The organism is Streptosporangium sp. NPDC048886 (assembly GCF_055586905.1).
In genome coordinates this window covers 57672-108795 of record NZ_JBVJHH010000023.1, presented here as the reverse complement: position 1 = coordinate 108795, position 51124 = coordinate 57672, and the positions used below count along the sequence as shown (strand labels likewise).

Here is a 51124-nt window from a genome sequence, read left to right as displayed (position 1 = left end):
ACCCGGTTTTCCGTCGCGATGACCTGGGCGATGTGCTCGGCCTCCTCCAGGGGGCACCCGATCCGCTTGGTGATGACTCGTGCGGCGCGGCTGGCGGCCTCGGCCTCGGGGTTGTCGTCCTCCTTGGTGATCTTGTCTTCATCTTCGGCCCGGTCGGCGACCGCCTGGGGCGCTTCCTCCTCGACCCCGTACGGAGAAGAAGAGGATTGAAGTTGAGGAGTGGAATGAGGATTGGGGGGAAGTCCAGACTTCCCCCTTTTGCCTCCAAACTTCCCCCTTTCCGGTCCAGACTTCCCCCTTTCCGCTTCCGAAAGGGGGAAGCTCAGACTTCCTCCTTTCCGGTCGTCCTCAGAGTTATCCACAGACGAAAGGGGGAAGTCCTGGCTTCCTCCTTTCTGGTCCTCTCCGACCCCCTCCGGCTCCGAAAGGGGGAAGTCTGAGGTTCCTGCTTCCAACTCCAGATCCATCGGTCGCGGCGGCTGCCCCTCGAGGTATCCGGGCATCTGAGGGATGTAGAACTCCGTTGCCCGGCGGCGGCCGTTACCGACCTTGAGCACAACGAGGAGACCCGCCTCGACCAGCCGCTCCCGTAGCGCCTTCACCGACCGCACGTCGATCCGCGCCCAATGCGCGATCTCCTCGCGGGTCAGCCAGCCAGTGCGGGTGTGATCATTGATCCTGCGGGCGATGGCCATCAACCCCAGCAGGTCCCGCGGGGGCGTCTTCTTCGGCGCGTTGATCGCCACCTCGTCGGCCAGCTTGTAACCCATCAGGCCCCTTCACGTGCTGGATGTTCAGTAGGAGCCACCGAGGGAAGAGGCGCCCCGCTACGGTAAGCGGTACCGCTATCAACAGTCATCTGGCTCTTGGTGCGCGACCCGTCAGGTTGTAGGTCGCACGCCGGCCCGGGTCGGACAGGACGTGGTACGCCTCCCCGATCGCTTTGAACTTCCAGACCGACTCCGGGTCGTGGTTGACGTCGGGGTGGTACTGCCTGGCCAGCCTCCGGTACGCCCGCTTGATGTCGTCCTGGCTCGCGGTGGGGGGCACGTCAAGCAGGTCGTACAGCTCGCCCGCTGGCGGCGGCGAGGCCTTCGGCGGCCGCGGCGTCCGTGGGGGCGGTGGTGGCGGGGTCTGGACGCGCGGCCGCCCAGCACAGGTCACCATGTGCGGCATCATCCGCTTCTCCGGGGGGACGAGCGGCCGGTCCGTCGTGATCCGCCGCGACCGCAGAACCCCGTGGACATCCCTCCACACGGCCATGTCGCCATCGAGGTGCGGGGCGGGGTCCACCGGAAATTCGACGCTCGGGAACTTGTCGCTGGCGACCGTGCGGGTCCACCGGACGTTTTTCCCGCACGGCAGCTTGCCCCTGGTGCCCTTACACGGCTTAAGGTCAGCGGCGGAGAACATGCCGCTCCCCTGTTTCGGGGTCGACCTCCACTACGGCGCGCAGCTCGCAGATGTGGCCCAGGTTCCGGCACGCGGAGCACAGCATCCGCCCAGACTCCAGCACGACGAGGTGCCCGGCGCATGCCGGTTCGTCCTGGAAGTGCTCATGCACGCATGCCGTGGTGCGCACGGCGACGACGTCAGCCGGGCAGGGCGGGAAACCGGGCACCGCGGCGGCGCACACCAGATCGGTCATCATGAGGCGCTGCCGTTGATCCGGGCGAACACGGCGTTGATCGCGTTGAGTTCGCCTCGCACCTGGTCGAGCTCAACCCGCAGCTTGTCCACCTCGGCCCACGCATCTTCGCGTTCCTGGCGAAACTTGTCGCGCTCTCGGCGGGCCTCGTCACGTTCCCGCTCGGCGGTGGCCGTGCACTGCTCGGCCTTCTGGATGGCCTTCTCGAACGAGATCAGCGCCTGCAACGCCGGACCAGCGGTCGCCGGCGGCGCGGCCGAAGAAGCTGGGGCGGGGGTCGCGGTGGCTGCGCTCGGCTGAGGTCCAGGCTTCGGGGCGGTCCGAGTGACGGTCAGGTCGCCGTTGTTCCACTTCAGCGCGATCCACCACACAGGCGGGGTGACGCGGGGCCGGTGGCAGCGGGTGTGCTCCGTCCGGTTCAGGTACTGCCGGACGTCCTTCTCATGCAGGGTGTCCCAGTCCGGGCAGGCGGTCTTGATGATATCGGAGAGGGCACCACACCACTGGACTCCAGGGACGTTGCCGTTGGTCAGCGGCTTGTCGCCCTGCTTGCGGGCCTCCTCGCGCAGCAGTCCCCACAGTGCTTCGGCGTCGGCCGCCACGTCGCGGGGCTTCCTGATGGCGTGCGCGGACTCGCCGATCGTCGGCACAGCGGGTTCTCCTTTGGCGGTGGCGGTGGCGGTGGCGGTGGTGCGGGTGAGGTGGGCGATCACTTCGGCTTCGCGGGCGTGCAGCATGTCCGCGTACGACTGGGCCTCGATGGGGCCGGGTGTGTGGAGGATGCCGCCGGACGCGTACGGCTTGATGCCGTTCGCGCGGGCACCCTCGAGGAGGGTTTCGACGGTCCACCAGGTGTCACGGGGCATGGGGTTGGCTTTCTCGGTGGCGGGGTCGGTGGCGGCGACCATGGGTGAGGGTTTGGTGGGGTGGTCATGCAGCAGAGAGCGGATCTTGGTCTTGTAGTTGTCCAGGCCGCGCCCCATGGCCTGCAGCGGGATCTCGCCGGTGCGGCCGTTCTCGGGGTTGGTGATCAGCCAGCGGCCGTTGGCGAGTTGCATGGTGAAGCCGAGGCGTTCCGTCTCGGTCTCAACGAGCTTTTTGACGTCGGACTTGCTGGTCATGTGGCGGGCTCCTCAGGCATGTCCGTCCTTTTGATGGCGGCCCAGTTCACGGCCTCGTCAATGATCACGAGGGAGGCCCGCTGTCCCCGGAGGGAGCGGCGGGCCTTCATGCGGTGTTTGATCTGGTCTTGAGTCGGCGGGGTCCAGCTGTGCCAGCCGGCCAAGCGGGTCCACCGCTGGTAGTGGTCGCGCTGCGCGATGCCGCACCAGCGGCACCCGTTCGGCTGCGCGACCACCTGCTCAGTCATGGTCACGGCGCACCTTGCGCCGCTCGCGCCGCGACATGACCAGTTGAATGCCGTACGAGCCGCTGCGGCGGTGCGCGATCCAGTCCGCTTCGGCGTAGCCGCCGACCTCGATCGGCACCGTCCGTACCGTCTCCACCAGCTCCGTCATCGACATGGGGTAGAGGCGGCCGCAGTCGTCGAGCCACATGACGAACCCGGCTGCGCGGCCTCGGGCGAACTGCGAGAGCTGTAGGCGTGCGGTGAACGGCTCCGGAGCGCGCCACACCACCTCCCCCTCGGGCACCCATGGCTTGCGCAGGAGGTTGCCGAACTCGTCGAACGGCACCCGGCCGCCCTCGTCGTCGTGGTCAGCGGCCATCGCTGTCTCCCTTGCTGGTGGTCTGGGCTAGGACGTGGCGGGCGAGGTCGGCGCCCCGCAGCCCGGTCCCCGGTGCGGGATGCGGGGGCGGGGCCACCGGCGGGGTGTGGCTCCACCCGTTGGTGCGGAGCCAGGTGACGAACTCGAACGCGAAGTCGGTCGTGCTGGCCCGGTCGCCGGGGTCGGCGTGGTCGCGCTCATAGACGCGGTGCGCCAGCGCATTGATCGCTTTGTCGGTGACGTCTTTGGTCACTGATTGCCTTTCTTCTCGGCTCCTGCGGAGTTCGCGGCACCGGTAGGTCCTGCGTTCGTCCTCGTCGAGGCCTCCGGCGACGCCGTGCTGGGAGGCGCTGACCCGTAGGTGGTACGCCAGGCATTCGGCCGCGACGGGGCAGCCCCGACAAATCTGTTTGGCCTTCTTGGTCCGGGTTTCCTTCTGCGCGGTCGTCTCTCGGGTTTCGCCTTCGCTGGGCCCGAAGAACAGGGTCAGGTCCTCGCCCTTGCAGGCGGCGCGCTCCCGCCAGCCGAGCGGGTCGGCCATCATCGCCTCCGGTTGATCAGACCCAGCTCCCGGGCGGCCGCGCCGTACCGCTCGACGTGGCGTGTCGTCACGCCCATCTCGGCCGCAATCTGCGAATGCGACTTGTTGCTGTTGGCCAGGGCCGCGAACTTCTGGACCTTCGCGAGGCTGCGCGGCGTGATGGGCATCCAGGCCGGCCTGCTGGTGTCGGGTCGGATGACCAGGTATCCGGCGTTATCCAGCGCGGTGAGGATGTCGTCGGCCGTGGGCGGGGCGTCTGCGGCCAGGATCTTGGAGATGACATCGATGGGCGTGCTAGCCACAGCGCATCGCCTCGCTGCGCTTCTGATAGCGGTTCCGCTTTTGGGCGGCGTTCATAGCAGGGGGCTCCCGTGGTTATTCGTGGGTGGGTCTTCGACGGCGAACAACTCGTCCTGGTAGCCGACGACCTCTTCGCCGACGACGACTGGTTCGCCTGTGGGCGGGCTGCAGGTGCAAGGCTCCTCAGCGCAAGTACAGTGGCCGTCGGTCACGCGGATTCCCGCAGCTTGGTGACGTTGATCTGGGCGCGCAGCAGGGCCCGCTCCAGCGTGTCCCAGGTCATGCCGAGCCGTTCGGCGAGGCGGTCCCGGTCGATGTCCTCGGTCTCGGGATCGATGGGCGGGTCGGTGGCGAGGATGAACCGAACGTTCTCGATCAGGGCCTTGCTGTTCTGTATGACCCGCAGTCCCTCGAGGGTGCCTCGCTTCTTGAGTCGTCCCAGGTGGTTGCCGCACAGCAGCCGCTCGTCTTTCGCTCCATGGATGCAGGCCGGGTAGGAGCAGCGGACCATCTCCCACGGCTTAGCTGCGGGGTCGTCGATCGCATCGGCCCATGCCGCCGCCGGGAGCCATTCCTTGGCGGCCGCCATGTTCCGGCACGCGGTGACCTCGTTCGGGCGGACGTGCTCGTACGGGTCGAGCTGGATCAGCTCCTCGAACGTCTCCTGGATCAGGCGGGCGGTCCGCAGGATGACCGTGATTCTCTCTCCGCGCCGAAGCGACTTGAAGCTCGACGGGTCGGCCCCTGCGCGGTCGGCTACCTGCTGCGCAGGCCACCCGGTAACCGCCAGCGCCTGCAGTCGCCGCGCGGACCCTACTGCGTTGATCAAGTAGTTGTCCGGCAGGTCGTCCACGGTGACTGTGAGGAGGATGTCGGAGATCCGCGCCGTGATCCGGGCCGGCGGGGGAAGCTGCCGGGCTGGGGTTCCCTCGGCGAGGTGCTTGACCGTCGTGTGGGAGACACCGGCGACTTTGCTGATGGCCTCGTAGCTGACGAGCCAGATCCGGTGCAGCTCCTTCACATGCTGGCGCGCCGGGTTGGCCTTGACGAGGCCCTGCCAAGTGCCAGCCTTGATCCCCTTGTCGCGCTCGCGCTCGTAGCGGCGTCGTGCCAGGACGAGCCCGCTGACCTCGCTCATCGGTTCGTCTCCGGCCACGTCACCTTGTCCAGGGCGGCCCGGTGCGCCTTCGGCATGACCGCGAGCGGGTGGCCGAGGTGGTCGGCGCCCATGGCGGCGAGTACCGCGGCGTCGGCCATGTCGTGCTTGCCGTTGGTGATGAACATCGGCAGTCGGCGGGCCACCGAGTCGATGATCTCGTTCTTCTCTCCGCTGCCCTTGCCGAGTGCGTACGTCTTCAACGTCGCCTGCGGCACCTCGACGACCGTGACCCCGGCCTCCAGGAGGATCCCGGTTACCCGGAAATACAGGTAGGACCGCTCACCGGCACCGCCGCGGCCGCCGTCTTGGCGGTTGAACACCAGCTTCTCGACGAGCAGGAGGTCCGCCTGACGAGCGCTGCTGATCAGGATGATGCGGTCGGCCAGGTCCTCCAGTGCCCGGTACCGCTGGTGCAGGGGCAGGGTGGTGATCTTGTCGCGTCCGACCTTCTCGCACCAGCCCCCGTTGGAGGCCATGCCGGTGCTGGTCAGTGAGATGTCGAGGCCGACGATGTATGGGGAAGTCACGGCTTCCACTCCTTCGGGGTTCGGAGGACTTTGTGCAGGTCGTGGTCAACGAAGAAGTCAGACCACATGACCGGGTCTTTGGCGACGTGCTCGGCTGACCGTGTGGCCCGGTAGTTGCGGGTGGTGCGGAAGTGGCGCCTCTCGGCTATCAGCCCGATCACCGTGAGGACGACACCCACGGCGGTGACCAGCACGAAGAACACGCCGATCACCGCCAGGATGTTCTTTACGACGGTCACGCCGTGCCGCCTGGCTGGAGGGCGTCGAGCTGTGCGCGCAGCGTGGTCTTCTCGACAACCGTGCTGATCAGGTCACGCTCGGCCGACTCGGCGCGCTGCGCTGCGCCGTGCAGTTCCTCGTTCAGCTTGTATGCCAGTTCCGAAGCGGCCTCGTAGTGGGCGCGCAACGCGGTCATCTCAGCGGCGGTGTCGCGGCGCATCAGTTCGATGCCGATGACCAGGCCGAGCATGGTTCCGACGATGATGCAGATCGCGGCGATGACGAGTGCCCACACACCGCCGAAGATGACGAGTCCACCGAAGAACGCGACGCCCACGCCTATTGCGAGGCCCTTCTGGTGCGGCTCGATCTTTGCGGCGAGCTGGTCGAGCTTCACTGCCCACCGTCCTTGAGGGCCGAGTTGATGCGGGCGATCTGCTCGGCCGGGACGTGCGGCCGTACGGATTCCGCGACGATCCGGCTGGCGGGCCGGCCTGCAAATCCGGGTCCTTCGACCCTCGCTTCCACGGCGAGCAGGTCCTTGATGTCGGGCGGGAGTTCCACGTCGTACTCGGCCAGCGCCTGGGCCAGGGCCTCGACGGTGGGGATCTCGCACGGGGTCGCCCCGATCCAGAACGACTCCACGTCGTCGCCGGACGCGTGCGGGTCGAACGACATCGCAAAAAACGTCGCGAGAGGCCGGTCCCAGCCGACCGTGATGCCACGGCCAGCCGAGGATCCGGGCGCGTTGGGGATGATGTGGCGGCTCATGTGCAGCCTTCCTTAGTGATCGTCGGCACGGGCGAGGAGGCCCGGCGCCTGCGGCTGCGCGGGCGCCGGGCGGGGCGATCAGAGGTAGTCGGGCTTGAGCGGGGCGTAGGGATCCTCGACCTCTTCGCCATACCAGGCATTGGCGAGGCGGACGGAGACGATCCACGCAGCGTCGGGGACCGTCCGCGCGAGAGGTGCGCCGAGCTGGGCGGTCTCGGCGATGGTCTTGTGCACATCACGGATGCGCTCCAAGCGCTCCCGGAGCTCGTCGAGCTGCTGACTGACGTGCTCGTGCTCCTCGCGAAGGGTGGGCTCGAACGGCACGTACTCAGCGAGCAGCCCGAACGCCTTGCAGGTCAGGCAGCCGCGGCCGCCGCATGTCCCGGCGTGCTGCGCGATCTCCGCGAGGATGGCCGCGCGCCGCTCCCGCTCCCGCTTGAGGCGAGCGAGCCGGTCGACGCGGATCACCGCCCGCTGGTCGTTCGTCAGCGTCATCACTCGCCGCCGCCCGGGGTGAGCGCGCCGTCGCTGAGCTTCTGCAGAAACGCGGCGTAGTCGGCGTTGGACGCCTCACCGACCGGCTTCTTCATCTTCTGCTCGAACACGGCGGACAACTGCTGGTTAGTGCCGCCGAGGTCCGACCACACGTTGACGATGCGCTGCCGCAGGTCGTTGCGGCGGGTGGCGGCCTGCTGAATCAGCCGCTTGGTGGCGTCGTCCACCCGCGAGGCGTTCAGTTCCTTCGTCGAGGTGACGGTGACGCCCACGTGCTCGGCGATCCAGGCGAACCGGGCATCGTCGTTGGCCTTGGTGGAGCCCTTTCCGGTGTGGATGGTGACCCCGGCCTCACCGAACCACACACCCAGCTCACGCAACGCCTTGGCGGTCGGCGGCTCCTCGTCCTCGACGACCACCGCGTCCACGATGTCCTCGCCGTCGTCGTCCACCGCCGCGGTGTTCTGCTGGCGGGCGGACTCAAGGAGCGCTTCGGCCCGCTCGGACGCCTTGCGCGGCTCGTCCGCGATCGGGCCGGCCGCGGGCTGGCCGAGATTGTCGGCGAACTCCTTGAGCTGCTGCAGGGTCGCGGCCTTCATGGTCGTGCTGGTCCGCGAACGGAACTCGGCGTGGAGCTGACTCGTCGTGCCGGACCAAGCCGTCATGATGTGCTGCCGCAGACGGTCTGCTTCAGGGTCGGTCGGCGCCGGCGGCGTGTCAGATCCCTGCTGCGGGTATCCGCCTGGCGGCGGGGTGTCGGGCGGCTCCTCCTCGTGCGTGTGTTCGTCCGCCGAAGCGGGCTGGCCCTGCGGTGCGCCGCTGCTCTGCTGCTGGGAGAAGGTGGCGACACGGGCCTTGGCTGCGGCCTCCACTTCCTCTCCTCGGCCTTGCCAAGCGGGGTCCAGCTTGGACGTCTTCCAGATGGCTACGACGGCGTCGCGGTTCGTGGCCGCCTTGATCATCGCGAGGTAGTCGGTCGCGGGCGCGGCCTCGATCGCCCGCTGACCTCCGCCGCCCCGGGACAGCTCAGCGCGGCGCGCGACCTCACCCGACATCAGCTCGTCGAACCCGATGCCCTCGATCGTCAGGCCGGGCACCATGTACGTCGTGGCCTTGACCTTGTTGTCTTTCGTGTCGAGGAACGAGCCGTTGCGCTCGGCCACGTACAGCCAGGCGTCCACGTAGGTCCCCGCGTGGGCGAGGAATTCAGCGGCGTTCGGCAGCTCGGCCGCCGCGCTGCCGCCCTTGCTGTCGAGTCGCCACAGGCCCAGGCTGGGCACTTCCTTGAGGAAGACACCGAGCCTGGTGTGCGGCTTGCACGCCCGGCTCTTGATGTCCCGGTCCGCGCCGCACAGGCAGGGGCCGACGAACGGGGCCTGCATCGCGACGCCGGTGCAGCGACGGATGCACAGCTTGCCGTCCCAGAGCTCCATGTTCTGGCTCAGGCCGTTGGGCGGGACAATGACGGGGATGCGCTGCGCGTTGGTGATGACCTCGAACTGCGGGCCCTGCGGCGACTTCCACGGCTTGACCTGGCCGCCGTACTTTTCGGCGACGCCCCGGATCATCTCCTCGGACGGGCTCGTGAACCGGAACGTATCGATCTTGCTGGGGTACTCCCTGCCGTTCTGGCTGACCTTCTTGATGCCGAGGCGGATCCGGCCGTCCTGCCAGTGGCGGCGCTGCAGCACGGAGGGGTCGATGGGCATTACGCGGCCTTCCTGTGGTTGGTGGGTGGCTGGACCGGCTTGAAGCCGCGCAGGTCGAGCTCGTGGACGTAGCGAGCCAGCGGCAGCAGTCCGCAGAACGCCTCGAACGCGGCCTGGTCAGCGGGCAGCGGAACGAAGCCGTACGTCGTCTCGCGGAGATTGAGGATCGCCGTGCCCACGAACTCCGGCACGGGGAACTCGTGGCTGGAGTCGTGGAACTCGGCCTCGCCGTACCGGCACTCCGGCGGGCACACCAGCGCGACCTCTGCGTTGCGGAGCGCGGCCAGCTGCAGCACGCGGTCGTCGTAGACGGCGCTCGCAGGCTTGGTCAGGCTCGTCTTGATGTCGATGAGCCACAGCCCGGACGGGGTCGGGATCGGGTCGGCCGGGACCTTGCGCGGCCGGAAGCGCGGCACGATCGGCGACGTAGGCCCGTCGAAGGTGAGGTAGGCCCAAATGTCGGAGGTGCCGCCGTACCCGAGCCCGCGGTGCAGCACCGTGCACTCGGCCGCCTTGATGTCGCGGCGACGGATGTCCACGCCGAAGTCGCGCAGGAACTTCCGGTAGGACTCGACGAACGGCTCGGCTTCCTCGTCCGGGGTATACGGGGCGCCCAGGTTGATGGCTTCGGCGATGTTGTGGACGCGGGAGCCGAGGTCGGCTTTCTTCTCCCACTGCACCTTGTACTGCGCCTTGGCCTCCTTGATGAAGGCCTCCATGTCCTCGGGGTCGGCGGCCGCGCGGATCGCCTTCGGCAGGTTGTCCATCAGCCACTCGGCGGTGGCCTTCGCTGCGGCCGGGGCGAGCGCTTCGATGGCGTGCTCGTCGAGCGCGTTCGTGACGCTGACCAGCATTTCGCCGGTCGCCGGGTCGCAGTAGTAGCGGCCCTTCTTGGTGTGGACGGCGTGCTGTGGGTCGTAGGAGTCGTCGCGCTCAGACATAGTCGGCCTGCTCGTCCCGGTACTGCTGCTCAGTCCCCTTGTCGAGCGTGGGGCCACCGCGCCAGCTCGGCCGGCGCGGCGCGGGGAACGCCTCGTAGGGGTGCTGCATGTCGTCGGCCTTGATCGCGCCGAGGTAGCCGGTCAACTCCCTGTCGGTGGGGAGCGCGATGGTTGGTGGTGTCACTGGTTGTCCTCTCCGTATTCGGCGGCTCGGAGTTTGCGGTCGGTGTCCTCGACGAGCTGGGATGCGGCGTCGTAGCTGCCGATCACTTCGGCGAGTAGGGCGGTGATGGCGGCCTTGGCTGTGAGGTCCCAGTGCTGGGCAGCGTGCGTGGCGATCAGCTGCACCAGGTCGTCGTTGGAAGTGGGCGTTGTGGTGGTGGTCATGCTGATTGCGGTTCCGCTATTGGGGGTTGCTGATGAACTGGGCGTGGACCCGGATGACCCTGGTGCCGTCGTCGGCGGTGACGGTCCGGGTGGTGGCTTTGTAAGTGCCGTCCTCGCATCGGAAGCCGCTGTAGCCGAGCTTGACGGCGTTGAACAGTCGAGCGGAGTCCCGTCTGCCCTCTTGGGTGTTGGGGTTTTCGGCGATCACCGCCCACTGGCCCGGGTGGTCTCGGAGTTCGGCGGCGATGGGGGCGAATCTGTCGCCGATGGGTGTTCGTGGGGCTGGATCTTCCCAGCGGAGGATGCCGATGGGCATGGCGCTCCGTTCCTTGCGGGCTGTGATTGAGGTCTGGCGGTACGTCGATGCCGTCTTATTTCGGTCACTCATACACGTACCGACATAACCGACACTATCGTCTCTTGACGCATCGAGCAACATCTGACGCGTCATGTGCGTCTATGCAGCTACTCGCATAAGTTGCGCAGAGTAATCAAATGCTCTGAGATTTAGAAGTACCACCTGACGCACATGTTGATACCGTGTGCGCCAGCACCCATACGACGCTTCAACCGCCACGAAAGGACACGGACGCACCGTGGCCGACATCAGCCAGCTCTCACCAACTGTTCGCCTCATATTGGAGCGCAGGGAACATCCGGGACTTCTGCGCCGCCGCATCTCCATCCGCGCCGCCGCAAAACGGGCCGCCGAACTGTCCGGAGAGATGTTCTCCGAACCGACCTGGCGACGCATCGAAAATGGCGAGAAGAGAGACGAAGACATCGCCGACCGAGAGATCGTGTTCATGGCTGCCGCGATCAACGACCTCGCCAACGACGTTGTCATCAGCCCCGACGACCTCGATCAGGCGGGCCGGCCGCAGGCTGCCGACCTGTTCCGTAGCTGGATTCGCGAACGAACCAAGGCCGACCCAGCCTTATCGGCCATCGACCCTGACCTCACACCCGAATCAGTCCAGCAGACACTCCAGACGATGCTCAGCGAAATACGCGCACTGCAAGGCGTCTCCGCAGCAGAGCGGGCCCAGATGGAAAAGGTCCTGCTAGCCCAGCTCGAAGCCACCATCAAGGCTCATGGCGCCCAGCTACGAATCCTCAGACCCCGCTGAAGCCCCGCTCATCCAATGCCGCGCCGCGTAGGCGCCGAGCTGGTACAGCGTTGTGACGCCCGCCCGGCGCTTCAATTCGTCCAGGCGGCGGTTCACCGTGCGCGTGTGGACGCCCAGCGCGGTACTGACCCGGTCCACATGGGCGCCACGTGACAGCATGTCCAAGATGACCATCTCGTCGGCGTCCAACGCTTCCCCCAGGCCGGCGAACCTGCTCGGGTCAGCGTGGATCGGGGTGGCCCGCTCCCACTCGGCCTCGAATGCCGTGACGAGGAAGTCGAGCAGCGTGCCGGGGTGCACCAGGAGCATCTGCTGCAGGACTGGGTGTTCACGAGGGAATCGGGGCGTCATGGCGAGGCGCCCGTCCCCGATGAGGAGTTTGTGAGGCAGTCGATCGGCCAATCGAATCTCGCATCCTCGGGAGATGGAGTGGTTGAGCCCACGCAGCGCGTGGTTGCTCTCGAAGACTCGCCACTCGCAGATGATGCGACACTTCGCGGGGTGATCCGGCTCCTTCTCGGCGCTCGTGCCGGTGTTTACGGGGTCGCCCAGCGCCAGAAACGGATAGGTAATGAGCTGCATCACCTCGATCTCGGCCGCGGCATAGATCTGCTCGTACCACTCCTGGACAGCCTCGCGGCTGGCCAGGACTTGTACGGCGTTGCCCTCAGGAGTGGCGTGGCCGTTGTCGTAGATCCGGTCGAGATCGGCGACGTACTCCTGTATCCCCCGTAGTTCTGCTTCCTGATGAGCGAGCATTCTTCCCAGAGCGGTCGAGGGGCGCCGGGCCACTGGAGGATCGTCGAGTGCGAGACCTCGCAGTGTCAGCTCGTACAGGTCCTCCCGGACGGCCTCGCCGAACGTCGCAGCCAGGGCCTCGATGGGAGATGGACCGGTGGCTAGCAAGTGCCGATAGAGGCGTTCCTGGCCCGGTGTGAGCCCGGAGATTCGATGCACGCCAACGTCCTCCTCAGTGGCCCGACGATCATCCTCACCGCAGGCTAGTGATCTCCCCCGACAAAATCTCGAACAAACGTGCGTGTTTCTGGCCGAGCGCGCGTACCCGGCGAGCGGCACGCACCCGCCGCCAGCACGAGACGGTTTGGAACGTTACAGGTACAGATACGACCACGATCCACACCAGCAGCAGCGCCGCCGCATAGCCGGTCAGCCTATCCGAGTTGATCAAGATGAGAAGGGAAGATGTTGTCGCAGCCCAGCTCACGACCGACATGGTCATCATGCTGAGCAGCCACATGCGCGTCTCTTGACTGATCATGGGCCTAGTTCCTCGTCCCCTCCGCCTACATACCGCCCATGTGTGCGTTCAGGTCCTGAACGAGCGTCTCCCAGTAATCCGTGTCGTGCTTCGACTCGATGGGAGCGGGCATGGTGACGGGAGCACTCAGGCTTGTCGCGTCTACGGCATGGCAAATGGGAGCGCCCGCGTCGTTCGCATGGGCTGCGGCCGGCCCCGCGCTTACAGCTAGCGCCGCCGCAGCGACGAGCACGGCGGCCGTCTTGAACCAGCCCGAGAAGGAACTCACGGTCATACATCTCCTTAAAGGGGCGAACGCAGCATGTAGGCACATCGTGCGCCAGGTATCGTCAGCTGCCCGCTTTACCGCTTCTTCGCATAAGTCGATGGTCGGCCATCGCGGCCGGAGCGATGATCTTTCCCGCAGGCAGAAGTTTTGTCAACTGCTGGCCACCATTCCTGTGCGAGTGTGTACTGTTGACGGACACAGGGGATGTCAGGTGGACGGCGTCTGAATAGGGCAGGCCGGGCATGAGGAATGGGGTGCCAGTGGCGACCTTCGCCGAGCGGCTAGATGAAGCGTTAAGACACAAGGACTGGTCTGCCCGTCAAGCCCAGCGCGAAATGCAACGCACCCGCCCGGACCTGACTATCACCCACTCCTACATCAGTAGCCTGCGGAAGGGCAAAAATACGAACCCCTCGACTGAGGTCGTGACAGCGCTCGCGCAGTTGTTCGACGTGCCGGTCAGTTGGCTTCTAGGCGAGGACCCCGCCCCGCCGCAGCTCAGCGAGGAAGACCAGCGCAGGCAGCACGACGTCCGGGAGGGCCTGGCTGCGCTTGGCGTGCAGAACATCGCCGAGCGCATGGTCGGCCTGTCGCCGCTGTCATTGGAGGCCATCGAGAAGATGATCGAGGCAATGCGCGCGGCCGAGCAGCTCGATAACAGACCCGACGATCAGTAGACGGGATTGGTCGAGGACCCAAGCAGTCTGCCCGGGCCCGACCGAAAGGTTGCGACATTGCCGTCTTCGACCTCCACTTCGCTTCTTGCTGCCTTAGCCGCGGCCCCCATTCCTCAACCGTTCACCCTGGACGCGTTCATTGCCCGGATCCGCGCGACGCGGCAACGCCCCCTGCACATTCATGACCTGCCCATCGAAGCGACCACCGCTGTTTCCGGTTTGTGGTTCGCAACCCAGAAGGCCGATCACGTGTTCATCTCGCCTGGCGCGTCGGGGCTGCTCCGGGTCAACATCGTCTTACACGAGATCAGCCACATGCTGCTGGGGCACGGCCGGGTCGGCGGGGATGTCGAGGCGGTCCTGCGCAGGCTCCTCGGCCCCACCATCAGCATGGCGGCGCGCAGCCGGTACGAGTCCGCCGAAGAACGCGACGCTGAGAAGCTCGCCACCCTCATCCTGACGCGCGCGCACACCCCGCCCGAGGACGGCGATGAGGGTCTGCGCAAGCTGTCGAAGACGTTCGGATACGACTTAGGGAGTCATGCGTGACCCTGGTGGACTGGTTAGCCCTCATCCTTCTGTGGGGAGCCTCGATTTCCCGCATCCGGCCCGCCCGGCATAGCCACGAGCAGCGCATGCTCTGGGCGGCGTTCACTGGGCTTGCCCTGTCGCGAGTCTTCACCGCGGCGCCAATCGTGGCGTGGATGGATGCCACCACCGGCACAGAGCTGGCCACCCTGCTCCGCCACCTGACCGGCCTGCTGTCGGCCACGAGCTTGCTCGCCTACGTGGAGGCAATTACTCGGCACGGCCGGCCATCCCGGGCCCGCTGGATCTGGCCTACCGCTGCCGTGGTGATCGCCGTGCTGGCCACGATGTTCGTGGCGCGGGGCGGCCGCATCTACTGGGTGGACGGCGCGCACGCCCCCTTTCCGACCGCCGCCGAGGGCCGCGTCTATCTGGCGGTGTTCGACTCTTGGCTGATGACCTGTCTCGCCGCGGCGGGTTGGCTGTTCGCTGGGTACACGCGGGTCGCGCCCCCGCTGCTGCGCCTCGGCCTGGTGCTGTCCACCATCGGCATGGTGGCAGGGGTGATCAACCGCGGGCACGTCATGGTCGTCAACGTCGCGACCTTGATCGACCCGGATACGACCTGGCGGGAAATCCCGATCCTGGGTCGGAGCACGCTCTTGATCTGCATTGTTGGTATCACGGCCGGCACCTCCATCCCGGCCTGGCGCGCAGGAACGGCCCGCCTGCGGGAACTAGCCGCGCTGCGCGACTTGCGACCGCTGTGGGATGCGCTGACAGCACAGTATCCCGACGTGGCGCTCCCTATGAGAGGCACCTTGCAGGCCCGGCTGGTGCGGAGGGCGTTGGAGATCCGCGACGGCATGCTGAACCTGACCTCGGTGGCTGAACCCCCCGTGGGTGACGACCCCGGCGAGGTGGCCGTATGGGTTGCCGGCGCGCTGGAGGACGCCCGCACCGGGCGCGGGCGAGGAGTGCCGTCTGGGACGATCCCGGGCCCTGATTTCGCTGGTGACATGAAGAAGGAGACACAGTGGTTGCGTCAGGTCGCGGCACAGTTCAAGCAGCAGCGGAGCGGTCGGAGAACCGTCTCGCTCGGCTCTTAACGGAGGTATTCGCGCCCGCCCATCTGGTGATCTCGCTGCCGCTCTTGGTCGGTGCGGTCAGCTCCGGCTGGGCCGGGCTGGGCTGGGGGGCGCTGGCGGCCAGCCTGTGCGGTGGCATCCCGTTCGCGGTGATCGCCCTCGGCGTCAAGAGCGGCCGGTTCGGGAACCGTCACATCACCAGCAGGACAGAGCGACCTAAGCTGGTCGCCATCATCGTCGCCCTGGTAGTGACCGCCCTCGGGCTGCTCGTCGTGCTCGGAGCGCCCCGGGTGATGATGGCGTGCGTGGCCATCATGCTGGCCACACTCGCCGTGGTGGGGCCGATCACGATGGTGTGGAAGGTGTCCTTCCACACGGCGGTAGCGGCAGGCTCGGTAGCGATGCTCGCTCAGGTGCTGCCCGCAGTACCGGTCTATGTGGTGGGCGGGCTGCTGGTGGCATTGACCGGTTGGTCCCGGGTTGTGATCCGCGACCACACTCCCGCTCAAGTCCTCGTTGGGGCCGTAGCCGGCGCCTCAGCCACCTGGGTAACGCTCGCCGCGCTGGGCTAGTCCCCACGGCACCCCCGGCCGCTGATGGCCGCTCCTCAAACCACGCAGCGGTGTTGGCTGCACCCAATTACTGTCATGAATACGACATGTCAACAAGATGCTATCCAAAAGAGTAGACAGGGCAGCCCAAAACGGCTTTTATGGACATCCTGACTTTGTGCATGACATCCCGTACTGACAGATATACGCAGGCCACCCCAACGCCAACGGTTGCCTGCTGCTGGAGGACACCGACGTTGAGGCGTGTCAGAAGTAGGCCAACAACGTCGGGCAGCGCTTGACCGCACCAAAAGGAACGATCAGGACAATGGGGGCGAGATCGTGACACGAGTGATGGCGGCCATCACGCTGGTCTTCGTCGCGGGCACGGCGGCGTTTGCGGCGTTTCTGGTTCGCGTTATCGGATCCCACGAAGTCGAGGGCCTAGACGTTGCCTTCATGGTGGCGGCCGGGCTGGTTGTCGCCGCTAGCGCGCTGGTGGCTGTGCGGCGACGCCCGGCCACGGAGTCGGCGTCAATCGCCGATGTTTATGCGTCGGCTTACGAATACGAGCGCGTCGAGCGCTGAGAAACACATGGAGTCGGACAGCCCATAAACTGTCCGGCTCCGTGTCCGTAATGGCGCAAGCGAAGACGATTCCGCAGCTCAAGAGATATTCGGCCATTTATCGCGAGCCGAGACAAAGGTCCCGATCGCGGGCACGGTGTAGGCCCAGCCCTGCTCACGCAGCAGCGCAACGGCCGCGCGGACCGTCTTCTTGGCCACGTCGTACTTCTCCATCATCTCCGTCTCGGACGGCAGCACCTGGTCCGGTTCGTAGTCGCCCTTCTTGATGTCCTCCGCGACGGCGGCCGCGACCTCCTCGAACGGCCACTGCTTACGGATCTTCGGCGCGTCCGGCGGACCGACATAGGAGCCTTCGGGGCGGACGGTGTAGATGACGCCTTCCTCCCGGAGGACGGCCATCGCCTTTCGCACGGTCAGCCGTGAGGCGCCGTGCATCTCGCCGATCTTGGCTTCCGTGGGCAGTGCCTGGCCGGGCTGGAGTCGGCCGGCGTCAACGTCATTCTTGATGGCGTTGACGATCATCTGGTAGATCGGCACCGGCCCCCGGGGGCCTCGTTTGGTCATGACGGAAGCATACATCTTGGATACCTTCACACACCTTCAGGGAATCAATCGGTCGGGGCAGCGAAGCGCTACCCCGGAAACGAGTAAAGCCCCGGCGCCAGCGGCACCGGGGCTTTCCTCGCGCATTGTGCAGATACGCACCAGCAAGCCTACGCCGCGCCGCCTGTCAGCGTCGGCGGCTGCGGGCCTGTTCGGGATGCATCACCGGGTCCCGTACCTCTCGTCGACCCGCTCCTAGGCCTCTGCGTCGAGCTTGAGCAGATCGCGAGCCTGCTCGTTGGTAATGCCGAGGCTCACTCGCTCACCGCCAGGAGGAACAGGCCGAATCCGGCGAGGAGGATCAGGCCGCTGCCAGTATCGAGGATGTCGCGGATCAGCGGAGTGTCCCGCATGAGGTACGCGAAGGTGAGCCAGGCGATCGTGATCAAGATGAACGTCGCTAGGCAGGCGAGGAGTCGCGCGGACAGCTTCACGAGAGGGTCCTTTCGGTAGAGGGGGTGGGCCGCCGACGAGCAAGCCGCTGCTTGCGGGCGGCGCACCTCCAGGCGACCGCGCCGACGACGAACAGCAGCGCGTTGAACAGGGCGAAGGGGGTGATCTCGTGCCCGCCGCCGAGGACGAGAGGCACAGGGACCATGAGCAAGCAGAAGGACGACATGACGCGGGTGATGTAGGCGGTGATGGCCGTGCTCATCGACGGCCGCTGCGGATCGCGTCGTACACGTCGCGGGCGAGTCGGGCGTCGCCGAGCGCGGTGTGCTTGGTCGCTGGGTCTTGGGTGACGCCGACGATCTCCCAGGCGGGATTCTGGTCGGCACCGCACAGCCAGTCGGTGACGTGCGGGATGACGTCCGGCGGGAACGCCTCCTCCAGGTGGCCATCCACTACGGCGAGGCGCCCGTCGATGTAGCCGATCAGCAGGTCCCGGATGTTCAGCATCCGGTGGTGGGCGGTGAGGATCTGCCCGTTGGCCCGGAGGAACTTGTCCAGGAACTTCCGGTCGAACGCCGGGTTGTTCGCCACGATCGTCGCACCGTCCAGGTGGCGGGCGAGCATCGCTGCGATGTTGGCGGCGCTCTGGTTTATGTAGAAGTCGCCTTCCTCCAGGGGCTTGCCAGCGGTGTAGTCCCTGATCCAGGCGGCACCCTCGGGTTCACGAAGGGTGGTGGCGAGCCTCTTGCCCATGCTCATGTCCACGGCCCTGACGCGGGACCGCTCGTAGTACCTTCCGATCTGGACGGAGTTCGGATCGGCGAGGCTCAGGTCGGGGCGGACCTGCCACCACCGTTCGAGGTCGCCCGCGACCGGCTGGCCCAGGTCGCGGAGGACGAGGCCGATCTCCCACAAGTCGCCGTAGCGTTCGTCGAGGGAAGTCGTTTCGAGGTCCAGGATGGCGAGCTTCTTCATGGGTCTCTCTGTTCGTTCGGAGGGTTGGGGCCGCCCCGCCCGGGTGGAGCGGGGCAGCAGATTGCGTTTCCGCTATCAGCAGTCGTAGGTGTCGCCCTTGTCGCCGCCGTAGATGCGGATGGCGTACTCCTCTTCGGAGGTGAGCGCGTGTGCGGGCAGAGTCTCGAGGCCCTCGCGGCGGGCCTTCCAGATGCGGTGCCAGCCGTCGATGGGGATGTTTCCGGTGCCCGCAAAGGGGGCGAGGATCAGGGGCTTGGCCAGGTCCACGGTGGCGGCGTGGGCCTCGTCGATGTAGACCAGCCACAGCAGTGCGGCGGCTTCCTCAACCCGAATGCAGTCGGGTTCGCGGCCTTCGACGATGCGCTCGGCGGCGGCGATGTTCCAGGCGTACGGGCCGAAGTGGAACACCTCGCACATGTGCGGGGCCGGTTCGGCTGACTGGGTGGTCACCAGCCCTCCTCGTCGATCGCGGCGGCCAGGCTGTTGATGAGGGCCTGCGCCTCTTTGAGAGTGATCTGCCGGAGGCTGCCTTCGACGGTGCGATTACCGGGCAGCGCGGCGATTTCGATGATGTTGCTGCCGTCTACGTGGAGTACGGCGACGGGCGAGTCCGCGCGGGTGTACTCAACCGGTTCACGGTCGGTGGACATGACTTCCCTTCCGGGTGTGGTGTTGGACCCACCGGCGACAGCGGGTTCTGATAGCGGTTTCGCTATCAGGTGGCGAAGTCGAAAGTTGATCTTGATAAACGCTCGACTATTTTGACAATACCATGCTGTAAACGTCTGTAGACCATTGGGAGACCAGGAATCACAACTAGTGAACTGATCACCTATGCTGTACGACTGACACGACAAGGCGACGAAAACGCCGTACCGTTGGAGCCACGCCACACCACCACAGGAAGCCACACCGCCATGCCACGACAGCCAGACCCGCCACAGCCCAGCTACTCCGCCCCTGCACAGCAGCCGACAGCGGAACCGCAATCAGGCCGCAAGCCGTCCCGCCGCATCCGCAAGCCGAAGTGGACGGAACTCCAGCCCACCATCGCCTACCTGTACGAGGACATCAACGACCGGCTCACCGCCGCCCTGGAAGTCACCGGCATGGGTCTGCAAGAGACGTTCGAGGCGGCCATCGCCACCTACTGCGACGCGCTGCAGCCGCCCATCCCGGCCCAGATGCCCGAAGACGCTGATCTTAAGATGCCGCGCGACCCCAACCAACCGCCGCCTGGCACACCACTCGATCGGCCCACCGCGCCGCCGGCCGTCGTACGGCTCCAGCGCAACACCAGGGCCCGGCTCGTCGCCGCATGTCATCAGGAGCGGATGGGCGGCAAGGCCGTCATCAACGACGTCATCGAGGCGTACCTCGACGAGCTGGAGATGGGGCAGTAGCCGGACCAGCCGGAGCGAGAAGGCCGCCGCCACAGTCGATGGCCGCGGCCTTCTTCATGCCTTGGCGACGGGTGACGGGGCGCGAGCAGTCCCCCGAGCAGCTCGCGCCCCGCGTCTCATCCGCGCCGGCCGGGCCTCCTCCGCGGCTTGGCCGCGAGCCGATTCTTCCGCACGTACTCGCGCACGGTGCGCCGGAACTTCGGATCGTCGAGCCGCTCCTTGAGGCGGCCCAGCTCCTCACCGTTCAGCGCGTCCGGCTTGCCGACGTCGAGCGACTGCGACATCAGCGCGTACCCCTCCGCGTCCGGGAGCAGGTCACCCTCGGCCGGGCGGCAGCCGTATTCGCAGGAGATGCCTTCGGTGGCGCCCCACAAATGGCACACCATCGGACGGATGTCGTACACGGTGCACCGGTTGTCCTTGTCGAGCGCCGGGCAGCTGTAGTCGCCGGTCTCGACGAGCTCGGCCAGGGCGTCCTTGAAGTGCGGGATCTTCACCCCGCGCTCGCGGATGCGCTGGTGCTCGCGGGGGTTCATGCCGATAGGGCCGCACGCCTCGTGGCACAGGCCCTTGCAGCCCACGTCGGGCACCTGGGCGTACAGCGCCTCGAGGGCGGCATCCATCTCGGATCGCTTCACGGTGTCTTCTTTCGCGAGGGGAAGCGTCGGCGGCCCGTGCCCCCGCAGCGGGCCGCCGACGAGCTGGAATTACTTGCCGACTGCGTTCTTGGCGGCAGTGGACGGCCGGAACCGCATGACCCACTTGCCGGGAACCTCGATCGCCTGGTTGGTGTTGGGGTCGCGAGCCTCACGGCTCTTGCGGTAGACGCGCTCGAAGACGCCGAGCCCGCCGATGCGGACCTCTTCGCCGGTGGCCACCGTGGCGACGATGATGTCGATGAACGCTTCGACGCTTCGCTTTGCGGCTGCCTTGGACGGGGCGCTCGTCCGGTTGCCCCACTCCTCGATCAGTTCTGCCTTGTTCATGCTTCGCTCCCCCGATTCGACGGTTTCGTTGTAGAGAACGGTAGAGCACATATGGCGCGTTCAACACGTCTGACGCGTCAATCGCGACTCGGATGCTGCCGGTAGGCCCCGGCACCGGGTGCGGGCATATCTGTCCGGAAGCGGTCACGGCCGGAGGCTGACTTCTCACGCGGGTTCGTCTCTTATGGAGACAAGGCGGCATACCGCCGCCTCCCCCTCCAGTTCGAGAGGACGTCTATGGACATCCCCGCCCGCGCCACCCTGATCAACAAGAAGTCCGGCCTCGCCCTCGACGTCATGTACGGCGGCATGAACGACGGCGCCTGGGTGATCCAGTGGACCCCCACCGGCAAGACCAACCAGATCTTCCGCACCGAACCCGCCGACGGCGGATACAAGTTCATCGCCGAACACTCCGGCCAGGCCCTGGACATCGAATTTGCCAGCCAGAACTCCAACTTCGCGATGCAGTGGCCCATCAACGGCAGCCCCAGCCAGATCTGGTACCTCAAGGAGCATGAGGTCGGCGTCTACCGGCTCATCGCCAAGCACTCCGGCAAGGTGCTGGCGGTCGCCAATGCCTCCACCACACCGGGCGAGCGCGTGGTCCAGGCCAACTCCGGCCAGGAGGAGAACGAACTGTGGCTGCTCAAGGCCGTCCCCTAGCTATATGCACAGGCGGCGTCCTCGATGAGTTCGCGGGCACGCTCGTACGCCTCGTCCACGTTGATGCCGTAGTTCTGGGCGATGATGAGGTCCACGAGGTCGTTGACTGCGCGGGCGGCATCCCACGCGGAAACGACCCGCACGGCCTGGTCCTTCTCGACCGCTGCGAGCGCGGCGAAACTGATCTCCTTGACCGCCGTATTGGTAGCGTCGGCGAGCAGTGCGCGCCTGCACTGGTCGAGCGGTTCTCGGCAGTGGAAGCACATGACGGACATCAAGATTCCTTTCAGAGCAGGGCGAGTTGTTCGAGCTCGGGGGCGGGCGGCGAGGCCGCGAGGCGATGTTTCGACGTGAGTTGGTAGCGGCCGTCGTACGGGTCGCAGGGCAGCTCATCGGCGTCGAGCAGGGAGGATGTGTCGAGCTGCAGGCGTTGCGTCCAGTCCAGGACTGATGGCAGGTGCTTGTCGGGGCCGCGGGTGAGAAGCGTCCCGTCAGCCGAGTCGGCGTCCATCGCCACCGCGGCGTACCGCAGCCGCTTGAACGAGTTGACCCGGCCGACGTGGACCCACAACCCGGCGGCGCACGCGGCCCGAGCGAGCACGGCGGCCGCCGGCGACAGCTTCCACGCCGTCGATCCACCGATGAACAGGCAGTCGAAGTCCTCCCAGCGCCACCAGTCGCAGAATTCGAGGTAGTCCTGGGCGACCAGCGCGACCGGGTATCCCAATCGCCGGATGCGGTCGAGGTACGGGTATGAGCGGTTGATCGTGGCGAACGCGTTGAAGGGGACGTCGGGCGCGGTGGCGAACAGGCACCGGTCTGCGAACGGAGCGCGTTCCTCCAGCCAGTCCATGTAGGCCTCGTCGCCGACGTAGGAGTTGCCGAAGATGCCGGAGTCAGCGGCCCACCAGCCGTCCTCGGGAACCCGGTTGCCGGAAGAGGGCGTGAGGATGGCGCCGAGCCGGCCCGCGTAGATGTGCTCCCGGATTCGGGCGGTGGACGGAGGCGCGAGGTACAGCGGGGCGTGCATCAGCCGCAGGCCGCCGTGGTGTCGAACAGACTCGGCTGCCGGATCTTCTTGCGACGACGGATCAGGCCGGCCTCATGTCGGCGGCGCAGCTCCGCGAGCGTGAGCGGGTACTTCACCCCTGCGATGGCCTCGGTGAGGATTGCCACGTCCTTGTCGTGCGTGACGCGGAACTCCTCCTCCAGTTCCTCGGCGTAGGCGTAGCGCTCCGGGAAGGTCTCCAGTGTGAGCAGCCACTGCTCGCGCCCGGCCCGGACGCACAGACCGCCGCAGTTGTTGTGCTCGTAGCCGAGCTCGTACAGCCGTGGCACGGCGATGCCGAGCGCCCTGCACTCATCGAGCATCCGGTCCTTGCCCCAGTGCGGCTCGTCGCACATGGGGAACTCGACTCGCCACGGCGACCAGCCGTTGATGGTGCCGGGCAGCCGTCGAGTCTCCGCGTGGTCGAATCCGACGTAGGCGATGGTGTCGGCCGGGTCGCAGTGCTCAGTCATCCATTTGCGGCACGGCACCTGCTTGAGGTGCTTACTGCAGGGCGCGAGCCGGCTGTTCCCGAGCCACTTGACGTCGAAGAACACCTCGAACGGGGTGCGCCCGTCCGTGACGACGACCGGTTCGACGCCGAGGTGGGCGCAGGCGTCGCCGAGGAACCGGTAGAGGTCTTCGTCCTCGGTCAGGGTGTCCGCGAACAGCAGCACCAGGTCGCTGGTGCCGTGCTCGGCCGCGACACGCTTCGCGGCCCAGAACGAGCCGATGCCGCCGGACATTTGGATCACGTGGCGGGTGGCCATGACGGTCTCCTTCGGTAGTGGGGAGAGGCCCCGCCGCAGAACGGCGGGGCTGATTGCGGAGCCGCTATCAGGTGGCGAAGAACGGCTGGGTGACGAACCGCTCCAGCTCAACCCCGGTGATCGCCTCCATCACGGCGCACGCAAGGATCTCCGCCATCGGCGGCGGGACGGAGTTGCCGATCTGCCGCGCGATGGTCCGCTTGTCCTTCGGCGCGAAGCGGTAACCCTTGCGGAAGCTCTGCGCGCGGCGCAGCTCGTCCGTGCCGAGCATCCGGAACCGGACGCGGTCGATGTCGATCTGCCCGTCCGAGGTGAGCAGCGCCCACCGGTCACGAGTCGGGAGCGTCCCGATCGGGTCGGACGAGCCGATGACGTTGCCGTTGCCGTAGTACGGCATCAGCAGCGGCTCAGGCACCGTGACGAGCGACTGGTGCCCGGCCGTGGTGACCGTGCGCACCGGCTCGTCGAACGGCGTGCACAGCCCGGAGCCGTCGCCCTTGCTGCTGTTGTTCCGCATGACGAACCCCGGCGGGATGACCAGCCCGTGGTGGAAGCCGCCCGCGGTGACCGAGTGGACCGGCGTGGTGTCGGCGCGACGCGCCTGCAGCTTGTCGCCGCCGCCGCGCATCGGCGTGACCAGCGGCGGCGGCCCGTCCGGAGGGACGACCAGGCCGTGGTTGCTGCCGTCCGCGACGATCGTCGCCACCGGGTCCGTCTTGGGGTCCATGTTCCGTGCGCGGGCGCTGCGGAACAGCGTGACGAACGGTTCGGGCATCTCGGGGAACGCAACCCCCGTCTCACGCCTGGTGGTCATCGTCCGCATCGGCTCGTCCGTGTACGACGCCACCTTGCCCGGCCGTCCCTCCATCGGCACGACAAGCCCGGTGTTCTCGCGCGTCACGACGGTCTTGACCGGCTCGTCCACGCCGTACGGCTCGCTGTTCCACGTGCCTCCGGTCGGGGTGAGGAACGCTCCCCACCGCTTCTTGATCCCGGCCTCGATCCGTTCGAGCGTGGTCTCTTCCAGTCCGCGCGGCTTCTTCGCCGTTTTGGGCCGGTCACCGATCGGCGTGCCGAGGTCTGACCAGTCGATGCACGCGGCCGCCGCCAGCACCGGAGGTTCGACAATCTGCCCGCGGCAGTCGTGGCGGGGGCACACGTACACGTACTGGCCGTTCTTGATGCCGTAGGCGCCCATGTCCTGACCGGGCTTCTTCCACGACTGCAGGGCCTGGATCCAGCCGTTGTGGCGGGGGCAGTAGGCGTACGGGCGCAGCCATTTGTCCCAGTCGGGGACACGGCCCACGGACTCGTGAACTCCGGCGACGAGGAGCCGGTTCCGCGACTGCGGGGTGGGCAGGGTGTCGCGCGGCTGGATGTGCATGGCGTTGATCGCGATGACGCGGATGTGGTAGCCGAGTTTGCGCAGCTCGTTGATCCACCGGTCCCAGTGGGCCCAGAGGCGGGCTTCCTTGACGTTCTCGATGCCGAAGCCGAGCACGGGCCGGCCGTACACGTCTTGGCAGTGCCGCAGGTAGGTGACGACTTCCTCCATCAGGGCGCGCGACCTGATGCCCGCCTTCTGGTCTTCGGTCAGCTCCTCGGCCCACAGCGCCATCTGGTTCTCCTTGTCGAAGAACCGCTTGTCGCCGCGCGCCGTGGTGAAGCGCGGACAAGCGGGGCTCGACCAGAAGAACGGGGCGTAGGGGAACTTCTCGATGGCGTCTTCGGCCTGGACGTCGCCCAGCCAGTACTCCTTGACCTCGTGGTTGGCGATGTATGTGTCCTTGCACTTGGCGTCGTGGTTGGCTGCGAAGTCCACCCGGATACCGGCAGCGAACAGGCCGGAGCCGGAGCCGCCCGCGCCTGCGAACTGCTCGGTTGCCCAAATGTCATCGACGCCGACGAATCGGTTCAGCATGTGTGGCATTTCCTTTGTAGTGATGGGTTAGATGAGCGAGAGCTGGGCGGGCCCGTTCAGGCCGGCCAGCCACGCCTTCTCAAAGGCGGTGAGGGTCTTGTCGCGCGCCAGCGCGGGCGCGACGACCAGGGCGTGCTCGACGCACGGGAAGTACAGATTCCGGGTGTGCAGCCACACCCGGTGGTGGCGGCCGTCCGTCTCGACCTGGCGGCCGAGCAGGCGCGCGGCCCGATGCAGGTGCGCGAGCACGTCGGCGCGGGAGCCTTCGACCAGCAGCTCCAGCGACCGGTACGTGTTGCCGCGCGCCATCTGGTCGCCGGGCTTGGCTCCCATCGCGCGCCGCACATCGTAGACGGCCCACGGCAGGTCGTTCAGGTGCTGCTCGAACATGTCCAGCAGCGGCCCGCTGCCAGGAGTCGAGGCGATCAGGTCGTACACCTGTTGTCCGGCGAGGAGTCCCTGCCGAGGGTTGATCGCGACCGCGAGGTGTTCCATCGTGAGCGCGAGCAGTGCTTCGCCGGGGTTGCCGAGGAAACGCGGGATGGTCCGGTCACGGCCTTCTGCCAGGGAAAACGCGTACGGACACTGGACGCAGCAGCTCTTGGGCCATTTCACACCGAGCCGGTCGAGGATGTACCGCTCGCAGTCGGCCCGGTCCCAACCCCACTCGCTCAACGGGTACGACGGGATCCGGCCGGCCCGGCCGAGCGGCATGTCCTTCAACATGCGCTTGACCTCGTTGGCCTCGAACCCGACGACGTGCACGAACTCCTCGCCATCGCCGACGAGCTGGGCGATGAACTGGTCCAAAGGCCAGCCCTTGAACTTCAATGAGCACTTGCGGACGCCCCCGACCTGCGGGACGGTCCCCACCGACAGCAGCTCCTCCGACAGCCGGTAAGCACCCGGCGCCGACGACAGGCACAGGATCGGGCTCGTGGTGTCGTCAAGGACGACGATCCCGTCCCGCTGCCGCGGGCCACGGCGGGCGACCTGCACGGTGCGGACGCCGTGGCGGGCGAGCAGCGGGTAGATGTACTCCTCGACGAGGTAGGCGGTCTCGACCCATTCATCTCCTGACTGCGCCGTGACGACGGCAAGATCGGACAGGTCGAACCACCGTGAGCTGGGATCGGTGAGCCAGCGCAGCAGAATCGCTGTGCTGTCCGCGCCGAGCCCGTAGGACAGCACGATCTTCACGGTGCCTCCGGGGACTGGCCCCGCCCGAGGCCGGGCAGGGCCATGAGAGCGGGGCTCAAGCGGCCGAGGTGACCCGGTTGAGCAGGTCGTTGGCCTGCCGGACGGCGGCCGCGAGCGACGCGGCTTCCATGAGGCGGTCGCGGTGCTCGTACACGGCCTTGCGGTGCTCGAAGGCGGCCGCTTCGATGTCGCCGACCGCGAGAGTGTCGCCGACATGGATTAGCACGTTCGGGCCGAGGTCCCAGACGATGGAGTTCACGGCCGCGCACGCCGCCGCGGTCGGGTTCAGCTCGCCCATGACCCAGTGGAAGTCGTGCGGGTTGTAGTCGAGTTCCCGCAGGGTGAGCGCGGCCGCACGGACCATGCCCCCGGTTCCGGCGGCGGGCTCGCAGATCCGCATGCCGGGGGTGATGCTGTCGGGCTGCAGCAGCATCTTGGCCATCGCGTCGGACAGCGAGGCCGGGGTGTGGAACTCGCCGAGCGCGTCGCGGCTGCCCTTGGACCGCAGCTCCATGAGCACAGGGCTGAGCACGTCGTCCTGACACCGCCACATGGGGTCCGGGTCGCCGGTGATACTCAGCAACCCGGCCTTGATAGCGGCCTGCGCGACCGCGTGCGCAGCCTTCATGACCTCCTTCGACGGGTCCTTCTCCTGGTTGAGCCACCACCGCAGCGGCGCCGCGACCTCCATGAGGTACGGCTGGCCGATCCAGGTGACGCCCCAGATTTCCCGCAGCGCGCCGAGGAGTTCTCCCGGGTCAAGAGCGAGGAACTGGTCCTCCAGAGACGGCCCGTCCGCATCGCGCTGCCGGACGAGCGTCAGCGCGGCGACGACCCCGAGCGGGATGTCCAGGTCGCTGCCGCCGTAGTGGCTGTGCCAGGCGTACGCGACTCGTTCAGCCAGCTTCTGGGGCTTAAGCGGGGGGATGCGCGGCCGCGTAGCCGCCTTCCCTCGAGTCTCGGCCGGCAGCGCTGTAAGGATGGGCGGGGTCGGCGTGGGCTCCGGAGCGGGTGGGGCCGCAACTGCAGCCGCCAGGCCTGCGGGCTTCGGCGGTGGGGCCTGGTCTGGAATCTGCGTGAACAGGTCGAGCTGTTCCTGCCCAGTCGAGCGGCGCCGCTTGGCCATCACTCGCTAGCCTCGTTGTCGGCCTCGTCGGCGTCCTTGAGCTGGGACTGCATCAGGCCCAGCACGAGCTCCACGGGCGGTTCCACGCCGGGACGGAGGGTGAACACCGTGCACGTCGGCGGGCACTGCGTGGTGCGGTCTTCGGGGCTGGTCGGAGTCGTGCCGCAGTGCGGGCACCGCACCTTCGGGACGGTCTGGGACACGTCGAACGTGCCGAGCTTCACGTAGTAGCGAGGCCCGCGCTTCGTGCTCTGCCAGCCCTCGTCGGCGAGCTTCTTCTCCTCGGCCTTCTGCTCCTCGGTCTTCTTCCGGCCGATGTGGCGGAACGTGCCGAGGGACTTCGCCCCTTCGGCGACGCACCGGCCCTGCTCCAGCCAGTAGTCGAAGCCGCCGCAGTGGACGAGCCGCCGCCGCTGCGCGGCCAGCAGCGCGACGTTCAGCAGCGAGTAGCCGGGCTCGGCACTCGCAGGGTCTTCTTTCCATCCGACGCTCGCGGCGATCGAACGGAACGCCTCCAACTCGGCCGGGTCGGACAGGCACAGCACGGCGTAGGCGTGCAGGGCCTCGTCCGCCGCGGTGCGGCTGGCGGCGGCGCGGTCCTTCATCGCCTGCGTAACGGGGCGCTTACGGGGCTTCTTCTTGGCGGTCGCCATGATGGCGTTCTCCTTGTGTGGCGTTCGTGACGTTGATTGCGGTGCCGCTATCAGCGGTCAGGAGTGGATGACCTCGAAGCCATCCGGCAGGGACACGCGCCGGGTGCACTGCTGGCACTCGAAGCCGTCGCTCTCGAAGGAGCTGTCGCCGAGGCTCGCGCTGATGACGCCCGGCTCGCTGATGCTCAGCTCGTTGGATCGGGTGGCCACGTCCAGCTCAGCGATCTCGTCGACGGCGCGGCAGTCGGTGTAGGGGCAGACGAGCTTGCCGTCCTCGACAAGGACGGTCGACTCGTCGTCCTCGTCGGACAGCGGGGCCTCGCAGCACTTGGAGACGATCGTCCCTCGCGAGTCGCCGCGAGTGATAATGCGCGAGTTGGTGCCGCAGGTCGGGCATTCACGCCGTTCCACATTGGGGTTGGCGGCGTCCTCGTCGTCATGGAAAGTGAGGTCATTGCAGTCGGCGGGCATTGCTTCCTCCTTAATTGCGGTACCGCTATCGGCCCTGCCATGTAGGCAGGGCCGATGCGTTGGTTAGAGCCTGACCCAGGTTCCGGCGCGCGGGACCAAGTGCCAGATGGTGTTGGTCGCCGCGTGGCGGGCCTTGATCAGGTGACCGTTCTCGCGGACACGCAGGACGACATACGCCCCGTCACTGGCCTTGATCACGTCGTCGGCCCGGATCGGCTTGTCGGTCATGGTGAGCGTCACGCGGGAACCCCCTCGCCAGCCGGGGTGATCTCCCAGGCGTAGAAGTCACAGACGGTGTCCGACTCCTCGTGGCGCAGCCGGTACGACTGGTTGCGGGTGTAGCAGACGACCCTCCGTGCGAGACCGTTCGCGATCACCTCGTCGCCGGGCCCAAACAGTCGGGCCACCGAGTCGGCCGCCACGGTCGTGGACGTCTCGGACTGGTCAGGGCGGACGAGCAGCGCGTTGTGGTCGTCGACCAGGACCACGACGCCGAGGGTGCCATCCTCCAGCCGCACCCGGTCATACCGGGCGATGCGGGAGGTCACACCGCCACCTCTTCCTCAGCGCGGACGTGCGTGGTGTACGGCTCGCCTACGCTGCCGTCGTCGTAGCGCACGACGAGCCGGACCTTCACCTCGTCGTCGGGGATGATGTCCTCCACGACCCCGGCCCGGTCGCCGACGATGACCCGCTGGCCACGGGCGAATGCCGACATCTGCGTCCGGTCGCCACGCAGGTAGCGGGCCATCATGCTGAGCGACAGCAGTCCTGCCGGGTGGGACTGGCCGGGGTACTGGATCGCGGCCGAGAACGCCGTCTGCCCCTGGAAAGCGACGATGATGGCCCAGTTGTCGCGGGTCAGGGTCAGGTCGGTGATGCCCTCCTCGTCGGTCGGGCCGGTGGTGATGGCCCACCCGCACAGTCCCGCTTTCGTGGTGATCACGCCGCGGTTACTGTTCGGGTTGACGGCGGGGCGGATTCTCCTGGTCATCGTGTTCCCTTCCTCGGGATGGAGTCGGACACGGCGCGCGCCGTGTCGTAGATGTGGTCGGGCAGGTCAGCGGGGCGCCGCAGTGGCACTGGCCGACGAGCACGACGCCGCCGCGCAGGTCCAGCCACCACCGGTCCGGCGCGGGCGGCATGTACTGGTCGAGCAGCAGCCCGGCGATCTGGTTGCGCGGCCGTTCGCCCGGGTGGGCGAGCCGGCTCACGATGAGGCGGACGGCCGGGTACTCCTCGACCTCGCTGAGCTCGGTGTCGATGTCGCCTTCGCCCAGGGTGAGCGCGGCCGACAGGTGCTGCGGGTCGAGGCGATCGCCCTCGGGTGCCAGCAGTAGCGATACCCGGTTGCCGTCGTTGAGGTCGGTGGTGAGCAGTAGCGCGGTCACGGTGCTGCTCAGGCCGGGCGCTGTGGCGGATACGGTCATCTGGCGTTGTACTCCTCGAACATCGCGACCGCCTCGCCATCAGCGAGGGTGGCGGCCTTGGGGTTCTTGCTGGCAGCGATGGTGTAGTGGCTGTGCGCCTTGTCCCAGGTCTCTTCGATGTCCTTCTCGGCGCAGATGGCGACCCACGCCGCGTCCTCGTAGGACGGGAACGGATCGCCGTACGGGATGGACTGCTCGGGCCGGCCCGCCTTGATGGCGGCGAGCGCGTCGTCGAGCGACCGCTGCATCGGCAGGATCGTGCGGACAATCCGCAAGTAGGCGTCGGCGTCGGGCTCGCCGGTGGAGACCAGGATGTCCCGCATCAGTTCGCCCAGCCGTACGTCGGCAGGGTGTTGAGCAGACCGATGATCTGCGAGGCGCCCTCGGCCCTCCAGTTGGTGAGGTCTGGCTGCCAGGTAAGAGAGATCCGCAGTGCGCGGCCCTTGTCGGCGCTGATGTACAGCACGCCGAAGTACATGCGGCGGTCGAGGGTCAATTCGTAGACGCGGCGGTAGGGCTTGTCGGGGACGGTCACGGTGAACCCGTCCTTCTTGAGCCGCTCGACGATCTGGGCGGCGGTCCGGTTTGGTTCGTACGCCATCGGTTGTCCTTTCACTTGATCAGGTTGTCGGCGCCGTGCTGCTCACCCAGACACGGGCAGTCGCAGACGGGGCCGGTGGCGGATCGGCAGCGGCCATCGCACCGCTTGTCGAGGTTGGGGCCCTTGCCGGTGTCGAGCTGCTTCCAGCGCAGCAGCGCGTTGTGGCTGGGGCAGCGGGGCCGGTCGTCGGTGGCCTCGCGGTTCCAGTGGCCCGGGTCGTGGTACAGGTGGTCCATCACGTCGAAGAAGGACCACCAGCCGGTGTACGGCATCCCGGGATGCTGGGCGACCGGGGCGAGGTAGCTGTCCATGACCCGCTGCAGACGGTCGCGGTCGAACCGGCGCTGCGCGGGGGTGTCCATCACGGCTCGGTGCTTACAGCCCTTGGCCGGGCACTTGCCGAACATGCGGGTGGTTTCCAGCTCCAACGGTTCCTCCTGGACGCGCAACGGCCCCGCGACTCGGGTGTCACGGAGCCGTTGCCGTAAGTTGATTGCAATGCCGCTATCGGCAGACGATGTCGGCCTGAACGTCGTCGGGGTCCCGACAATCGACGATGAAGCCGGGACACCCGACACCAGCGCACCACCATAGGCCGTTCCACTCGGGATGGTCCGGCTCGACGAGGGCTCCGCCGGGCAGGCAAGGATGGAATCCGGCATACGACGGGATGTTGCCGCACTCGCACGTGATGTCGTCGTACTCGTCCACCGTGACGACACCCGGCCGCGAGCCGTCCGACCTGCGGATCCGGACGGGCTGGACGATCCGCAGCGCCTGGTCGCCGCGCTTGTGCGATGGGTAGGCGATGACGCCCTCGTAGGCCAGGCGGCGGCCCTCCCCGCACTGTGGGGCATCGCAGATCGCGGTCGTGTACGGCCCGTCGCAGTCCTGCTCGACCACCTGGGGCCGGGCACGGCACCAGGTGCAGGCGGGCACATGGTCGATCCGGAGCGGCAGCGGAGTGACGACAAGCGGCAACTCCGCGAGACGAGCCGCGCGGATGGACCTGGCCACCACGTAGGGGTTGTCAGTGGTGCGCGGCTCGAACCACTCATGGCCGGGCAGTTCCATGCGGTAGCGGCGGACGGCGACGGCGACGGCGACGTACTTCACGATTCCTCCGAATTGCGTGCGGCCTCGACGGGCCGGACGGGTGCGTTACGCTGGCAAGCACTGGACCTCGTTGTGGCGACGAGGGTCTGGGGCTTTTGTGGTGTTGGGATGGCCGGACCTGTGGCGGGTCCGGCCATCAGCTTTTTGCAGGTCATCGGGGGTTGGGCAGGACACGCAGGGCCTGCGGGTTGACCGGTTCAACCCACACGCCCGCGGGCAGCGACATCGGGCCAACCTCGATCGGCGAGTACTCCGACTCGCCGCCCTCGCTCACCAGGAACGCCCAGTCGAGCAGGCCCTCGGACCAGACAATGACGCGGCCGCTGCCGCCGTCCCAGTCGTCGTCCATGACCCGCGGCCAGTAGTCGCGGTCGCCGCGGAAGCGCTCACCGATCGCGTCGGCGACCTGCTGCGCGATCTCGTCGGTGATCTCGATAGGGGTGTCGGACATGCTGATCTCCTTGCTGATTGCGTCACCGCTATCGGTGACCATGGTGATTGCTGCGGCTCGAAGCGGGTGCTCCCCGATCGGGGAGCCGCCCACGGTTTTGGCGTGGTACTTCTCGGTGGCGGCGTTCCACCACACATGCCCGGCGCGCTGACCGTCGCGGTAGACGACGATCCTCATGCCTTCGGCCCTGAGCTCGACCTTCGCCATGTGGCTCAGCCCGCGCGGGTGGCGAACATCGCGTCGAACATCGAACAGCCGGTGACCATCGCGTGATGGATCGCCTCGTCGGCCATCCCGCGGCCCCAGTCCTCCTCGCCGAGGACCTTGATCAGGGCCTCGCGCACGTCGCCGTAGGCGCCGCCGGTCTGGATCGCGAACCGCTGGTTGTCGGCCTGGTCGGGAGAGGTAATCTTTGACGAAGGAGGGGCCGACATGAGCACATCGAGCATCGCGGCCGAAGCACGGGAAGACGTCCCGGTCTCACCGCCCGGCCTGTCACAGGCGCTCGGGAACCTGATCGAGGAGCTCCTGACGTACGGGGCCGCTAAGCTGTCGCGCCAGGTGGGCGAGTGGCTCCGCGACCTCGAGCGCACGATGGCATCCCGGGGGCCGTTCGAGCGAGCCGCCTACGAAGCTGGCAAGGCCCACCTGCAGGGCAAGAACCCCGTGTGGGCGGGTGCCAAGGGCGCGTGGTCCGGAGCCACCGTGCCCCAGAGGGTCGCCGCGGTGGTGATTCTGGTTCTGCTGCTCCTGCTGGCGCCCGTCCTGCTGGTCCTGCTCATCCTCGGAATCCTCATCGCCGCGCTCGTGGCCGGTATTCGGGCTGCCAGCAGGTAAGAGGGCATTCCGTGGCCTGAAGGCTGTCAACAGGCGGTCCTGGCCAGCAACTGCTCTGGACGCCGCACCGCGAGCAGGCGCATCGTCTCCAGCAGGTGCTCGGCGATGCCGCGGGTGGTGGTGTCGATTGTGGTCATCGTTCGTTCCTTCGTTTCGTGGCGGCGGCCCGGCCTGCCCACTGCGGGGTGGGCAGGCCGGCCGGGGTCAGTTGGCGTCAGCGGCGGTTACAGCTGACCGCCCATGTACGCGACGGCCGCGGCGATGCCCTTGCCGGTGGTGAGCGCGTGGTCGATGGACTCGACCGCCAGCTCGTCCTCGACGGACTGGGTGGCCAGCAGCGTCACCAGCGCGGCGCGCACCGCGGCGTACGTGGGCCCGAAGTGCGATCCGTACTCGACCTTGAGCCCGGCCGCCTTGCGCAGGCAGTGGAGCAGGTTCTCCGCGAGCGCGATCGGTGGGGCGGGCGGCTCGTCCAGGTCGCCGAACTCGTTGATGACGTGCTGGATGACCTTCATCTGGTCGTCGCCGGTCAGGTCGTCGAACGTGGCGGTCTCGTGGGGGTACGGCGTGGCGCCGGTCGTGCGCTCGTATTCGCTGGACAGGTCGTCGTAGAAGAAGCCCGCCGTGTCGAAGACGCTGCCCGTCTCCTGCTCGAACTGGGCCGGGGTGGAGGCCGGCCCCGCCGTCATGCGGGCGATGGTGTGGAGCATGTGGGTGGTGGTGCCGCCCGCGTCGCGGACTTTGGTGACTGCTGCCAGCAGGTCGGTGCGGGTCCGGGTGTTCGTCGTGTCCATCGTGATCTCCTCGTGAAATGGGGCGGCCCCGCGACCGTGGGGGTCGCGGGGCCGGTGTGGGTCATTGATAGCGGTTCCGGTATCAGTCTGTGGCTCTCTCCTCGAAGAGGGCGTGGCCGGTTGCGAGCTCGTTGTCGTAGGTGCCCATGAAGGCGATGACGTTTTCGAGCAGTGCGACCTGGTGGGCCGGGCCGAGGTCTTCATAGGTGAACCCGTCGCTGATGTCGTAGGTGTCGCCCCACAGGTCTTCGATTCGGAAGGCGGCGCAACTCATGACCTCTTCGGTCTCAGCGCCCAGGGCGGTGCCCCACGAGCCGTTGTAGGTGCTGTTGAGCTTCCAGGCGGCGGACGCGTGTGCGATGGCCTGGAGTGTGGTGGTGAGGGTGGCTCCGTGTTCCCATGCGGCTCGCGCGGTGTGCAGGGGGGCGGGGATGGTGGAGGTGGCGGTCACGGCGTTCCTTCCGGTGTTTCGGCTGGTCAGCGGTGCTTTTGTGCGGTGCTTGGATCTCCAAAGTAACACATAGAAGAGAGGTATAAGTACATAGAAGGTACCAGCGATCATTTCCGCTGATCACGGTTTGGTTACCGTCTCAGACGCAATCTAAGCGCTCGAACGCGCTCGACGCGACGGACGCACCAGACACACCGCGAACGCGTCTCTCCGTTGAACTGACGCGCGCGTAGCGGTGCTTTCAGATGTCCAGCACTCCCCCGGCCACGGCTTTACGACGTAGATTCGGATTTGTCGTTATGTCGGTTCGCGCGTGCGACACGGGCCCGCATCCTCGCCCGCGCCAACGCCACCCGCCGCCGCTCCACTTCCTCATCCACCTCAGGCTCCGGCTCCGTCTGCAGCGGCGAGGCCTCGACCAGCCGCGACTGAGCCTCGATCGCCTGCTCCACCTGCTCGTCGATCCAGTCCCACCGCCACTCCTCCACCTTCCGTCGCGGCCGCGCAGCCTCCACCGCGCGAGCACGCATCGCCCGGGCGGCCGCCGGCGACGAGCGCGCCAGCAGCTCCCGCGCCTGCTCGGCGCGATCCGCGTACGACCCGCTCACGACGACCTCCCCAGTCGCAGCATCTTCAACTGCATCTCCCGCTGCAGCCGCTTCTCCTCCAGGACCGCGCGGGCCGCACGGAACGCCTCGGACGGGCCGGACGCCGGGGCCTGTTCAGCGACGGGCGGGGGCGCAAGCGCTTCCGCCCGGCTCAGCCGCGGCGCCAGTTCGATCGGGCCGCCGACGCGGCGCGCGTTCGCGGCCTCGAACTGCTCACGCCAAGCACGCTGCTCAGCGCGCAGCCGCGCGGCCGCGACCTCGAGCCGCTGCGACTTGCTGGGCACAGGCCGGCCGTGCTCGTCGAGCCAGGCGGCGAGCCGGAAGCGGACCCACCCGGGGACGTTGCGGATCTCGTCGCGACTCTGCCACGTGTACGTCCAGGCCGAGCCGTCCCGCTGGTGGTCCAGTGCATGCAGCACGTCGTCGGCCGACCATCCAGCAGCGACGAAAACCCTGATCAGGTGCCGGATGTACCACGGTGACAGCCGCCGCAGCGTGGTGCTCTCGTCGTGGATCTTCTGGGCGACCTGGAGCGCGTGCTTGCGAGTCCCCGGCGTGGCGGCGGCCTCGTCCGTCGTTGAGATTCGGTTCCTGCGGCGCGAAGATGATCTTTCCTCGCGCGCGTGCGTAGGACCTTCCTGTACTCCCCTACGGGAAGTACAGGAAGGGGGTTCAGTTGTCGTTTTGTCGGTACGCGCGTCGTGTTCGTCCAGCTCAGGAGCAGGAGCGCAGAGCACCCAGACCGCCGCCCGGTTCCCCAGTCCGTCATCGTCGAGCCCGCACCGATTCCCCCTGCGAAACCGGTTCGTCGAGCCCTCCTCCACGACGCCGAGGAAACCGCGCACGCGCAGCCACCGGATCCAGCGCTTCACCGTGGACAAGGCGAGGCCGAGATCGTCAGCGATGCGCTGCTCGGTCGGGCGGGTGGTCATCGTGGTCCAGTCGGCCCAGTCGGCCAACTTGGCCGCCACTTCCGACAAGTTCCGGTAGGCGTGGCACCGCAGCGCGAGCGCGTCGGGATGCTCCTTGACGGCGCGGAGGAAATCCTGCTGAGAGGGGGCGCGACGCATGCCCTCGGGGACGGCCGACAGTACCGCAGCGCGGGATGGGATCAGCGACGATTGAGAGGCGTTCAGCTGCGGCGCGGCCCGGTCCTTCGGGCGCGCCGGGGCGAACGCTTGGCGAGGTGATATCTTCGGCTCCAAGCATCTTGAGCACCCTCCCGATCGGCTCGCCTGGGCGACCAACCTTTTGGAACCGGTCAGGGGATGCGGGTGTTGAGGTGATGTGGTTAGGCGCTCTCCGCTTTGCGGGGGGCGCCTTTCTTTGTGTCTGGCCGGGTGGCTCCTAAGGGGCAGGCGTCTCGGATGCGGGCGTGGGTGGTGTTCCTCCGGCCCGCTCCACTGAGGGATAGGGAAGTTTCGGACTCTCGCCCGTTCCGGCGATCTCGTGTGATACAAACAGCAGAATTCGACGCGTTAGACGCGTCAGACACACCATAGCGCGACGCGTGCGCATGCACGAGACGCGTTCACGAAGATCACCATGCGCGTGACACGGACTCCAGAAACGGCGAATCGCCACAGGCCCGTAGGCCCTGCACCAGGCGAAACACCCAGACGGAATAACCCGACGCGCCCCGGCCACAACCTCTCAGGAGAAGCACGATGGCCCGTGTTAGAGACCTGTGGTTCACGACGGTCAAGGGACCTGATGGCAAGCCCATGCGCAAGAAGACCGCCAAGCATCCCGACAACGGCGGGAACCCGAACGCGAACCGATGGCAGGCGGTGTGGATCGGACCGGACGGCAGGGAGAAGACTGCGACGCGGCGCGTCAAAGACGAAGCCAAGAAGTACGCGCGGAAGATGGAGGAGGACCTGGCGCGGGGCGAGTACATCGACCCGGCAGCCGGCAACGCGACATTCGACACCTACGGACAGCGGTGGCTGGCCTCCCGGGCCGGCATCGACCCGGCCTCCCTCATCCGCTATGAGTCGATGTACCGGCTCCACATCCAGCCGAAGTTCGGCAAGCGCAAGGTGGGGTCGATCAAGCCGTCAGAGGTGCAAGCATTCCTTGCCGAACTCTCTGAGCGGTACGAGGCCTCAACCCCGATCGCGGCGCTTCTCGTTCTACAAGGCATCCTCGATCTCGCCGTTGCCGACGAGAAGATCAAGAAGAACCCGGCCAAGGCCGAAATCGTCAAGGCACCAGCGCACGCGTACAAGAAGGTGGTCCCGTGGCCCGATCTGGTGGTCCTCTCGATCATCGCCGCCCATCCTGAGCACCTGCGAGCCATGCCCGTCCTCGGCGCTGGATGCGGTATGCGAGCAGGCGAATGGTTCGGCATCGCGCTCGAAGACCTGGACTTTGATGAGATGACCATCCACGTCCGGCGCCAGATCAAGAAGCTGAACAGCGAATTCGTTTTCGCCCTGCCGAAGAGAGACAAAGAGCGCACGATCCCCATGTCTCAATGGGTCGCCGACTATCTTCGCGCCCACATCGACGCCCATAAGCCGCGGCCGTACACCTTGCCGTGGGAGAAGCCCAGTGGGAAGCCGCGTACCCATGACCTTCTGTTTCGTTGGGCGACCGACGACTTACACATCCGGCACCGCAGCTACGACGAAACCGTCTGGAAACCTGCGCTCGTCGCAGCCGGGGTCATTCCAGAACCGATCAAGGACGCACGAGGCAGGCGAAGGTACCTCACGACTCGAAAGGAAGGCACGCACCAACTCCGCCACTACTTCGCCAGCGTCACTTTGGCGGGTGGCGTGACCATCAAGGACTTGTCCGAATACCTGGGACACGTCGACCCTGCGCTTACTCTCCGTGTCTACGCTCACATGCTCGCCTCGTCACACGACCGGGTACGCGAGGCCATCGACCGGCAGTTGCGGCGGCCCGAAGCTTCTTAAGGCAGAACTGAGGCAGAACTGGGATCTGATCTTTGACGGTCTGTCGGCCAGGGAGAGCGTGGCGCAGCGACTGGCGTGCGGCCACACCATCCCTCTGACGTGCGAAGTTCTCACCGCACCGGCAGGCCGGTGACGGCGCGGCCGATGATCAGGCGCTGGATCTCGCTGGTGCCCTCGAAGATGGTGTAGATCTTGGCGTCCCGGTGGAAGCGCTCGACCGGGTGTTCGCGGGTGTAGCCGGCTCCGCCGAGGATCTGGATGGCCTGCTCGGTGACCCAGACCGCGGTCTCGCCCGCCACCAGCTTGCACATCGAACCCTCGGCCTGGTCGAAGGCGCGGTTGTTGCGGGCCATCCAGGCCGCGCGCCAGGTCATCAGCCGGGCGATGTCGACGCGGGTGGCCATGTCGGCCAGCAGGAAGGCGACCGCCTGGTTCTCGCCGATCTTACGGCCGAACTGCTCGCGCTCCCGGGCGTAGTCACGGGCGTACTCGTATCCCGCCCGGGCGATGCCCACGGCCATGGCAGCCACCGACGGGCGGGTGGTCTCGAAGGTCCGCATCGCGCCCTGCTCACCGGCCCGCTCGCCGGAGCGGACGCGTTCGAGTCTGGCGTCGAGCTTCTCCGCGCCGCCGAGCAGGCACGCGGCCGGCACGCGCACGTTGTCGAGGATCACCTCGGCGGTGTGGGAGGCGCGGATGCCGTGCTTTCTGAACTTCTGCCCCATCGACAGCCCCGGCGTGCCGGGAGGGATGACGAAGGACGCCTGGCCCCGGGCGCCCAGCGAGGGGTCCACCGACGCGACGATGACGTGGACGTCGGCGATGCCGCCGTTGGTCGCCCAGGTCTTCACCCCGTTCAGGACCCAGTCGTCGCCGGAGCGGACGGCGCGGGTGCGGATGGCTCCCACATCGGATCCGGCGTCGGGCTCGGAGGCGCAGAACGCGCCGAGCCTGACGTCGTCGGGGGTGCCGAACATCTGCGGGAGCCACTCCCCCATCTGCTCGGGGGTGCCGCTCGCGGACAGGGCCGCGGCGGCGAGGCCGGTGCCGACGATGGACAGGCCGATGCCCGCGTCTCCCCAGAAGAGCTCCTCGAACGCGACCGTCAGGCCGAGGCCGCTCGGCTCGAACCACTGCTGGGCGAAGAAGTCGAGCGAGTAGAGCCCGATCTTGGCGGCTTCCTGGATGACCGGCCAGGGCGTCTCCTCGCGCTCGTCCCATTCGGCGCCGGCCGGGCGGACGACGGACCGGGCGAACCGGTGCACCCAGTCGCGCACCTCCCGCACGTCCTCGCTCAACTCCGGGCAGAAGCCGGTCTCGCTCATCGTGCACTCCTCCTGGGAAGGGTTACCACCGGTAACACCCCCTACCTTACTGGCGGGTGGACCGCTCCGCGCAACACGGCGGCGGCCACGGTTCGGGTCCGCGGTCTCGGTCGTGGAGGTCAGCGGAGCGCGGGGTACGGCCGCGCGCGGCCGTCGGGGCCAGGACGCCGAGGAGGAGCGGGGCGAGCCCGACGGCGCCCGGAGCGCCCGGGCCGGGCCGTGTCCCTGCGGCCGCCCCGCCGGGGCGGCCCGCGCGTCGAGCCGTCACCGCTGCGGCCGAGGCGTCACCGCTCCGGGAGAAGGCCGGGTGGCCGGTCAGTCCGCGGTGCGGGAGTGGTATCCGGAGACGGTGATCATCGGGGGGCGCTCGGCCACGGCCACGTCGCGGACGGTCGCGCGGTGACCGCTGGGGCCCCGGCGGAACTGCACCAGCCGGCGCGACGGCGTGTGCAGCGAGACCATCTTGTCCTGGCGTTCGAGACGGGACCAGGAGGTCTGCAGGATCTGGGCGGCCATGCCGCCGAGCGCCTCGGTCGACTGGTGGGAGTGGACGCGGCGGCCCAGGTCGACCTGGGCGAGGCCGTCGAGGCCGGCGAGCTCCAGCAGGTCGATCAGCAGGCCCAGCTCCACGCCGTAACCGGTGACGAACGGGACCCGCTCCAGCACGGACCGGCGCCCGGCGTACTCCCCCGCCAGGGGCTGCACGAACCCGGCCAGCAGCGGCCAGTGCAGGTTGAGCAGGGGACGCGCGACGAGCTCGGTGACCCGGCCGCCGCCGCTCTGCACGTTCTGCAGCGGCCGCTCGTAGCAGCCCTTGACGTAGGCCACGCCCGGGTCGCCCAGCAGCGGGCCGAGCAGCCCGGTCACGAACGACGTGCTGAACTCGCGCAGATCGGCGTCGATGAAGACCAGCAGGTCACCGGAGGTCACCGCGAGGGACTTCCACAGCGCCTCGCCCTTGCCGTCCATCGGTTTCAGGTCGGGCAGGATCTCGTCCTGCGCGATCACCCTGGCCCCCGCCCGTGCGGCGCGCGCGGCGGTCTCGTCGACGGAACGGGAGTCGATGACCACCAGCTCGTCGACGAGCGGCACCGCCTCCATCAGATCACGCCGGATCGCGGCGACGATCTCCCCGACCGTCTCCTCCTCGTCACGGGCGGGCAGCACGACGCTGACCGTCGTGCCGCCTTTGGCCTCCAGCAGCCACGGCAACGGCCAGTCGGCCGATGATGAGGTGCGCCCACGTAGCCATGCCTCCACTTCAGGCAGCACAGCCCACCTTTCCCATCATCGCGGAATCGACGGCTATCAGCCTATGCGGCACTGATTGTCACCAGGTACCGGATCCCGGTCTCTCCCACAGATGGGAAGATCGATGCAGACCGGAGCGAGGGGGCGGCATGGACCCGGTGGCGGTGATGAGGGCGGCCCGTGCCGTCCGTGACGAGCTTGACCATTTGCTGGGCGGAGCCTCCGGGGAACTGCGGGAGCGGCTCGATCCGCTGCTGGCGGAGGAGGGCGCCCAGGATCCCGGGCCGCTGGCCGACGTCATTGTGATGCTCATCGCCCAGTACGGCCCCGCCTGGGAACGGTTCACCGTGCTGCGCCGGCTGAACGAGCAGGCCGCGGCCGAAGGGCCGGCTGTGCCGCCGGGGCCCGCGAGCCAGGACCCGCCGCCCTCCGTCTCCACGGTGCCCTCCGCCTCCGCGGCGCCCCCCGTTTCCTCGGTGCCCCCCGCCTCCGCGGCGCCGGAGCGCGGCCCCTCCGTGCTCGGCCGGCTGACCGGGGCCTTCCGCAGGCGGCGCAGGCAGCCGGCGCCCGCCGGCGCGGAGTGGGAGGCGTTCCCGCTGATCGAGGTGGCCGACGAGGTGGTGGCGGGCTGGGGGGTCGAGGTCCAGGTCGGGCTCTCCCCCGGCGGCTCCCCGGCCGCAGCCGGCCCCGCACCGGGCACCGGAGCCCTCCCCGCACCCGGGGCCGCCCCCGCACCGGGGACCACTCCCCCGGCCGAGGCCGTCGTCCCCGGGGCCGTCGCCCCGGCCGGGGAGGCCCCCGGCGCGGCCCCCTTCGTCCACGGGCCGGCCGACCTGGACATCCAGCTCATCGCCGAGGGGTTCGAGGCGCCCGACGGATGGCGGGTACGGCTGCGCGTCGACGGGGCTTCGCCGTACCCGAGGGCGGCGGTCCGCCTGGTCGCCCTCCCGCAGGAGCAGCCGGCGCTCGCCCGGCAGATCCAGGCGATCCACGCGGTCGGCGGCCAGGTGACCGGGTTCGGCGTGCGCGCGCTCGCGGTCCTCGACTCTCCCGGCATGCTCGGCCGGGAGAGCGTCCCGCAGCCGGTCGCCGGCACCCGGGTCCGGATGGCCGGCGGCGGGGAGCCGGCGGACGTCACGGTGGTCGTCGTCCACGGCGACCGGCCGGGGCGGCTGTGGTGGACCTACCAGTCCCCGCATTTCACCACGCCGGACCAGGCCGAGATCTGTGAGCTGGGGATGCGGACCTCCGAGTTCGGGCGGCACGTGGCGGAGCAGGCGCACAGCGTCGAGGACATGGGCCGGCGGGTCGCCTCCAAGATCCCACGGGGATTCTGGGAGCTGCTGCACGCGGTGGCCGGGCGCGTGGCCCCGCGCCGGCCCAGCGTGCTGGTGCTGTCGCAGGAGCCGCACATCCCCTGGGAGCTGGCCACGCTGGAGCAGCCGTTCGACGGGTCCGTCCCCGCCCTGCTGAACTGCCAGACGGTGACCGGCCGCTGGCCCCTCGGCGGCCGGCGGCCCGAGCTGCCTCCGCCGACGCGCGCGCGGGGCGAGAGCATGGCGGTCGTGTACGGCGGGGCGGAGGTCCACCCGCTGGTCACCGCGTACGGCGCCGCCCGGGTCACCCCCGTGCTCGGCGACGTCCTGGCCATGCTGGCCGAGCCGCCGGACCTGATCCACTTCACCGCCGGGGGGACGGCGTCCGAGGCCCTGGGCCGGGACATGGGCGAGGGCCCGTTCGTCTTCCTGGAGGAGCCCGGAGACTGCCAGGCCTTCCTGCTGGCGGGGGCCAGCGGGGTGGTCGCCCCGCTCTGGCCCGTCGGCGACGGCCTGGCGCCGGAGTTCTACCGCCGCTGTCTCACCGGCGAGCCCCCCGCGGAGGTGCTGCGCTCCCTCCGCTGCCAGGTGCCCGCCACGGGGCCCGCCTACCAGTTCTTCGGCCACCCGTCGCTCACGCTGTCGCGGGGTCACTCCAGGGCGTGACGCTCCAGGAAGGTGTAGACGTCGGCCTCGTCCACGCCGGGGAAGGATCCGGGGGGCAGCGCGGCCAGGATGTGGGAGTTGCCGCGCGCCGAGGGCCAGGCGTAGCCCTCCCAGCGCTGGGTGAGCTCGGCGGGCGGGCGGCGGCAGCAGTCGCCGGTGGGGCAGCCGGACTTGGTGCGGTGGGTGGTCTCCCTGCCGCGGAACCAGCGTGACTCGCGGTACGGCACGCCGAGGGTGATGGCGAAGTCCCGCTCCCGGGACGGGTCGACGTGGGCGACGCAGAAGTAGGTGCCGGTGGGCGAGTCGGAGTACTGGTAGAAGACGGAGAACCTGTCCGGGGAGCGGAAGACCTGCCGTCCCGACCACTGCAGGCACATCCGCTGGCCCTCGATCGCGCCCTGCTCGTCGGCGGGGAAGACGATGCCGTCGTTCTCGTACGCCTTGTAGATGATCCCGCCGGCGTCGTTGCGGACGAAGTGGCAGGTCAGGTCCAGGAAGTGGGTGGCCAGGTTGGTGAAGCGGTGCGCGGCCATCTCGTAGGAGACGGCGAAGACGTCCCGCAGGTCCTCCACGCTCAGCGCGCGGTCCTGTTTGGCCTCCCTGAGATACGGCACGGCGGTGGCCTCGGGCACCAGCACGGCGGCGGCGAAGTAGTTGGCCTCGGTCCGCTGGCGGAGGAAGTCGGCGAAGTCGCGGGGCTTGTGGTGGCCGAGGGCCAGGTGGCCGAGAGTCTGCAGCAGGATGGTGCGCGGCGTGTGCATGCCGAGCTGCTCGTGCTTGACGTAGATGCGCCGGTTGCGCAGGTCGGTGATGGAGCGGACGGTGCGGGGCAGGTCCTGGACCGTCTGAACGGTGTAGCCGAAGTGGGTGACCAGGGCCTGGACGGTGCTCTGCGACAGCGCGCCGGTGCGGTAGCCGACCGCGGAGAGCGCCTCGGCCGCGGCCTTCTCGATCTCCTCGAAGTAGTTGCCCCGCTCGCGCTGCATGCGGCGGAGCTCGGCGTTGGCGACGCGCGCCTCCTCGGGGGTGGCGGTCCCCCTGGCCTGGCGTGAGCGCAGCTCGCCGTAGAGACCGAGGATGTGTTCGAGCACGTCGTTGGGGACGCGCGCGGAGACCTTCAGCCTGGCCAGGCCGAGCCCCGCGTACAGCGGGTCGCGCTGCGCCTCCTCCAGCGCCATCTCCAGCTGGGCCCGGCGGTTGGGCGCCTGACGGCGGAGCAGCTCCTCGACCGGCACGTTCAGGGCGGCGGCGAGAGACTTCAGCAGCGACAGCTTCGGCTCGCGCTTGCCGTTCTCCAGCAGGGAGAGCTGGCTCGGCGCACGGCTGACGCGTTCGCCCAGGTCGGAGAGGGTAAGGCCGCGCTGCTTGCGCAGGTGTCTGAGGCGCTGGCCGAACGCGATGAGATCGAGCTCCTGCGTCAAGGACAGCGGTTCTTCACCGACCAGGGATGCCATAGCACGATGCTAAACGAAATTTCCGGAATTATTTCAACACCCTCCGGCCCTCCATGGCCCGCGCCGCTGGGATTGGTCTAGTCCATAGCGCAAACTCTTAAATTCTTCTCCGCTGAATACCGGCAAGTATTCGCCTGGAGAGAAAAATCGAGATTTTTTCGTCAAGATCGGCCTTGTTTGCCCGTTTCGTCCGAGCACACACTCAGAGCAAGGCACCCAGGGGACGACAAGGAGTGAAAAAATGAACGATCGCCTCAAGGGAGCCGCAGATGAGCTGCGGCGCGAATGGGAGACCAACCCCCGCTGGAAGGGCACCGAGCGCACCTACACGGCCGAGGACGTGGTGCGGCTCCGCGGGTCCGTCCAGGAGGAGCACACCCTCGCCCGGCTCGGCGCCGAACGGCTGTGGGACCTGCTCACCACCGAGGACTACGTGCACGCGCTCGGCGCGCTGACCGGCAACCAGGCCGTGCAGCAGGTCAAGGCGGGCCTGAAGGCGATCTACCTGTCGGGCTGGCAGGTCGCGGCCGACGCCAACCTCGGCGGGCAGACCTACCCCGACCAGAGCCTCTACCCGGCCAACTCGGTGCCGGCCGTCGTGCGCCGCATCAACAACGCACTGCTGCGCGCCGACCAGATCACCTGGTCGGAGGGGGACGAGAACGCGCCGCACTGGCTGGCCCCGATCGTGGCCGACGCCGAGGCGGGCTTCGGCGGTGTGCTCAACGCCTTCGAGCTGATGAAGGGCATGATCTCCGCAGGCGCGGCGGGCGTGCACTGGGAGGACCAGCTCGCCTCCGAGAAGAAGTGCGGCCACCTGGGCGGCAAGGTCCTGATCCCGACCGGCCAGCACGTCAAGACCCTGAACGCGGCCCGCCTCGCGGCCGACGTGCTGGGGGTCCCCTCTGTGATCATCGCGCGGACCGACGCCCAGGCCGCGACGCTCCTGACCACCGACGTCGACCCCCGCGACCACGCCTTCACCACCGGCGAGCGCACCGCCGAGGGCTTCTACCGCGTCCGCAACGGCGTCGACTCCTGCATCGCCCGGGGTCTGGCCTACGCGCCCCACTCCGACCTGCTCTGGATGGAGACCTCCCTGCCGGACCTGGACGTGGCCCGCGAGTTCGCCGAGGCCATCAAGGCCAGGTATCCCGACCAGATGCTGGCCTACAACTGCTCGCCCTCCTTCAACTGGAAGAAGCACCTGGACGACTCGACCATCGCCAAGTTCCAGCGTGAGCTCGGCCACATGGGCTACAAGTTCCAGTTCATCACGCTGGCGGGCTTCCACTCGCTCAACTACTCGATGTTCGACCTCGCCCGGGGCTACGCCGAGGAGGGCATGAGCGCCTACGTCGAGCTCCAGGAGGCCGAGTTCGCCGCCGAGCCGCGCGGCTACACCGCCACCCGCCACCAGCGCGAGGTCGGCACCGGATACTTCGACCTGGTCAGCACGGCCATCGCGCCGGAGTCCTCCACCACGGCCCTGCGGGGTTCCACGGAGGAGGAGCAGTTCGAGAAGGCTCACTAACCATCCGGACCCGAGCCCGCCCGGGACGCTTCCAGGGCATGGGACTCCTTCCCGGGCGAGCTCGGTGACCAGGTCGAGAACGAGGCCCCGCCGTACGGATTTCCCCCGAGTCCGTCCGGCGGGGCCTTTCGCCGTCGACGGCCCGGCCCCGGAGCGGCCCGGGCGGCACGGCCTGCTGCGCGGCCGCGGCCCGGGCGGGTCGGCGCCGGTCCGCCGATCAGCCGGCGATGGCCTCGATCAGCTTGCGGCGCTGCTGCGTGCCGAGCCCGCCCAGACGGCGGGCCTCGTCCACATCGGCCTCCGCCATGAGCTGGGCGGCCTTCACGTTGCCGATGCCGGGCAGCGCGCGCAGCGCCTGCGACACCTTGATGCGCTTGGCGATGTCGTCGTCGCGGCCCAGGAGCTGCTCAAGGCTCACAGAGCCGGCCTTGACCTCGGCCAGAAGCTTGGCTCGGGCCGTACGGGTCTCAGCGGCCTTGGCGAGGGCGGCCTGACGCTGTTCGGGGGTTAGCTTGGGCAGAGCCATGTTGACTTCTCCTCGATTACTCGGATTATGACGTGCTGTTACCCACAGCAACTCGGCTAATCATCGCCTAAGTGTGGGAAACACAGTGTGTCCGGCACAGACCATCACGATATGCCCAGGGAGTTACCCCGGCCTTACCTGACTCTTCGTAGCCTCAACCTCATGGGTATCTGGCAAGGGCCGGACGGCATCGAGGTCGAGGCGATCATGCTTGGCGACCTCCCATGCCTGCGCGTGACCCAGCGGATCGGTGAACAGCGGATGGTGCTCGCTTACTGCATGGACGTGCGCGAAGTCGGCCGGCTCGTGAATCTGGCCGAGCTCGTCGCAGCGTAGGGCCGGCCCCACGAATGATCAAATAAAGATCACAACCTGGTCCGATCCGAGGCCGGTGTGAACTTCTGCGGTTCCTGGGACGTCGGACTGGTCAAGGGAGGCCCGTATGGATGTTCTGGACGGCCTCGTTGACGAAGACCTCCGGCTGGAGCTCCTCCTCGTTGAGGCCCTGTACGAGGAGGCGGAACGGCTGGCCGCCCAGCCCGACCGCTGATGAACGGCGGAGAGTGCCCGCCACCTCGCCGAGGTGGCGGGCACTCTCTCACCGCCGGAGGGCGCGGGCGCGGAGCGGGCTCGATGGATCCGGGGGCGATAGCGTTAACTATCCCCATGAACAAGCGCGAGCTGATCGAGAAGGCCGCGGCTGAGGCCGGACTCAGCCGGCGGCAGACCGCCGCCGCTCTGGAGGCGATCCTGGGCACCATCCAGACGGCCGTGGCTGCCGAGGACAAGGTCGCCATCCCCGGTTTCGGGTCCTTCGAGATCGTGCACAAGCCGGCGCGGACCGGGCGTAACCCGCAGACCGGCGAGCCTCTGGAGATCGCCGAGACCTGGACGGCCAAGTTCAAGCCGAGCCCGGGGTTCATGGGCCTCATCCGCCAGCGCAAGAAGGACTGAGCGCTCCCTCTGCGGAGACCCCCTCACCGGTCACCCGGCGCGGACGGACCGCGGACGGCGACGGCCCCCGGGGAGGTGTCCACTCCCCGGGGGCCTGGGTGCCGCCATGTCGCGGCGTCAGCGCGTTTAAGAGGGCCGGTCATCCATAACGATGTCGTGCTCTGCCATTAAGCTACGAACGCATGTGGAGCGTCCAGCGGGACTCGAACCCACACCCGACCATCACTGCCTTCCCTCGGTCGATCTGACGCTCGGCGGCGAATGCTGAACCTGGAGCGAGAGTCTGAGCTTGAGCGGCCGCCTCTACCAGTTGGGCCATCCCGGCGCGGACGGTGCCGGGAGAGGGACTCGAACCCCCACTTGAACCGCGTGTCAGTCTGACATTTCAGTTTCAGCTTCCGCGCTTTCGCGCGTCCCCGCGCTCCCACGGGGAGTCTTGAAGGCTACCCCAGCAGGTAGCCGAACACCTTCTCACCGATGCGCTGGTCGACCACCTCGGTGCCGTTGGCCTCCTCGCGGGCGAACTTCACGGCGTCCTGGAGCCTGGTGACCCGTTCCAGGAGCTCGTTGACCCGCTTGCGCGGGACGGCGCCGGAGAAGGTGACCTTGGTCCAGAAACCGACCACGATGTCCTCGTGGTAGACCTCGACCTGGGCCGGGTGCTTGTCGGTCGCCTCCGCCTTGACGTGGTTGCGGGGCACCTTCTTGGTCCGGGTCGTCTTGACCGGCTCGGTCCGCCAGCAGTCGGCCGACTGGTCCAGCGTCCACGTCTCCGCCGCGTCGAGGACGGGCAGCTTGGCGACGAAGGTGTGCAGGTCGACCAGCTGCTTCTCCAGGAAGAGCAGGTAGGTGACCGGCACGTTCTCCAGCAGGGTGGCGCCGTCCACCTTGACGTCGGCCCGCGCGACGCAGTTCGCCCAGTCCTTGGTGGCGGTCACGTCGAACAGCCGGGTGAGCGTGGTGCCGAGCTGCTTGAGCAGGTCCTCGGCCTGGACCTGCACGCGTGTGGACTCGGCCGGCAGGTGCTCGCCCTCGTCGTCGATCGGCTGGTAGGTCCGGGAGATGCCCGACAGCAGGGTGTTCTTCTGGACCGTGTGGTACGCGTCGGTCACCTTGCGCTGGGCGTCGGACTTGACGCCCTTCTCCACGGCGAGGATCTGGTTCAACTTGGTCGCCATGGATGTAACGCTATCGGGAAGATCACCCGCTCTCATCCCTTTTATCAACCGGCTTCTCCGTCAACCTGCCTCAGCTCTCAGCGGCCGGCCCCGGCGGCGGGCGGCCCGCGCTCAGTGCCGTACGGCGCGGGCGTACCAGCGGCCGTCGAGGTTGTCGATGCGCAGCGTCCGCCCGAAGCACTCCGACAGGTTCTCGCCGGTCAGGATCTCCGCCACCGGCCCGGCCGCCTGGATGCGGGTGTCACGCATCAGCAGGGCGTGGGTCGTGGTGGCCGGAACCTCCTCCAGGTGGTGGGTGACGGTGACCGTGGTCAGCACCGGGCGGGTCGCGGCCAGGTCCTCGACGGCGGTGATCAGGTCCTCGCGGGCGGGCAGGTCGAGCCCGGCGAACGGCTCGTCCAGCAGCAGCACCACCGGGTCGGACATCAGCGCCCTGGCCACCCGGATCCGGGCCCGCTCCCCCTGGGAGCAGACACGGAAGAGCCGGTCGGCCAGATCCTTGCAGCCCATGTCCGCCAGCAGGCTGTGCGCCCGCTCGTGCTGGGCCGGGCCGTAGCGGTCCCACAGGGGCGCGCTGGTCCCGGTGTGACCGGTCAGCACGACGGTGTGCGCGGTGGCGTTCTCCTCCTCCAGCAGCTCCTCGTCGACGAGCCGCTGGCTGGCCGCGACCAGGCCGATGTGACGGCGCAGCTCCCTGAGGTCGACCCTGCCCAGCCGCTGGCCGAGCACGGTCGCGGCGCCCTCCGTGGGATGCCGTACGGCGGCGGCCAGCGACAGCAGCGTGGTCTTGCCCGCCCCGTTGGGACCCAGCACCACCCAGTGCTGGCCGTACTCGACCCGCCAGTCGATGCCCGCCAGGAGAGTCCGTCCGACCGCCCGTACCCCGACACCGCTCAGCTCCACCGCGCCGGGCACGGACTGCTCCATCGGTCTCCCCCTCCGGTTCGATACGCGCCGATCACCCTAGCCGATGCGACACTTCGCCCCCTTGCCCCGGCTGGGCGGCGACAGGCCGGTGTACCTCCGCCGGGATGGCCCGGGGCCGGAGCGGGCGCCCCGTGCTCCTCCGGCCCTCAGCCGCCGATCTGCGCCGAAGGGCTCGCGCCCGGCGGAGGCGGGGACGTGGGCGCCGTCACCGACGGGGCCGGCGACGGCGCCGGGCTCTCCCCGTCGCCGGTCTGCGGGATCTGGGTGAAGGACGGCTTGGGACTGCCCGGCGTGGCCGGGCAGTCGTCGCCCCTGCCCCTGCCCTTGGCCGTCGCGTCCGCGCAGGTCCGCGGCCCGCCCCCGCCGGGCGGGCCGTCACTGCCCTGCGAGCGGCCGGGCCGGGACTCCTCGCGCTCGCCGTCGGCCGCGGGCACCGAGACGGTGCGGGTCGCGGTGACCAGGACCGTGGAAGGCGTCATCACCGGCGTGGTCCGCGGCCTGCCGCCCGGCGGGCGGGCGGCGCGGGAGGCGGGACCCGCGGTGCTCTCCTGGGCCGGGATCACCACCGGCACCCGGCCGGGGGCGCCGGAGCCGCCCTCGACACCGCCTCCTCCGCCCCCTCCGCTCCCGGCGGCGACCACCGTGACGGCCGCCATGGAGACCGTGGCCAGCGCCGCGAAGCTCGCCTGCGACAGGTGCGCGCTCCGGCGCGGCGCCCGGCGGGAACCCCCGGTGGGGACCGAGGGCTCCCGGACCGGTCCGGCGGAGGCGGGGACGTGGGCGCCGGCTCCGGACGGGCGGGAGACGCGCCGTGGGCGGCCGCCCCCGGACGGGCGGGACAGGTGCCATGGACGGCCGTCCCCGGTCAGGTGGGACAGGGGGAGCGCCCGCCCGCCCGCGGCTGGGTGGCGCACCGGCGTCCAGATCTCCGCCAGCACCTCGGCCACCGCCACGCGGAGGTCCCGCGGAGCGCCCACGCCACCCGCCGCGAGCAGCGCGCCGAGCAGATCGGCGGCCCGGGGCCGGTGCGCGGGGTCCTTGGCCAGGCACGCCTCGACGGCCGGGCGCAGCAGCGCGGGCACCGAGGCGGCGCGCGGCGGCTCGACCATGATCCGCCGGGCCACCGCGTCGGGCTCGCCGGCGCCGAAGGGGTGGTGACCGGTGGCCGCGTAGGCGATCAGGCAGCCCCAGGCGAAGACGTCGGAGGCCGGCAGCGCGGAGCCGCCGACGAGCCGTTCGGGGGCCACCCAGCCGGGGCTGCCCATGACCTGCCCGGCCTGCGTGTGGGTGGCGAGGGCGCCGACGTCCCGGGCGATGCCGAAGTCGATCACACGGGGCCCGGTCTCCGACAGCAGCACGTTTCCAGGTTTGAGGTCGCGGTGGACCAGCCCCGCCTCGTGCACCGCCACCAGCGCGGCGGCCACCCCGAGGGCGGCGCCGTAGGCCAGGTCCGGGGTGAGCGGGCCCTGCTCGGACACCACCTGGGACAGCGCCGGCCCGGGGATGTATTCGGAGACCAGATAGGGGCGGCCCCGGTCGGTGCCGTCCTCGACCACGGCGGCCGTGCAGAAGGGGACCACTCGCCGGGAGAATTCCACTTCCTCCGCGAAACGGGCACGGAGCGTGGCATCGTGGAGATGCACCGGATGCGGCGTCTTGAGGGCCACTACCCCACCCTGTGGGTGTTCGGCCAGATAGACCACGCCCATACCCCCCACGCCGAGGCGGCCGAGCAGGAGGTAACGGCCGATGATGACCGGGTCCCCGACGGTCAACGGCCGCACACCGGGCGGCATGCCGTTCATGGGGCCAGTTCCGCCACGTGCCATCCTGGATGAGCCTCTCATGTACGCGCTACGGCAAGCACACTGTGGCGGCATCCGAGAGGGCTTCGCTCCCGACCTGTCACAAGGGATATGACAGGTAAGGCGAATCATCCCTCGGGGTAAGTCACCGGTGATGTCCCGGATGCGTACTGAGGCCCGCTGTGACGGCGTGACCGGGGCGGGCACGCCCGTCAGCCCCCTATT

General features: G+C 68.2%; 74 protein-coding genes (2 of these 74 only partly in view). 14 read left to right on the top strand and 60 right to left on the bottom strand.

The window, feature by feature from the left end; translation table 11 throughout:
* The 19 genes from ACZ6R6_RS27615 to ACZ6R6_RS27525 all read right to left on the bottom strand — a co-directional run.
* Positions 1–770, bottom strand: the 5' portion of a protein-coding gene (locus ACZ6R6_RS27615; protein WP_470098033.1) for a hypothetical protein. Its footprint begins 196 nt before the window's first position; the window shows 770 of its 966 coding nt (coding positions 1–770); it begins with the start codon at positions 768–770; its stop codon lies beyond the left edge, outside the window.
* Between the two features lie 85 nt (positions 771–855).
* A complete protein-coding gene (locus tag ACZ6R6_RS27610) occupies positions 856–1167 on the bottom strand; it encodes a DnaJ domain-containing protein (protein ID WP_470098031.1) in 312 nt (103 codons plus the stop codon).
* Between the two features lie 229 nt (positions 1168–1396).
* A complete protein-coding gene (locus ACZ6R6_RS27605) occupies positions 1397–1651 on the bottom strand; it encodes a hypothetical protein (protein ID WP_470098029.1) in 255 nt (84 codons plus the stop codon).
* A complete protein-coding gene (locus ACZ6R6_RS27600; RefSeq protein ID WP_470098027.1) occupies positions 1648–2769 on the bottom strand; it encodes a hypothetical protein in 1122 nt (373 codons plus the stop codon). The genes ACZ6R6_RS27605 and ACZ6R6_RS27600 overlap by 4 nt, the downstream gene beginning before the upstream one ends.
* Positions 2766–3017: a hypothetical protein gene (locus ACZ6R6_RS27595; RefSeq protein ID WP_470098025.1), complete on the bottom strand. Its 252-nt coding sequence runs from the start codon at positions 3015–3017 to the stop codon at positions 2766–2768. The genes ACZ6R6_RS27600 and ACZ6R6_RS27595 overlap by 4 nt, the downstream gene beginning before the upstream one ends.
* Positions 3010–3375: a hypothetical protein gene (locus tag ACZ6R6_RS27590; protein ID WP_470098023.1), complete on the bottom strand. Its 366-nt coding sequence runs from the start codon at positions 3373–3375 to the stop codon at positions 3010–3012. The genes ACZ6R6_RS27595 and ACZ6R6_RS27590 overlap by 8 nt, the downstream gene beginning before the upstream one ends.
* On the bottom strand, positions 3365–3919 hold the full coding sequence (locus ACZ6R6_RS27585; protein ID WP_470098021.1) for a WhiB family transcriptional regulator: 555 nt from the start codon (positions 3917–3919) through the stop codon (positions 3365–3367). The genes ACZ6R6_RS27590 and ACZ6R6_RS27585 overlap by 11 nt, the downstream gene beginning before the upstream one ends.
* Entirely contained in the window at positions 3916–4218 is a 303-nt protein-coding gene (locus ACZ6R6_RS27580) for a hypothetical protein (RefSeq protein ID WP_470098019.1), read from the bottom strand. The genes ACZ6R6_RS27585 and ACZ6R6_RS27580 overlap by 4 nt, the downstream gene beginning before the upstream one ends.
* Positions 4219–4424: 206 nt before the next feature.
* Positions 4425–5354: a hypothetical protein gene (locus tag ACZ6R6_RS27575; protein WP_470098017.1), complete on the bottom strand. Its 930-nt coding sequence runs from the start codon at positions 5352–5354 to the stop codon at positions 4425–4427.
* A complete protein-coding gene (locus ACZ6R6_RS27570; RefSeq protein ID WP_470098015.1) occupies positions 5351–5902 on the bottom strand; it encodes a hypothetical protein in 552 nt (183 codons plus the stop codon). Before ACZ6R6_RS27570 ends, ACZ6R6_RS27575 begins: the two co-directional genes overlap by 4 nt.
* Positions 5899–6141: a hypothetical protein gene (locus ACZ6R6_RS27565; RefSeq protein ID WP_470098013.1), complete on the bottom strand. Its 243-nt coding sequence runs from the start codon at positions 6139–6141 to the stop codon at positions 5899–5901. The genes ACZ6R6_RS27570 and ACZ6R6_RS27565 overlap by 4 nt, the downstream gene beginning before the upstream one ends.
* Entirely contained in the window at positions 6138–6518 is a 381-nt protein-coding gene (locus ACZ6R6_RS27560) for a hypothetical protein (RefSeq protein WP_470098011.1), read from the bottom strand. The genes ACZ6R6_RS27565 and ACZ6R6_RS27560 overlap by 4 nt, the downstream gene beginning before the upstream one ends.
* Positions 6515–6892: a hypothetical protein gene (locus ACZ6R6_RS27555; RefSeq protein WP_470098009.1), complete on the bottom strand. Its 378-nt coding sequence runs from the start codon at positions 6890–6892 to the stop codon at positions 6515–6517. Before ACZ6R6_RS27555 ends, ACZ6R6_RS27560 begins: the two co-directional genes overlap by 4 nt.
* A 78-nt stretch (positions 6893–6970) precedes the next feature.
* Complete coding sequence (locus ACZ6R6_RS27550; protein WP_470098007.1) at positions 6971–7387, bottom strand: hypothetical protein; 417 nt, start codon at positions 7385–7387, stop codon at positions 6971–6973.
* Positions 7387–9096, bottom strand: a complete 1710-nt coding sequence (locus ACZ6R6_RS27545; protein WP_470098005.1) for a recombination directionality factor — start codon at positions 9094–9096, stop codon at positions 7387–7389. Before ACZ6R6_RS27545 ends, ACZ6R6_RS27550 begins: the two co-directional genes overlap by 1 nt.
* Positions 9096–10037, bottom strand: a complete 942-nt coding sequence (locus tag ACZ6R6_RS27540; protein ID WP_470098003.1) for a hypothetical protein — start codon at positions 10035–10037, stop codon at positions 9096–9098. The genes ACZ6R6_RS27545 and ACZ6R6_RS27540 overlap by 1 nt, the downstream gene beginning before the upstream one ends.
* Positions 10030–10221, bottom strand: coding sequence for a hypothetical protein (locus tag ACZ6R6_RS27535; protein WP_470098001.1), 192 nt, complete (start codon positions 10219–10221; stop codon positions 10030–10032). The genes ACZ6R6_RS27540 and ACZ6R6_RS27535 overlap by 8 nt, the downstream gene beginning before the upstream one ends.
* On the bottom strand, positions 10218–10424 hold the full coding sequence (locus tag ACZ6R6_RS27530; protein WP_386439807.1) for a hypothetical protein: 207 nt from the start codon (positions 10422–10424) through the stop codon (positions 10218–10220). Before ACZ6R6_RS27530 ends, ACZ6R6_RS27535 begins: the two co-directional genes overlap by 4 nt.
* 16 nt (positions 10425–10440) lie before the next feature.
* Complete coding sequence (locus ACZ6R6_RS27525; RefSeq protein ID WP_470097999.1) at positions 10441–10740, bottom strand: hypothetical protein; 300 nt, start codon at positions 10738–10740, stop codon at positions 10441–10443.
* Positions 10741–11020: 280 nt separating this feature from the next.
* Between ACZ6R6_RS27525 and ACZ6R6_RS27520 the strand changes: the two genes are divergently transcribed.
* The gene (locus ACZ6R6_RS27520; RefSeq protein ID WP_470097997.1) at positions 11021–11554 is read left to right on the top strand and encodes a hypothetical protein; all 534 of its coding nucleotides are present in this window, start codon (positions 11021–11023) and stop codon (positions 11552–11554) included.
* Here the strand turns inward: ACZ6R6_RS27520 and ACZ6R6_RS27515 are convergent.
* From ACZ6R6_RS27515 to ACZ6R6_RS27505, 3 genes are read right to left on the bottom strand one after another with little or no spacing between them, the layout of a single operon-like run.
* Positions 11531–12511 (bottom strand): hypothetical protein, encoded by a 981-nt coding sequence (locus ACZ6R6_RS27515; protein WP_470097995.1) that lies wholly within the window; start codon positions 12509–12511, stop codon positions 11531–11533. The two genes, ACZ6R6_RS27520 and ACZ6R6_RS27515, sit on opposite strands and share 24 nt — an antisense overlap.
* Before the next feature lie 34 nt (positions 12512–12545).
* On the bottom strand, positions 12546–12833 hold the full coding sequence (locus ACZ6R6_RS27510; protein ID WP_470097993.1) for a hypothetical protein: 288 nt from the start codon (positions 12831–12833) through the stop codon (positions 12546–12548).
* A 25-nt stretch (positions 12834–12858) separates the two neighbouring features.
* Positions 12859–13107: a hypothetical protein gene (locus tag ACZ6R6_RS27505; RefSeq protein WP_470097991.1), complete on the bottom strand. Its 249-nt coding sequence runs from the start codon at positions 13105–13107 to the stop codon at positions 12859–12861.
* 254 nt (positions 13108–13361) lie between these two features.
* On the opposite strand from ACZ6R6_RS27505, the gene ACZ6R6_RS27500 reads away from it, so the two are divergent.
* The 5 genes from ACZ6R6_RS27500 to ACZ6R6_RS27480 all read left to right on the top strand — a co-directional run bounded on the left by ACZ6R6_RS27500 (position 13362) and on the right by ACZ6R6_RS27480 (position 16533).
* Positions 13362–13778 (top strand): helix-turn-helix domain-containing protein, encoded by a 417-nt coding sequence (locus ACZ6R6_RS27500; RefSeq protein WP_470097989.1) that lies wholly within the window; start codon positions 13362–13364, stop codon positions 13776–13778.
* A 57-nt stretch (positions 13779–13835) separates the two neighbouring features.
* The gene (locus ACZ6R6_RS27495; protein ID WP_470097987.1) at positions 13836–14327 is read left to right on the top strand and encodes a hypothetical protein; all 492 of its coding nucleotides are present in this window, start codon (positions 13836–13838) and stop codon (positions 14325–14327) included.
* Positions 14324–15415 carry an MAB_1171c family putative transporter gene (locus ACZ6R6_RS27490; RefSeq protein ID WP_470097985.1) on the top strand — a complete coding sequence of 364 codons (1092 nt, stop codon included), beginning with the start codon at positions 14324–14326 and terminating at the stop codon, positions 15413–15415. The genes ACZ6R6_RS27495 and ACZ6R6_RS27490 overlap by 4 nt, the downstream gene beginning before the upstream one ends.
* A 26-nt stretch (positions 15416–15441) precedes the next feature.
* Entirely contained in the window at positions 15442–15966 is a 525-nt protein-coding gene (locus ACZ6R6_RS27485) for a phosphatase PAP2 family protein (protein ID WP_470097983.1), read from the top strand.
* Positions 15967–16296: 330 nt separating this feature from the next.
* Positions 16297–16533 (top strand): hypothetical protein, encoded by a 237-nt coding sequence (locus ACZ6R6_RS27480; protein ID WP_470097981.1) that lies wholly within the window; start codon positions 16297–16299, stop codon positions 16531–16533.
* Between the two features lie 78 nt (positions 16534–16611).
* On the opposite strand, the gene ACZ6R6_RS27475 is transcribed toward ACZ6R6_RS27480, so the two are convergent.
* From ACZ6R6_RS27475 to ACZ6R6_RS27450, 6 genes are all read right to left on the bottom strand, one after another.
* Positions 16612–17070, bottom strand: a complete 459-nt coding sequence (locus tag ACZ6R6_RS27475) for a winged helix-turn-helix domain-containing protein (protein ID WP_470097979.1) — start codon at positions 17068–17070, stop codon at positions 16612–16614.
* A gap of 320 nt (positions 17071–17390) precedes the next feature.
* Positions 17391–17570: a hypothetical protein gene (locus tag ACZ6R6_RS27470; RefSeq protein ID WP_470097977.1), complete on the bottom strand. Its 180-nt coding sequence runs from the start codon at positions 17568–17570 to the stop codon at positions 17391–17393.
* The gene (locus tag ACZ6R6_RS27465) at positions 17567–17791 is read right to left on the bottom strand and encodes a hypothetical protein (protein WP_470097975.1); all 225 of its coding nucleotides are present in this window, start codon (positions 17789–17791) and stop codon (positions 17567–17569) included. Before ACZ6R6_RS27465 ends, ACZ6R6_RS27470 begins: the two co-directional genes overlap by 4 nt.
* A complete protein-coding gene (locus ACZ6R6_RS27460) occupies positions 17788–18504 on the bottom strand; it encodes a hypothetical protein (RefSeq protein WP_470097973.1) in 717 nt (238 codons plus the stop codon). Before ACZ6R6_RS27460 ends, ACZ6R6_RS27465 begins: the two co-directional genes overlap by 4 nt.
* Positions 18505–18579: 75 nt before the next feature.
* Positions 18580–18954, bottom strand: a complete 375-nt coding sequence (locus tag ACZ6R6_RS27455; RefSeq protein WP_470097971.1) for a hypothetical protein — start codon at positions 18952–18954, stop codon at positions 18580–18582.
* The gene (locus tag ACZ6R6_RS27450; protein ID WP_470097969.1) at positions 18951–19154 is read right to left on the bottom strand and encodes a hypothetical protein; all 204 of its coding nucleotides are present in this window, start codon (positions 19152–19154) and stop codon (positions 18951–18953) included. The genes ACZ6R6_RS27455 and ACZ6R6_RS27450 overlap by 4 nt, the downstream gene beginning before the upstream one ends.
* A 267-nt stretch (positions 19155–19421) precedes the next feature.
* Here ACZ6R6_RS27450 and ACZ6R6_RS27445 point away from each other — a divergent pair, with 267 nt between their 5' ends.
* Positions 19422–19907, top strand: a complete 486-nt coding sequence (locus ACZ6R6_RS27445; RefSeq protein WP_470097968.1) for a hypothetical protein — start codon at positions 19422–19424, stop codon at positions 19905–19907.
* A gap of 116 nt (positions 19908–20023) precedes the next feature.
* Here ACZ6R6_RS27445 and ACZ6R6_RS27440 read toward each other — a convergent pair whose 3' ends face one another.
* Both ACZ6R6_RS27440 and ACZ6R6_RS27435 read right to left on the bottom strand, forming a co-directional pair.
* Complete coding sequence (locus ACZ6R6_RS27440) at positions 20024–20545, bottom strand: YkgJ family cysteine cluster protein (protein ID WP_470097966.1); 522 nt, start codon at positions 20543–20545, stop codon at positions 20024–20026.
* 69 nt (positions 20546–20614) lie between these two features.
* Positions 20615–20893, bottom strand: a complete 279-nt coding sequence (locus ACZ6R6_RS27435; protein ID WP_470097964.1) for an HU family DNA-binding protein — start codon at positions 20891–20893, stop codon at positions 20615–20617.
* Between the two features lie 237 nt (positions 20894–21130).
* Between ACZ6R6_RS27435 and ACZ6R6_RS27430 the strand changes: the two genes are divergently transcribed.
* Positions 21131–21559: an RICIN domain-containing protein gene (locus ACZ6R6_RS27430; RefSeq protein ID WP_470097962.1), complete on the top strand. Its 429-nt coding sequence runs from the start codon at positions 21131–21133 to the stop codon at positions 21557–21559.
* On the opposite strand, the gene ACZ6R6_RS27425 is transcribed toward ACZ6R6_RS27430, so the two are convergent.
* From ACZ6R6_RS27425 to ACZ6R6_RS27340, 18 genes are all read right to left on the bottom strand, one after another.
* Entirely contained in the window at positions 21556–21834 is a 279-nt protein-coding gene (locus tag ACZ6R6_RS27425) for a hypothetical protein (protein ID WP_470097960.1), read from the bottom strand. The genes ACZ6R6_RS27430 and ACZ6R6_RS27425 overlap by 4 nt on opposite strands.
* Before the next feature lie 11 nt (positions 21835–21845).
* Positions 21846–22589, bottom strand: coding sequence for a hypothetical protein (locus ACZ6R6_RS27420; RefSeq protein WP_470097958.1), 744 nt, complete (start codon positions 22587–22589; stop codon positions 21846–21848).
* The gene (locus ACZ6R6_RS27415) at positions 22589–23377 is read right to left on the bottom strand and encodes a hypothetical protein (RefSeq protein WP_470097956.1); all 789 of its coding nucleotides are present in this window, start codon (positions 23375–23377) and stop codon (positions 22589–22591) included. The genes ACZ6R6_RS27420 and ACZ6R6_RS27415 overlap by 1 nt, the downstream gene beginning before the upstream one ends.
* A 67-nt stretch (positions 23378–23444) precedes the next feature.
* Positions 23445–25298, bottom strand: a complete 1854-nt coding sequence (locus tag ACZ6R6_RS27410; RefSeq protein ID WP_470097954.1) for a DNA cytosine methyltransferase — start codon at positions 25296–25298, stop codon at positions 23445–23447.
* Between the two features lie 27 nt (positions 25299–25325).
* Entirely contained in the window at positions 25326–26498 is a 1173-nt protein-coding gene (locus ACZ6R6_RS27405; protein WP_470097952.1) for a hypothetical protein, read from the bottom strand.
* Between the two features lie 55 nt (positions 26499–26553).
* Positions 26554–27624 (bottom strand): N-6 DNA methylase, encoded by a 1071-nt coding sequence (locus ACZ6R6_RS27400; RefSeq protein WP_470097950.1) that lies wholly within the window; start codon positions 27622–27624, stop codon positions 26554–26556.
* On the bottom strand, positions 27624–28277 hold the full coding sequence (locus ACZ6R6_RS27395) for a hypothetical protein (RefSeq protein WP_470097948.1): 654 nt from the start codon (positions 28275–28277) through the stop codon (positions 27624–27626). Before ACZ6R6_RS27395 ends, ACZ6R6_RS27400 begins: the two co-directional genes overlap by 1 nt.
* 57 nt (positions 28278–28334) lie before the next feature.
* Positions 28335–28748 carry a hypothetical protein gene (locus ACZ6R6_RS27390; protein WP_470097946.1) on the bottom strand — a complete coding sequence of 138 codons (414 nt, stop codon included), beginning with the start codon at positions 28746–28748 and terminating at the stop codon, positions 28335–28337.
* Between the two features lie 63 nt (positions 28749–28811).
* Positions 28812–28988, bottom strand: a complete 177-nt coding sequence (locus ACZ6R6_RS27385; RefSeq protein ID WP_470097944.1) for a hypothetical protein — start codon at positions 28986–28988, stop codon at positions 28812–28814.
* Positions 28985–29296, bottom strand: a complete 312-nt coding sequence (locus ACZ6R6_RS27380) for a hypothetical protein (RefSeq protein ID WP_470097942.1) — start codon at positions 29294–29296, stop codon at positions 28985–28987. Before ACZ6R6_RS27380 ends, ACZ6R6_RS27385 begins: the two co-directional genes overlap by 4 nt.
* The gene (locus tag ACZ6R6_RS27375) at positions 29293–29694 is read right to left on the bottom strand and encodes a hypothetical protein (protein ID WP_470097940.1); all 402 of its coding nucleotides are present in this window, start codon (positions 29692–29694) and stop codon (positions 29293–29295) included. The genes ACZ6R6_RS27380 and ACZ6R6_RS27375 overlap by 4 nt, the downstream gene beginning before the upstream one ends.
* Before the next feature lie 7 nt (positions 29695–29701).
* Positions 29702–30178: a hypothetical protein gene (locus tag ACZ6R6_RS27370; protein ID WP_470097938.1), complete on the bottom strand. Its 477-nt coding sequence runs from the start codon at positions 30176–30178 to the stop codon at positions 29702–29704.
* Positions 30175–30501 carry a hypothetical protein gene (locus ACZ6R6_RS27365; protein WP_470097936.1) on the bottom strand — a complete coding sequence of 109 codons (327 nt, stop codon included), beginning with the start codon at positions 30499–30501 and terminating at the stop codon, positions 30175–30177. The genes ACZ6R6_RS27370 and ACZ6R6_RS27365 overlap by 4 nt, the downstream gene beginning before the upstream one ends.
* The gene (locus tag ACZ6R6_RS27360; RefSeq protein ID WP_470097934.1) at positions 30501–30779 is read right to left on the bottom strand and encodes a hypothetical protein; all 279 of its coding nucleotides are present in this window, start codon (positions 30777–30779) and stop codon (positions 30501–30503) included. Before ACZ6R6_RS27360 ends, ACZ6R6_RS27365 begins: the two co-directional genes overlap by 1 nt.
* 11 nt (positions 30780–30790) lie before the next feature.
* Positions 30791–31207: a hypothetical protein gene (locus tag ACZ6R6_RS27355; protein WP_470097932.1), complete on the bottom strand. Its 417-nt coding sequence runs from the start codon at positions 31205–31207 to the stop codon at positions 30791–30793.
* 76 nt (positions 31208–31283) lie between these two features.
* On the bottom strand, positions 31284–31895 hold the full coding sequence (locus ACZ6R6_RS27350) for a hypothetical protein (RefSeq protein ID WP_470097930.1): 612 nt from the start codon (positions 31893–31895) through the stop codon (positions 31284–31286).
* Between the two features lie 151 nt (positions 31896–32046).
* Positions 32047–32553: a hypothetical protein gene (locus ACZ6R6_RS27345; protein WP_470097929.1), complete on the bottom strand. Its 507-nt coding sequence runs from the start codon at positions 32551–32553 to the stop codon at positions 32047–32049.
* Positions 32554–32558: 5 nt separating this feature from the next.
* Entirely contained in the window at positions 32559–32780 is a 222-nt protein-coding gene (locus ACZ6R6_RS27340; RefSeq protein WP_470097928.1) for a hypothetical protein, read from the bottom strand.
* Here ACZ6R6_RS27340 and ACZ6R6_RS27335 point away from each other — a divergent pair.
* Entirely contained in the window at positions 32779–33183 is a 405-nt protein-coding gene (locus ACZ6R6_RS27335; protein WP_470097926.1) for a hypothetical protein, read from the top strand. The genes ACZ6R6_RS27340 and ACZ6R6_RS27335 overlap by 2 nt on opposite strands.
* 224 nt (positions 33184–33407) lie before the next feature.
* Here ACZ6R6_RS27335 and ACZ6R6_RS27330 read toward each other — a convergent pair whose 3' ends face one another.
* The 4 genes from ACZ6R6_RS27330 to ACZ6R6_RS27315 form a co-directional block, all read right to left on the bottom strand.
* On the bottom strand, positions 33408–33977 hold the full coding sequence (locus tag ACZ6R6_RS27330; RefSeq protein WP_470097924.1) for a hypothetical protein: 570 nt from the start codon (positions 33975–33977) through the stop codon (positions 33408–33410).
* Positions 33978–34059: 82 nt separating this feature from the next.
* Positions 34060–34428 (bottom strand): hypothetical protein, encoded by a 369-nt coding sequence (locus tag ACZ6R6_RS27325; protein ID WP_470097922.1) that lies wholly within the window; start codon positions 34426–34428, stop codon positions 34060–34062.
* Positions 34429–34700: 272 nt separating this feature from the next.
* Positions 34701–35036: a hypothetical protein gene (locus tag ACZ6R6_RS27320; RefSeq protein WP_470097920.1), complete on the bottom strand. Its 336-nt coding sequence runs from the start codon at positions 35034–35036 to the stop codon at positions 34701–34703.
* On the bottom strand, positions 35033–36241 hold the full coding sequence (locus ACZ6R6_RS27315) for a hypothetical protein (protein ID WP_470097918.1): 1209 nt from the start codon (positions 36239–36241) through the stop codon (positions 35033–35035). Before ACZ6R6_RS27315 ends, ACZ6R6_RS27320 begins: the two co-directional genes overlap by 4 nt.
* A 519-nt stretch (positions 36242–36760) precedes the next feature.
* On the opposite strand from ACZ6R6_RS27315, the gene ACZ6R6_RS27310 reads away from it, so the two are divergent.
* The gene (locus ACZ6R6_RS27310) at positions 36761–37963 is read left to right on the top strand and encodes a tyrosine-type recombinase/integrase (protein WP_470097916.1); all 1203 of its coding nucleotides are present in this window, start codon (positions 36761–36763) and stop codon (positions 37961–37963) included.
* 110 nt (positions 37964–38073) lie between these two features.
* Here the strand turns inward: ACZ6R6_RS27310 and ACZ6R6_RS27305 are convergent, their stop codons facing one another.
* Positions 38074–39288: an acyl-CoA dehydrogenase family protein gene (locus ACZ6R6_RS27305; protein ID WP_470097914.1), complete on the bottom strand. Its 1215-nt coding sequence runs from the start codon at positions 39286–39288 to the stop codon at positions 38074–38076.
* 315 nt (positions 39289–39603) lie between these two features.
* On the bottom strand, positions 39604–40560 hold the full coding sequence (locus ACZ6R6_RS27300; protein WP_470097912.1) for a glucosyl-3-phosphoglycerate synthase: 957 nt from the start codon (positions 40558–40560) through the stop codon (positions 39604–39606).
* Between the two features lie 128 nt (positions 40561–40688).
* On the opposite strand from ACZ6R6_RS27300, the gene ACZ6R6_RS27295 reads away from it, so the two are divergent.
* Complete coding sequence (locus ACZ6R6_RS27295; RefSeq protein ID WP_470097910.1) at positions 40689–42521, top strand: hypothetical protein; 1833 nt, start codon at positions 40689–40691, stop codon at positions 42519–42521.
* Here ACZ6R6_RS27295 and ACZ6R6_RS27290 read toward each other — a convergent pair.
* Complete coding sequence (locus tag ACZ6R6_RS27290; RefSeq protein WP_370879602.1) at positions 42506–43975, bottom strand: helix-turn-helix domain-containing protein; 1470 nt, start codon at positions 43973–43975, stop codon at positions 42506–42508. The two genes, ACZ6R6_RS27295 and ACZ6R6_RS27290, sit on opposite strands and share 16 nt — an antisense overlap.
* A 241-nt stretch (positions 43976–44216) precedes the next feature.
* On the opposite strand from ACZ6R6_RS27290, the gene aceA reads away from it, so the two are divergent.
* On the top strand, positions 44217–45509 hold the full coding sequence (gene aceA / locus ACZ6R6_RS27285) for an isocitrate lyase (protein WP_470097908.1): 1293 nt from the start codon (positions 44217–44219) through the stop codon (positions 45507–45509).
* Between the two features lie 217 nt (positions 45510–45726).
* Here aceA and mihF read toward each other — a convergent pair whose 3' ends face one another.
* Positions 45727–46035, bottom strand: a complete 309-nt coding sequence (gene mihF, locus ACZ6R6_RS27280; RefSeq protein ID WP_306858440.1) for an integration host factor, actinobacterial type — start codon at positions 46033–46035, stop codon at positions 45727–45729.
* Positions 46036–46197: 162 nt separating this feature from the next.
* Here mihF and ACZ6R6_RS27275 point away from each other — a divergent pair, with 162 nt between their 5' ends.
* Both ACZ6R6_RS27275 and ACZ6R6_RS27270 read left to right on the top strand, forming a co-directional pair.
* Positions 46198–46371, top strand: a complete 174-nt coding sequence (locus ACZ6R6_RS27275; RefSeq protein ID WP_306858439.1) for a hypothetical protein — start codon at positions 46198–46200, stop codon at positions 46369–46371.
* A 330-nt stretch (positions 46372–46701) separates the two neighbouring features.
* A complete protein-coding gene (locus ACZ6R6_RS27270) occupies positions 46702–46989 on the top strand; it encodes an HU family DNA-binding protein (protein WP_031163487.1) in 288 nt (95 codons plus the stop codon).
* Positions 46990–47432: 443 nt separating this feature from the next.
* Here the strand turns inward: ACZ6R6_RS27270 and ACZ6R6_RS27265 are convergent, their stop codons facing one another.
* The 4 genes from ACZ6R6_RS27265 to ACZ6R6_RS27250 all read right to left on the bottom strand — a co-directional run.
* Positions 47433–48167, bottom strand: coding sequence for a DUF7873 family protein (locus ACZ6R6_RS27265; protein WP_470097905.1), 735 nt, complete (start codon positions 48165–48167; stop codon positions 47433–47435).
* A gap of 111 nt (positions 48168–48278) precedes the next feature.
* Complete coding sequence (locus ACZ6R6_RS27260) at positions 48279–49094, bottom strand: ABC transporter ATP-binding protein (RefSeq protein WP_470097903.1); 816 nt, start codon at positions 49092–49094, stop codon at positions 48279–48281.
* A 146-nt stretch (positions 49095–49240) separates the two neighbouring features.
* Positions 49241–50899, bottom strand: a complete 1659-nt coding sequence (locus ACZ6R6_RS27255) for a protein kinase domain-containing protein (RefSeq protein WP_470097901.1) — start codon at positions 50897–50899, stop codon at positions 49241–49243.
* A 220-nt stretch (positions 50900–51119) separates the two neighbouring features.
* A protein-coding gene (locus tag ACZ6R6_RS27250) for an alpha/beta hydrolase (protein WP_470097899.1) crosses the window boundary here: on the bottom strand, positions 51120–51124 show its final stretch. It continues 889 nt past the right edge of the window; 5 of the gene's 894 nt are visible here — the last part of the coding sequence; its start codon lies beyond the right edge, outside the window — the gene reads right to left on this strand; its stop codon occupies positions 51120–51122.

Bases quoted from the DNA above. Each gene is read 5' to 3' on its own strand.
- ACZ6R6_RS27270 (WP_031163487.1), top strand. From the start codon at position 46,702: ATGAACAAGCGCGAGCTGATCGAGAAGGCCGCGGCTGAGGCCGGACTC.
- ACZ6R6_RS27290 (WP_370879602.1), bottom strand. From the start codon at position 43,975: ATGGCATCCCTGGTCGGTGAAGAACCGCTGTCCTTGACGCAGGAGCTC.
- aceA (WP_470097908.1), top strand. From the start codon at position 44,217: ATGAACGATCGCCTCAAGGGAGCCGCAGATGAGCTGCGGCGCGAATGG.
- ACZ6R6_RS27345 (WP_470097929.1), bottom strand. From the start codon at position 32,553: ATGGCGAAGGTCGAGCTCAGGGCCGAAGGCATGAGGATCGTCGTCTAC.
- ACZ6R6_RS27575 (WP_470098017.1), bottom strand. From the start codon at position 5,354: ATGAGCGAGGTCAGCGGGCTCGTCCTGGCACGACGCCGCTACGAGCGC.
- ACZ6R6_RS27410 (WP_470097954.1), bottom strand. From the start codon at position 25,298: ATGCTGAACCGATTCGTCGGCGTCGATGACATTTGGGCAACCGAGCAG.
- ACZ6R6_RS27530 (WP_386439807.1), bottom strand. From the start codon at position 10,424: ATGACCACCACCACAACGCCCACTTCCAACGACGACCTGGTGCAGCTG.
- ACZ6R6_RS27370 (WP_470097938.1), bottom strand. From the start codon at position 30,178: ATGACCGTATCCGCCACAGCGCCCGGCCTGAGCAGCACCGTGACCGCG.
- ACZ6R6_RS27450 (WP_470097969.1), bottom strand. From the start codon at position 19,154: ATGTCCACCGACCGTGAACCGGTTGAGTACACCCGCGCGGACTCGCCC.
- ACZ6R6_RS27545 (WP_470098005.1), bottom strand. From the start codon at position 9,096: ATGCCCATCGACCCCTCCGTGCTGCAGCGCCGCCACTGGCAGGACGGC.
- ACZ6R6_RS27600 (WP_470098027.1), bottom strand. From the start codon at position 2,769: ATGACCAGCAAGTCCGACGTCAAAAAGCTCGTTGAGACCGAGACGGAA.
- ACZ6R6_RS27295 (WP_470097910.1), top strand. From the start codon at position 40,689: ATGGACCCGGTGGCGGTGATGAGGGCGGCCCGTGCCGTCCGTGACGAG.
- ACZ6R6_RS27330 (WP_470097924.1), bottom strand. From the start codon at position 33,977: ATGGACACGACGAACACCCGGACCCGCACCGACCTGCTGGCAGCAGTC.
- ACZ6R6_RS27390 (WP_470097946.1), bottom strand. From the start codon at position 28,748: ATGCCCGCCGACTGCAATGACCTCACTTTCCATGACGACGAGGACGCC.
- ACZ6R6_RS27465 (WP_470097975.1), bottom strand. From the start codon at position 17,791: ATGAGCACGGCCATCACCGCCTACATCACCCGCGTCATGTCGTCCTTC.
- ACZ6R6_RS27415 (WP_470097956.1), bottom strand. From the start codon at position 23,377: ATGGCCACCCGCCACGTGATCCAAATGTCCGGCGGCATCGGCTCGTTC.
- ACZ6R6_RS27445 (WP_470097968.1), top strand. From the start codon at position 19,422: ATGCCACGACAGCCAGACCCGCCACAGCCCAGCTACTCCGCCCCTGCA.
- ACZ6R6_RS27275 (WP_306858439.1), top strand. From the start codon at position 46,198: ATGGGTATCTGGCAAGGGCCGGACGGCATCGAGGTCGAGGCGATCATG.
- ACZ6R6_RS27425 (WP_470097960.1), bottom strand. From the start codon at position 21,834: ATGTCCGTCATGTGCTTCCACTGCCGAGAACCGCTCGACCAGTGCAGG.
- ACZ6R6_RS27400 (WP_470097950.1), bottom strand. From the start codon at position 27,624: ATGGCCAAGCGGCGCCGCTCGACTGGGCAGGAACAGCTCGACCTGTTC.
- ACZ6R6_RS27265 (WP_470097905.1), bottom strand. From the start codon at position 48,167: ATGGCGACCAAGTTGAACCAGATCCTCGCCGTGGAGAAGGGCGTCAAG.
- ACZ6R6_RS27340 (WP_470097928.1), bottom strand. From the start codon at position 32,780: ATGTCGGCCCCTCCTTCGTCAAAGATTACCTCTCCCGACCAGGCCGAC.
- ACZ6R6_RS27555 (WP_470098009.1), bottom strand. From the start codon at position 6,892: ATGAGCCGCCACATCATCCCCAACGCGCCCGGATCCTCGGCTGGCCGT.
- ACZ6R6_RS27310 (WP_470097916.1), top strand. From the start codon at position 36,761: ATGCGCAAGAAGACCGCCAAGCATCCCGACAACGGCGGGAACCCGAAC.
- ACZ6R6_RS27590 (WP_470098023.1), bottom strand. From the start codon at position 3,375: ATGGCCGCTGACCACGACGACGAGGGCGGCCGGGTGCCGTTCGACGAG.
- ACZ6R6_RS27505 (WP_470097991.1), bottom strand. From the start codon at position 13,107: ATGACCGTGAGTTCCTTCTCGGGCTGGTTCAAGACGGCCGCCGTGCTC.
- ACZ6R6_RS27510 (WP_470097993.1), bottom strand. From the start codon at position 12,833: ATGATCAGTCAAGAGACGCGCATGTGGCTGCTCAGCATGATGACCATG.
- ACZ6R6_RS27305 (WP_470097914.1), bottom strand. From the start codon at position 39,288: ATGAGCGAGACCGGCTTCTGCCCGGAGTTGAGCGAGGACGTGCGGGAG.
- ACZ6R6_RS27365 (WP_470097936.1), bottom strand. From the start codon at position 30,501: ATGCGGGACATCCTGGTCTCCACCGGCGAGCCCGACGCCGACGCCTAC.
- mihF (WP_306858440.1), bottom strand. From the start codon at position 46,035: ATGGCTCTGCCCAAGCTAACCCCCGAACAGCGTCAGGCCGCCCTCGCC.
- ACZ6R6_RS27430 (WP_470097962.1), top strand. From the start codon at position 21,131: ATGGACATCCCCGCCCGCGCCACCCTGATCAACAAGAAGTCCGGCCTC.
- ACZ6R6_RS27420 (WP_470097958.1), bottom strand. From the start codon at position 22,589: ATGCACGCCCCGCTGTACCTCGCGCCTCCGTCCACCGCCCGAATCCGG.
- ACZ6R6_RS27595 (WP_470098025.1), bottom strand. From the start codon at position 3,017: ATGACTGAGCAGGTGGTCGCGCAGCCGAACGGGTGCCGCTGGTGCGGC.
- ACZ6R6_RS27610 (WP_470098031.1), bottom strand. From the start codon at position 1,167: ATGGTGACCTGTGCTGGGCGGCCGCGCGTCCAGACCCCGCCACCACCG.
- ACZ6R6_RS27540 (WP_470098003.1), bottom strand. From the start codon at position 10,037: ATGTCTGAGCGCGACGACTCCTACGACCCACAGCACGCCGTCCACACC.
- ACZ6R6_RS27435 (WP_470097964.1), bottom strand. From the start codon at position 20,893: ATGAACAAGGCAGAACTGATCGAGGAGTGGGGCAACCGGACGAGCGCC.
- ACZ6R6_RS27525 (WP_470097999.1), bottom strand. From the start codon at position 10,740: ATGCCCATCGGCATCCTCCGCTGGGAAGATCCAGCCCCACGAACACCC.
- ACZ6R6_RS27605 (WP_470098029.1), bottom strand. From the start codon at position 1,651: ATGATGACCGATCTGGTGTGCGCCGCCGCGGTGCCCGGTTTCCCGCCC.
- ACZ6R6_RS27395 (WP_470097948.1), bottom strand. From the start codon at position 28,277: ATGGCGACCGCCAAGAAGAAGCCCCGTAAGCGCCCCGTTACGCAGGCG.
- ACZ6R6_RS27255 (WP_470097901.1), bottom strand. From the start codon at position 50,899: ATGAACGGCATGCCGCCCGGTGTGCGGCCGTTGACCGTCGGGGACCCG.
- ACZ6R6_RS27260 (WP_470097903.1), bottom strand. From the start codon at position 49,094: ATGGAGCAGTCCGTGCCCGGCGCGGTGGAGCTGAGCGGTGTCGGGGTA.
- ACZ6R6_RS27360 (WP_470097934.1), bottom strand. From the start codon at position 30,779: ATGGCGTACGAACCAAACCGGACCGCCGCCCAGATCGTCGAGCGGCTC.
- ACZ6R6_RS27585 (WP_470098021.1), bottom strand. From the start codon at position 3,919: ATGATGGCCGACCCGCTCGGCTGGCGGGAGCGCGCCGCCTGCAAGGGC.
- ACZ6R6_RS27550 (WP_470098007.1), bottom strand. From the start codon at position 7,387: ATGACGCTGACGAACGACCAGCGGGCGGTGATCCGCGTCGACCGGCTC.
- ACZ6R6_RS27335 (WP_470097926.1), top strand. From the start codon at position 32,779: ATGAGCACATCGAGCATCGCGGCCGAAGCACGGGAAGACGTCCCGGTC.
- ACZ6R6_RS27460 (WP_470097973.1), bottom strand. From the start codon at position 18,504: ATGAAGAAGCTCGCCATCCTGGACCTCGAAACGACTTCCCTCGACGAA.